Origin of the sequence: Dyella tabacisoli (assembly GCF_003350925.1) — a bacterium.
GTDB lineage: Bacteria > Pseudomonadota > Gammaproteobacteria > Xanthomonadales > Rhodanobacteraceae > Dyella_C > Dyella_C tabacisoli.
In genome coordinates this window covers 545,382-602,375 of the sequence record NZ_KZ857175.1, presented here as the reverse complement: position 1 = coordinate 602,375, position 56,994 = coordinate 545,382, and the positions used below count along the sequence as shown (strand labels likewise).

General features: G+C 60.2%; 55 protein-coding genes and 1 tRNA gene (2 of these 56 running past the window's edge). 20 read left to right on the top strand and 36 right to left on the bottom strand.

Annotated features, from left to right (window positions below; translation table 11 throughout):
- Positions 1–1,091: the 3' portion of a restriction endonuclease gene (locus DVJ77_RS09620; protein WP_114845246.1), read on the top strand. The gene continues 85 nt to the left of window position 1, outside the view; 1,091 of the gene's 1,176 nt are visible here — the last part of the coding sequence; the start codon falls outside the window, past its left edge; the stop codon is at positions 1,089–1,091.
- A 27-nt stretch (positions 1,092–1,118) separates the two neighbouring features.
- On the top strand, positions 1,119–1,556 hold the full coding sequence (locus DVJ77_RS09615) for a hypothetical protein (RefSeq protein WP_114845245.1): 438 nt from the start codon (positions 1,119–1,121) through the stop codon (positions 1,554–1,556).
- A gap of 310 nt (positions 1,557–1,866) precedes the next feature.
- Here the strand turns inward: DVJ77_RS09615 and glmS are convergent, their stop codons facing one another.
- The 5 genes from glmS to DVJ77_RS09590 form a co-directional block, all read right to left on the bottom strand.
- Positions 1,867–3,696, bottom strand: coding sequence for a glutamine--fructose-6-phosphate transaminase (isomerizing) (gene glmS, locus DVJ77_RS09610; RefSeq protein ID WP_114845329.1), 1,830 nt, complete (start codon positions 3,694–3,696; stop codon positions 1,867–1,869).
- A gap of 125 nt (positions 3,697–3,821) precedes the next feature.
- Positions 3,822–5,192 carry a pyridoxal-phosphate dependent enzyme gene (locus tag DVJ77_RS09605; RefSeq protein WP_114845244.1) on the bottom strand — a complete coding sequence of 457 codons (1,371 nt, stop codon included), beginning with the start codon at positions 5,190–5,192 and terminating at the stop codon, positions 3,822–3,824.
- Between the two features lie 193 nt (positions 5,193–5,385).
- Positions 5,386–5,613, bottom strand: a complete 228-nt coding sequence (locus DVJ77_RS09600; RefSeq protein WP_114845243.1) for an HP1242/YdcH family protein — start codon at positions 5,611–5,613, stop codon at positions 5,386–5,388.
- Positions 5,614–5,990: 377 nt separating this feature from the next.
- Positions 5,991–6,653 (bottom strand): hypothetical protein, encoded by a 663-nt coding sequence (locus DVJ77_RS09595; RefSeq protein ID WP_114845242.1) that lies wholly within the window; start codon positions 6,651–6,653, stop codon positions 5,991–5,993.
- Complete coding sequence (locus tag DVJ77_RS09590; RefSeq protein ID WP_225427915.1) at positions 6,650–7,132, bottom strand: DUF4398 domain-containing protein; 483 nt, start codon at positions 7,130–7,132, stop codon at positions 6,650–6,652. The genes DVJ77_RS09595 and DVJ77_RS09590 overlap by 4 nt, the downstream gene beginning before the upstream one ends.
- 246 nt (positions 7,133–7,378) lie before the next feature.
- Between DVJ77_RS09590 and DVJ77_RS09585 the strand changes: the two genes are divergently transcribed.
- Positions 7,379–8,467, top strand: coding sequence for a PilT/PilU family type 4a pilus ATPase (locus DVJ77_RS09585; protein WP_114845240.1), 1,089 nt, complete (start codon positions 7,379–7,381; stop codon positions 8,465–8,467).
- 79 nt (positions 8,468–8,546) lie between these two features.
- Here DVJ77_RS09585 and maiA read toward each other — a convergent pair whose 3' ends face one another.
- Entirely contained in the window at positions 8,547–9,218 is a 672-nt protein-coding gene (gene maiA / locus DVJ77_RS09580; protein ID WP_114845239.1) for a maleylacetoacetate isomerase, read from the bottom strand.
- A gap of 187 nt (positions 9,219–9,405) precedes the next feature.
- Between maiA and DVJ77_RS09575 the strand changes: the two genes are divergently transcribed.
- Complete coding sequence (locus DVJ77_RS09575; protein ID WP_380039003.1) at positions 9,406–10,569, top strand: phosphoglycerate kinase; 1,164 nt, start codon at positions 9,406–9,408, stop codon at positions 10,567–10,569.
- 11 nt (positions 10,570–10,580) lie between these two features.
- Positions 10,581–11,231 carry an HAD hydrolase-like protein gene (locus tag DVJ77_RS09570; RefSeq protein ID WP_114845238.1) on the top strand — a complete coding sequence of 217 codons (651 nt, stop codon included), beginning with the start codon at positions 10,581–10,583 and terminating at the stop codon, positions 11,229–11,231.
- A gap of 55 nt (positions 11,232–11,286) precedes the next feature.
- On the opposite strand, the gene tkt is transcribed toward DVJ77_RS09570, so the two are convergent.
- Complete coding sequence (gene tkt / locus DVJ77_RS09565) at positions 11,287–13,338, bottom strand: transketolase (protein WP_114845237.1); 2,052 nt, start codon at positions 13,336–13,338, stop codon at positions 11,287–11,289.
- Between the two features lie 205 nt (positions 13,339–13,543).
- Here tkt and DVJ77_RS09560 point away from each other — a divergent pair, with 205 nt between their 5' ends.
- From DVJ77_RS09560 to DVJ77_RS09550, 3 genes are all read left to right on the top strand, one after another.
- Positions 13,544–14,272, top strand: a complete 729-nt coding sequence (locus DVJ77_RS09560) for an outer membrane beta-barrel protein (RefSeq protein WP_114845236.1) — start codon at positions 13,544–13,546, stop codon at positions 14,270–14,272.
- Between the two features lie 212 nt (positions 14,273–14,484).
- On the top strand, positions 14,485–15,084 hold the full coding sequence (locus DVJ77_RS09555; protein WP_114845235.1) for a porin family protein: 600 nt from the start codon (positions 14,485–14,487) through the stop codon (positions 15,082–15,084).
- Between the two features lie 244 nt (positions 15,085–15,328).
- Positions 15,329–15,922 carry a porin family protein gene (locus DVJ77_RS09550; protein WP_114845234.1) on the top strand — a complete coding sequence of 198 codons (594 nt, stop codon included), beginning with the start codon at positions 15,329–15,331 and terminating at the stop codon, positions 15,920–15,922.
- An 83-nt stretch (positions 15,923–16,005) separates the two neighbouring features.
- Here DVJ77_RS09550 and DVJ77_RS09545 read toward each other — a convergent pair whose 3' ends face one another.
- The 3 genes from DVJ77_RS09545 to pyk all read right to left on the bottom strand — a co-directional run bounded on the left by DVJ77_RS09545 (position 16,006) and on the right by pyk (position 19,153).
- On the bottom strand, positions 16,006–17,010 hold the full coding sequence (locus tag DVJ77_RS09545) for a class I fructose-bisphosphate aldolase (RefSeq protein WP_114845233.1): 1,005 nt from the start codon (positions 17,008–17,010) through the stop codon (positions 16,006–16,008).
- Between the two features lie 127 nt (positions 17,011–17,137).
- The gene (locus DVJ77_RS09540; protein WP_114845232.1) at positions 17,138–17,593 is read right to left on the bottom strand and encodes an energy transducer TonB; all 456 of its coding nucleotides are present in this window, start codon (positions 17,591–17,593) and stop codon (positions 17,138–17,140) included.
- 87 nt (positions 17,594–17,680) lie between these two features.
- The gene (pyk, locus tag DVJ77_RS09535; protein ID WP_114845231.1) at positions 17,681–19,153 is read right to left on the bottom strand and encodes a pyruvate kinase; all 1,473 of its coding nucleotides are present in this window, start codon (positions 19,151–19,153) and stop codon (positions 17,681–17,683) included.
- Between the two features lie 123 nt (positions 19,154–19,276).
- Between pyk and DVJ77_RS09530 the strand changes: the two genes are divergently transcribed.
- Entirely contained in the window at positions 19,277–21,286 is a 2,010-nt protein-coding gene (locus DVJ77_RS09530) for a S9 family peptidase (protein WP_162791428.1), read from the top strand.
- Here the strand turns inward: DVJ77_RS09530 and DVJ77_RS09525 are convergent, their stop codons facing one another.
- Positions 21,287–22,105, bottom strand: coding sequence for a S1/P1 nuclease (locus tag DVJ77_RS09525; RefSeq protein ID WP_114845229.1), 819 nt, complete (start codon positions 22,103–22,105; stop codon positions 21,287–21,289).
- A gap of 73 nt (positions 22,106–22,178) precedes the next feature.
- The gene (locus DVJ77_RS09520; RefSeq protein WP_114845228.1) at positions 22,179–22,637 is read right to left on the bottom strand and encodes an OsmC family protein; all 459 of its coding nucleotides are present in this window, start codon (positions 22,635–22,637) and stop codon (positions 22,179–22,181) included.
- Between the two features lie 164 nt (positions 22,638–22,801).
- Here DVJ77_RS09520 and gap point away from each other — a divergent pair, with 164 nt between their 5' ends.
- Positions 22,802–23,815: a type I glyceraldehyde-3-phosphate dehydrogenase gene (gap, locus tag DVJ77_RS09515; protein ID WP_114845227.1), complete on the top strand. Its 1,014-nt coding sequence runs from the start codon at positions 22,802–22,804 to the stop codon at positions 23,813–23,815.
- Between the two features lie 100 nt (positions 23,816–23,915).
- Here the strand turns inward: gap and tpx are convergent, their stop codons facing one another.
- The 6 genes from tpx to hppD all read right to left on the bottom strand — a co-directional run bounded on the left by tpx (position 23,916) and on the right by hppD (position 30,419).
- Positions 23,916–24,416, bottom strand: a complete 501-nt coding sequence (gene tpx, locus DVJ77_RS09510) for a thiol peroxidase (protein WP_114845226.1) — start codon at positions 24,414–24,416, stop codon at positions 23,916–23,918.
- Between the two features lie 95 nt (positions 24,417–24,511).
- The gene (locus DVJ77_RS09505) at positions 24,512–25,522 is read right to left on the bottom strand and encodes an NAD-dependent epimerase (RefSeq protein WP_114845225.1); all 1,011 of its coding nucleotides are present in this window, start codon (positions 25,520–25,522) and stop codon (positions 24,512–24,514) included.
- A gap of 1 nt (position 25,523) precedes the next feature.
- A complete protein-coding gene (gene tviB, locus DVJ77_RS09500) occupies positions 25,524–26,807 on the bottom strand; it encodes a Vi polysaccharide biosynthesis UDP-N-acetylglucosamine C-6 dehydrogenase TviB (protein WP_114845224.1) in 1,284 nt (427 codons plus the stop codon).
- Positions 26,808–26,949: 142 nt separating this feature from the next.
- Positions 26,950–27,936, bottom strand: a complete 987-nt coding sequence (locus tag DVJ77_RS09495; protein WP_114845223.1) for a fumarylacetoacetate hydrolase family protein — start codon at positions 27,934–27,936, stop codon at positions 26,950–26,952.
- On the bottom strand, positions 27,933–29,249 hold the full coding sequence (gene hmgA, locus DVJ77_RS09490; RefSeq protein ID WP_114845327.1) for a homogentisate 1,2-dioxygenase: 1,317 nt from the start codon (positions 29,247–29,249) through the stop codon (positions 27,933–27,935). Before hmgA ends, DVJ77_RS09495 begins: the two co-directional genes overlap by 4 nt.
- Before the next feature lie 75 nt (positions 29,250–29,324).
- Positions 29,325–30,419: a 4-hydroxyphenylpyruvate dioxygenase gene (gene hppD / locus DVJ77_RS09485; RefSeq protein WP_191983679.1), complete on the bottom strand. Its 1,095-nt coding sequence runs from the start codon at positions 30,417–30,419 to the stop codon at positions 29,325–29,327.
- Between the two features lie 114 nt (positions 30,420–30,533).
- Here hppD and DVJ77_RS09480 point away from each other — a divergent pair, with 114 nt between their 5' ends.
- Positions 30,534–31,016: a MarR family winged helix-turn-helix transcriptional regulator gene (locus DVJ77_RS09480; protein WP_114845222.1), complete on the top strand. Its 483-nt coding sequence runs from the start codon at positions 30,534–30,536 to the stop codon at positions 31,014–31,016.
- Between the two features lie 175 nt (positions 31,017–31,191).
- Here DVJ77_RS09480 and DVJ77_RS09475 read toward each other — a convergent pair whose 3' ends face one another.
- Together DVJ77_RS09475 and DVJ77_RS09470 are read right to left on the bottom strand one after the other, a co-directional pair.
- On the bottom strand, positions 31,192–32,688 hold the full coding sequence (locus tag DVJ77_RS09475) for a peptide MFS transporter (RefSeq protein ID WP_114845221.1): 1,497 nt from the start codon (positions 32,686–32,688) through the stop codon (positions 31,192–31,194).
- 393 nt (positions 32,689–33,081) lie between these two features.
- Positions 33,082–33,933 (bottom strand): tryptophan 2,3-dioxygenase, encoded by an 852-nt coding sequence (locus DVJ77_RS09470; RefSeq protein ID WP_114845220.1) that lies wholly within the window; start codon positions 33,931–33,933, stop codon positions 33,082–33,084.
- A 243-nt stretch (positions 33,934–34,176) separates the two neighbouring features.
- Here DVJ77_RS09470 and pdhA point away from each other — a divergent pair, with 243 nt between their 5' ends.
- The 5 genes from pdhA to panE all read left to right on the top strand — a co-directional run bounded on the left by pdhA (position 34,177) and on the right by panE (position 39,184).
- Complete coding sequence (gene pdhA, locus DVJ77_RS09465; RefSeq protein WP_114845219.1) at positions 34,177–35,262, top strand: pyruvate dehydrogenase (acetyl-transferring) E1 component subunit alpha; 1,086 nt, start codon at positions 34,177–34,179, stop codon at positions 35,260–35,262.
- A 3-nt stretch (positions 35,263–35,265) separates the two neighbouring features.
- Positions 35,266–36,246 (top strand): alpha-ketoacid dehydrogenase subunit beta, encoded by a 981-nt coding sequence (locus tag DVJ77_RS09460; RefSeq protein WP_114845218.1) that lies wholly within the window; start codon positions 35,266–35,268, stop codon positions 36,244–36,246.
- A gap of 125 nt (positions 36,247–36,371) precedes the next feature.
- A complete protein-coding gene (locus DVJ77_RS09455; RefSeq protein ID WP_114845217.1) occupies positions 36,372–37,715 on the top strand; it encodes a dihydrolipoamide acetyltransferase family protein in 1,344 nt (447 codons plus the stop codon).
- A 97-nt stretch (positions 37,716–37,812) separates the two neighbouring features.
- Positions 37,813–38,196: a VOC family protein gene (locus DVJ77_RS09450; RefSeq protein WP_114845216.1), complete on the top strand. Its 384-nt coding sequence runs from the start codon at positions 37,813–37,815 to the stop codon at positions 38,194–38,196.
- Between the two features lie 58 nt (positions 38,197–38,254).
- A complete protein-coding gene (gene panE, locus DVJ77_RS09445) occupies positions 38,255–39,184 on the top strand; it encodes a 2-dehydropantoate 2-reductase (protein WP_114845215.1) in 930 nt (309 codons plus the stop codon).
- A 34-nt stretch (positions 39,185–39,218) separates the two neighbouring features.
- Here panE and DVJ77_RS09440 read toward each other — a convergent pair whose 3' ends face one another.
- From DVJ77_RS09440 to DVJ77_RS09400, 9 genes are all read right to left on the bottom strand, one after another.
- Positions 39,219–39,857, bottom strand: a complete 639-nt coding sequence (locus DVJ77_RS09440; protein ID WP_114845214.1) for a DUF6348 family protein — start codon at positions 39,855–39,857, stop codon at positions 39,219–39,221.
- A 40-nt stretch (positions 39,858–39,897) separates the two neighbouring features.
- Positions 39,898–40,227 (bottom strand): hypothetical protein, encoded by a 330-nt coding sequence (locus DVJ77_RS09435; RefSeq protein ID WP_114845213.1) that lies wholly within the window; start codon positions 40,225–40,227, stop codon positions 39,898–39,900.
- Positions 40,228–40,257: 30 nt separating this feature from the next.
- On the bottom strand, positions 40,258–41,616 hold the full coding sequence (locus DVJ77_RS09430; RefSeq protein WP_114845212.1) for a tryptophan--tRNA ligase: 1,359 nt from the start codon (positions 41,614–41,616) through the stop codon (positions 40,258–40,260).
- Positions 41,617–41,640: 24 nt separating this feature from the next.
- Positions 41,641–42,555 (bottom strand): arginase, encoded by a 915-nt coding sequence (rocF, locus tag DVJ77_RS09425; RefSeq protein ID WP_114845211.1) that lies wholly within the window; start codon positions 42,553–42,555, stop codon positions 41,641–41,643.
- 47 nt (positions 42,556–42,602) lie between these two features.
- Positions 42,603–43,004 (bottom strand): rhodanese-like domain-containing protein, encoded by a 402-nt coding sequence (locus DVJ77_RS09420; RefSeq protein ID WP_162791427.1) that lies wholly within the window; start codon positions 43,002–43,004, stop codon positions 42,603–42,605.
- Between the two features lie 184 nt (positions 43,005–43,188).
- Positions 43,189–43,264, bottom strand: a tRNA-Thr gene (locus DVJ77_RS09415).
- A 32-nt stretch (positions 43,265–43,296) separates the two neighbouring features.
- On the bottom strand, positions 43,297–44,019 hold the full coding sequence (locus DVJ77_RS09410) for an SPOR domain-containing protein (RefSeq protein WP_114845209.1): 723 nt from the start codon (positions 44,017–44,019) through the stop codon (positions 43,297–43,299).
- Between the two features lie 53 nt (positions 44,020–44,072).
- On the bottom strand, positions 44,073–44,840 hold the full coding sequence (locus tag DVJ77_RS09405) for a type III pantothenate kinase (protein ID WP_114845208.1): 768 nt from the start codon (positions 44,838–44,840) through the stop codon (positions 44,073–44,075).
- Positions 44,837–45,808: a biotin--[acetyl-CoA-carboxylase] ligase gene (locus DVJ77_RS09400; RefSeq protein ID WP_114845207.1), complete on the bottom strand. Its 972-nt coding sequence runs from the start codon at positions 45,806–45,808 to the stop codon at positions 44,837–44,839. The genes DVJ77_RS09405 and DVJ77_RS09400 overlap by 4 nt, the downstream gene beginning before the upstream one ends.
- A 288-nt stretch (positions 45,809–46,096) precedes the next feature.
- On the opposite strand from DVJ77_RS09400, the gene DVJ77_RS09395 reads away from it, so the two are divergent.
- On the top strand, positions 46,097–46,402 hold the full coding sequence (locus DVJ77_RS09395) for a hypothetical protein (protein WP_114845206.1): 306 nt from the start codon (positions 46,097–46,099) through the stop codon (positions 46,400–46,402).
- 6 nt (positions 46,403–46,408) lie between these two features.
- Positions 46,409–47,179 (top strand): M90 family metallopeptidase, encoded by a 771-nt coding sequence (locus DVJ77_RS09390; RefSeq protein WP_114845205.1) that lies wholly within the window; start codon positions 46,409–46,411, stop codon positions 47,177–47,179.
- A gap of 29 nt (positions 47,180–47,208) precedes the next feature.
- Here the strand turns inward: DVJ77_RS09390 and DVJ77_RS09385 are convergent, their stop codons facing one another.
- The 6 genes from DVJ77_RS09385 to DVJ77_RS09360 form a co-directional block, all read right to left on the bottom strand.
- A complete protein-coding gene (locus DVJ77_RS09385) occupies positions 47,209–48,639 on the bottom strand; it encodes an ATP-binding protein (RefSeq protein ID WP_417323629.1) in 1,431 nt (476 codons plus the stop codon).
- Entirely contained in the window at positions 48,587–49,279 is a 693-nt protein-coding gene (locus DVJ77_RS09380) for a response regulator transcription factor (RefSeq protein ID WP_114845204.1), read from the bottom strand. The genes DVJ77_RS09385 and DVJ77_RS09380 overlap by 53 nt, the downstream gene beginning before the upstream one ends.
- Positions 49,279–49,605 (bottom strand): PepSY domain-containing protein, encoded by a 327-nt coding sequence (locus DVJ77_RS09375; protein WP_225427913.1) that lies wholly within the window; start codon positions 49,603–49,605, stop codon positions 49,279–49,281. The genes DVJ77_RS09380 and DVJ77_RS09375 overlap by 1 nt, the downstream gene beginning before the upstream one ends.
- Positions 49,606–49,699: 94 nt before the next feature.
- Complete coding sequence (gene dusA, locus DVJ77_RS09370) at positions 49,700–50,686, bottom strand: tRNA dihydrouridine(20/20a) synthase DusA (RefSeq protein WP_114845202.1); 987 nt, start codon at positions 50,684–50,686, stop codon at positions 49,700–49,702.
- Positions 50,687–52,404: 1,718 nt separating this feature from the next.
- Complete coding sequence (locus DVJ77_RS09365) at positions 52,405–53,088, bottom strand: DUF4336 domain-containing protein (protein WP_114845201.1); 684 nt, start codon at positions 53,086–53,088, stop codon at positions 52,405–52,407.
- Between the two features lie 145 nt (positions 53,089–53,233).
- Positions 53,234–53,644 (bottom strand): hypothetical protein, encoded by a 411-nt coding sequence (locus tag DVJ77_RS09360; protein ID WP_114845324.1) that lies wholly within the window; start codon positions 53,642–53,644, stop codon positions 53,234–53,236.
- 149 nt (positions 53,645–53,793) lie between these two features.
- Here DVJ77_RS09360 and DVJ77_RS09355 point away from each other — a divergent pair, with 149 nt between their 5' ends.
- Complete coding sequence (locus tag DVJ77_RS09355) at positions 53,794–54,390, top strand: TetR/AcrR family transcriptional regulator (RefSeq protein WP_162791426.1); 597 nt, start codon at positions 53,794–53,796, stop codon at positions 54,388–54,390.
- Positions 54,391–54,610: 220 nt separating this feature from the next.
- Positions 54,611–55,153, top strand: a complete 543-nt coding sequence (locus DVJ77_RS09350) for a pyridoxamine 5'-phosphate oxidase family protein (RefSeq protein WP_114845199.1) — start codon at positions 54,611–54,613, stop codon at positions 55,151–55,153.
- Between the two features lie 217 nt (positions 55,154–55,370).
- On the opposite strand, the gene DVJ77_RS09345 is transcribed toward DVJ77_RS09350, so the two are convergent.
- Positions 55,371–56,994: the 3' portion of a TonB-dependent receptor domain-containing protein gene (locus DVJ77_RS09345; RefSeq protein WP_114845198.1), read on the bottom strand. It continues 1,214 nt past the right edge of the window; the window shows 1,624 of its 2,838 coding nt (coding positions 1,215–2,838); its start codon lies beyond the right edge, outside the window; the stop codon is at positions 55,371–55,373.

The window sequence follows — 56,994 nt, the reverse complement described above, 5'->3', positions numbered from 1 at the left end:
GGGACGACCCGCTTCCCAAGCTCACGGGTGTTAGTTCCGGAGGAGGATTCCGCTATCGAGGCTCTGTCGATCAGCTTGAGCTGCTGGTTCTTACATCGAGTAAGAGCGACCCTGATTGGCCTGATACCCTCGACGCCGAATCAGGTATCTACACGTACTACGGTGACAACAAAGTATCGGGCCGATCGCTTGATAAAACGCCTCGCTTCGGCAACGAAATCCTTAAACGCATTTTTGAGGATGCCGAAAGTGGCCTTCAGGGGCGGAAACGAATCCCTCCCATCTTAGTGTTCTCAAAAGCCGGGAAACGTCGCGATGTCACCTTTAGAGGGATAGCCGTGCCGGGGGTCAACGGGCAGGGGCATTCTGAAGATCTGGTTGCTATATGGCGGACTTCCAGGGGCGAGCGGTTCCTAAACTATAGGGCGCACTTCACCATCCTTCGATCTGAAAAAGTCACCCGCAACTGGATTGATAGCATCATCGCTGGCAGACCAAATGCAAATCTAGCGCCAAAGGAATGGCTTACTTGGATCAAGACAGGCCGCGCAATCCCCTTACTCGCACCAAGAACGATCCAGCACCGGACTCGCGACGAACAACTTCCCTCCACAGCCAAAGATTCCGAGCTTCTTGAGTTGGTCCGCTCCTTTTTCTCAAACGACCCTCACAGCTTTGAGGCCTGTGCCGCGGAGTTAGCAAGATCGATGATTCCTTCTATCGCGGCGCTTGACTTAACGCGCCGGTCGCGAGATGGAGGACGTGATGGGATCGGACAGCTCCGAATTGGCCTAGGACCGAGTTCCATCCTTGTAGATTTCGCTTTGGAAGCAAAATGCTATGCACTAGGCAATGCAGTTGGCGTAAGAGACATATCCCGCCTAATCTCTCGCCTTCGCCATAGGCAATTTGGAATCTTAGTCACGACTAGTTACGTTGATCAGCAGGCATACAAGGAGATCAAGGCGGACGAGCACCCCATTGTCATTATCTCGGGTGCTGACATCGTCAGCCTGCTAAAGGACAGAGGATATTCATCACCCGAAGCCGTTAGGTCTTGGCTGGATAGATCTTTCGCGACGACTTTGTGAACCCAAGTAATGTCTCTAGGCTCCCATATGTACACCATTGAACAGATCTACAAACATCACTTGCATCGCCTCAAAGTGGGCATGCAGTTTACGCACACCGATTCCGAACACACTCACCGTATGAACTACGTCCATTACCTTGCGCACAAGCAGGACGGTGCTGAGGTGTTCCGACAGAAGTTCTTGGCGCTAAAGGCTAGCTTTGACAGCGAGTTTGGCATCGCACAGTGGATGACCTTCAGTCAGTCGCAGCGCGGCGCCTATCTCCACGAACTCAACACTGAGATCGAGGCGCTGCTCAATGAGCATGATCATCCTCATGGTGGGGGGCGCCTCAACATCTTCGTTCAGAAGCGTCTGACCCATGAGATCTGGGCGACCCAGTGGTTCAAGTCGTGGCTCCAGCACTTGATCTGGGATGGTCAGTGGAGCAACGACGTGCTGGATGCGATCGATCCTGGCTAGTACAAAAGCCCGGTGATGAGCCGGGCATTTCGCTTCAATCGCTCAGGGCTTCCCATAAGACGTATGCAACGCCCCTACGCCGACCAACCATGATTCACGTGTGATAGACGTTGCCTCGATCCTGAAGCCAGGACAGTCATCAGGGAAGTTCGTCGGCTTTCAAATCCAATCGTAGTGAGCACGCCAAGAGCAGGGCTCAATTTTCGAAAAAATATCCCTAAGAATCGAAAATTGCCAACGGCGGGAAATAGGCCACCTAAGTATCCACAACATTAGTCACTCAAAGCGCCGCTAAAAACGGATCGAGCGATTATTCCACCGTGACTGATTTGGCCAGGTTGCGCGGCTGATCCACATCGGTGCCGCGCAACACGGCGACGTGATAGGCGAGCAATTGCAATGGCACGGTGAACACGGCCGGCGCGATAAAGTCGCCGCCGCCGTCAATGCGCAGGATGGCGCCATGCGCGATGTTGTCTTCAAGGTGGGCGGCGCTGTCGGCAAATACCAGCAACTCGCCGCCGCGCGCGCGGACTTCCTGCAGATTGGATTTGAGCTTGTCCAGCAACGGACCGTTGGGCGCTACCGCGATCACCGGCATATCTTCATCGACCAGGGCCAGCGGGCCGTGTTTAAGCTCGCCTGCCGGATAGGCTTCGGCGTGGATATAGGAGATTTCCTTGAGCTTGAGCGAGCCTTCCAGCGCTACTGGGTACTGCGCGCCGCGACCAAGAAACAAAGCATGTTGGCGATGGATCAGATGGGCGGCCAACTCGATGATTTGCGGCTCTAGCTTGAGCGCGTTCTCGATCGCCCGCGGCAGGTGCTGTAGCTGAGTGCAAAGTTCGATATAGCGAGCATGGTCCAAGCCACGCTGGTGAGCGAGCTGCAAGGCCAGCAAGGCCAGTGCCGTGAGCTGTGTGGTAAATGCCTTGGTCGAGGCGACACCGATTTCAGGGCCGGCGCGCGTCATCAGTTTGAGGTCGGCCTCGCGCACCACCGAGGACTCGGGCACGTTGCAAATCGCCAACGTTCCAAGATAGCCACGACGGCGTGATTCGCGCATCGCGGCAAGCGTATCGGCGGTTTCACCCGATTGCGAGATCGCGATGAACAGCGTGTCGTCCGGCACCACCGCTTCGCGGTAACGGTATTCGCTGGCGACCTCGACGCTTACCGGCAGGCGTGCGTATTCTTCGATCCAGTATTTGGCGACCAGGCCGGCGTGGTAGCTGGTGCCGCAGGCGATGATATGGAGGCCACGCACACGTTGCAGCAACGCTTCGCCATCGACGCCGAAGATATTGGGCAGCACGCCATGCGGGCCGATTCGTGCCTCCAGCGTGTCGGCGACGGCGCGGGGCTGCTCGAAGATTTCTTTCTGCATGTAATGGCGATATTCGCCGCGCTCTACCGCGTCGGCGGATAGTTCGCTTTCGTGCACCGCGCGCACGACGGGTTGTCCGTCGAGGCCGAAGATTTGCATCGAATCGCGAGTGATGTCGGCGACATCGTCCTCGTCGAGATAAACGATTTTATTGGTGATCTGAATCAATGCCTGCGCATCGGAGCCGAGAAAATGCTCGCCGATGCCCACGCCAATCAATAACGGTGCACCGCGACGCGCACCGACCACTCGGCCGGGCTCGTCACGGCTGATGACGGCGATTGCATAGGCGCCCTCCAACGAGCGCACGGTGGCCAGCACGGCTTCGCGAAGACTCTGCCCTTTTTGGATTTGCTCTTCGATCAACGCGGCCATCACTTCAGTGTCGGTTTCAGAAGTGAATACGTGGCCACGTGTCTGCAGATCACTGCGGAGGCTGGCGTAGTTTTCGATAATGCCGTTGTGAACCAGCGCGACGCGGCCGGCGATATGTGGGTGGGCATTCGCTTCGCTGGGTGCGCCATGGGTGGCCCAACGGGTATGCGCGATACCGGTGCCACCAGGGAACGGCTGGGCGAGATAGAGCGACTCCATTTCGCGCACTTTGCCCTTGGCGCGCACGCGGCGAATCGCTCCGGCCTCCAGTACCGCCAGGCCGGCCGAATCGTAGCCACGATATTCAAGAGCTTTGAGTCCCGCGATCAACAACGGGGCCACATCACGTTGAGCGGCGGCGGCGACAATTCCACACATCGGCAGTTTTCTCTTCGACAGCGATGGAGCGACAGGCTCCAGAACGAAGCCGCCACTTTCGTGGCGGTCCATTTCAATAGACTTTCATGCGCCAGATACCTGCGCTAAAGCCCAAGCACAGGCGCTTAGTGCACCTTGCGGCGTAGATAGTTCAGCAAGTCGATTCGAGTAATCAGCCCCAGGAACTGCTCGCCATCGACCACGATGGCTACATGGCCCTGCTCGAACACCGGCAATAGCGACTCGATCGGCGAGCGCATATCGAGCATCTGCAGGTTACTAATCATGGCAATAGCGACATTGTCGCGAAAACGGGCTTCGTCGGTATGCACGTGCATCAGCACATCCGACTCGTCCAGGATGCCGACCAGGCGGCTGCCGTCCATCACCGGCAATTGGGATACGTCGTACAGCTTCATCCGCGTATAAGCGGTCATCAAGAGCTCATTCGGGCCAATCACGACGGTGTCGCGCTGAGCGAACGGACGTAACAGCAGATCGCGCAGATCGCCGTGCTGGTCGCGCTCGATAAACCCGTTGTCGAGCATCCAGTAGTCGTTGTACATCTTGGAAAGGTATTTGTTACCGGTATCGCAAACCAAGGTCACCACTCGCTTGGCGCTAGTCTGCTCGCGGCAATATTTCAGCGTGGCGGCCAACAAGGTGCCGGTGGACGAACCGCCGAGAATGCCTTCTTTGGCCAGCAATTCGCGGCCGGCCAGGAAGCTCTCTTTATCGGAGATCGCGTAAGCCTTTTTTACTCGGCTGAAGTCGCTGATGGTCGGCAGGAAATCCTCGCCGATACCTTCGACCATCCAGCTACCCGACTTAGTCGAAAGCACGCCTTCATTGATGTATTGAGTGAGGATGGAGCCGACCGGATCGGCCAGCACGATTTCGGTGTGCGGCGAAGCCTCGGCGAAATACTGGGATAACCCGGTCATGGTGCCGGAGGAGCCGCAGCCGACCACGATCGCATCGACCTTGCCATCCATCTGTTCGAGGATTTCCGGGCCGGTACTGGCGATATGCGCGGCGGGGTTATCTGGATTGCCGAATTGGTTGATGAAGTACGCACCGGGCGTTTCGCGCGCAAGCCTCTCGGCCATGTCCTGGTAGTACTCGGGGTGGCCTTTGGCGACATCTGAACGGGTCAGCACGACCTCGGCACCCATAGCTTTGAGATTGAAAATCTTCTCGCGGCTCATTTTGTCTGGCACGACCAGAATCAGCCGATATCCCTTCTGCTGCGCGACCAGCGCGAGGCCTAGACCGGTATTGCCGGCGGTACCCTCGACCAGGGTGGCGCCAGGCTTTATCTTGCCGGCCCGTTCGGCACCTTCGATCATCGACAGACCGATGCGGTCTTTGATCGAGCCGCCCGGATTGGCGCTTTCCAGCTTGAGAAACAGTTCGCACTTTCCCGCATCCAGGCGTTGCGCACGCACTATCGGGGTACGACCGATCAGTTCAAGAACACTCTGGTGGACCGTCATGAGAACTCCATGGCAAACAGGTTCCGGCATTCGCACTGCACGCCGGCGTTAAAGCCGCCATGATAACCGAGGCTCTGTTGCAGGATTTCCCCGGCGACGATTCCCCGCTAGCCAACACTCAAAACGAAACGGCCCCGGCAGCACTCCATGGGGAGGCTCCGGGGCCGATGCTCATGTGAAAACGGGCAGGTTTTCAGTTGGTACGGTGCTTGCGACCTTCCCACATCCGTTGTAATCGCTCCTTGGCGTGGAGCTTCTCCTTTTTCATGCCGACCAAGGTGACATCATCAATGGGTAGTACACCAATTTCGGCGTCGTGCACCTTACTGTCGAGCTCCCTGTGATGTTGGTACAGCCGACGAAACTCGGCATCGGCCTTCATCAAGGCTTCGACATCATCACGCTGCTGGTTTTCGAACATGATCCGACCTCCTCGTAAATAGAAGGCGAGCGCGGGATCGGTGCGCTCGCGAACGGCAGGAAGCATGCACCCGGCTCTCTGAGGGTAATCAACGCCACATGCAGGCGATGCATGTCATGGGCGTGGCTGGAGGGATAGGGGATGGTTAGGCGCATGCTTCAGGTCAGTGACCCATGGCGCTGAGATGCCCCATGGGACTTCGACCCTACTCCCCGTATCGAGGGCATGCAAGCGCGAAACGCAAAAAAACCGGACTGCCGCTCAAACACAAAAAAGCCTGTCGAAACAGGCTTTTGCGTAACAAAAAAACAACAGGCCGGCCTAGACCCAGACCCGAATATCAAGGTCTGGCCTAGGCTGGATTGGCGTGCTGGCGACTATCCGCCCTTGTTGGTTTTCTTCTTTTTCGGTGGCGGCGTACTGTCGTCGCTGCTGCTGCCGCTATCGCCCTGCACCTGCGAACGCAACGCCCTGGCCGCCTGTGCAGCCAGCTCCGCCTCGCGTTTGGCAGCGTTGGCCACCTTGCTCTGCGCGGCAGCCAGCTTACGTGCCTGATCGGCCTCGTTACGGGCCTGGTCGGCGGCCTGCGATGCCTCCTGTCCCTGCTGCTGCAAGCGAGCGGCCTCCTCCTGCATCAGTTGGTATTGCATGCGCTGGCGCTCCAACTCACGGCGGGCCGCTTCGGCATCGCGCTGGCTGCCTTCGAGCACGATTTGATCGTGCTCGCGCTCAAGCTGGGTCAGCTTGATCTGGGTCACCTGGAACTGGGCCGAGGCCCTGGCCAGATCGACCTGCCGCTCAGCCAGATACAACGCATGCGCACGGTCGCGCGAACGTGCCTGAACCAAGCGATTGATGGCGTCGCGTGCACGCGCCTGCTCGGCTTGAGCATAGGCGCCAAGGCTGGGATCGTTGGCGAGCTGATCCAGATTACGGCTCAAACGGCTGACATCCAGATCGTCTTTGGCGGCGTGCACGGCGCCACTAGCTGCAAAAGCCAGTACGAGTGCGCAAAGCGTGGTGGCAAGTCGGTGGTTCATGGCTGGCCCCCCTGGTGCGTCGGCTGCTTTTGATCGGAATTCTGTTGATCGGAATTTTGCTGGCTGGGGTCTGGCATCGTCTGGAAACCCTGGCCTTGCTGGATCGGGGCAGACAGATCCGAGGCCGGCGGCGCCGGCATGTCCTGGGTCTGCACTGGCGCTGCGCTGGGAGCCACCGGCGCGAAGCCCTGGTTGTCGTCGTTGTTATGAACGCGCTCCAACTGCTCGCGCAAACGGTTGTTGTCTTCGGTTTTCGCCTGGATCTGAGCGCGGGCAGCGCCTAGACGAGCTTTGGCGCGAGCCAGTTCCGCGTCGGCACGGGCTTCGTCGGCCAGATTGGCCGCATCTTCGTACTTGCGGCTGGCCATGGCGGCCTGTGCTTGCTGGAAACGGTTCTGCGCAAGGCCTAGATCGACCGGGGCGTAGTCGGCGGCACCGGCATCGCGCGCAGCCCGCAACTGCATCTGGGCTTGATTCATGGCCCCATCCGGCGGCGGCACACTGGCACAGCCACTGAGTGTGGCCAGGACCGAAACGAGCGCCAAAGTCAAAACCGTCGATCGGACGCGCTTAACGCGCCCCTTCAACGGGGAAAAGATGTGGATCATCACTCATTCCTCTCGGAGTGTCGCGGCGTATGGTGGGCGGGCATAATCCACGATTGTAACGCGCGCCAAAATAATTTCAGGGGGACACGAGTGGACATTGGTTATTTCCTCAAGCTTATGGTGGACAAGGGTGCGTCAGATATGTTCCTGACGACCGGCGCTCCCGTAAACATCAAGGTGGAGGGCAAGCTTTATCCGTTAGGTAACACCGGCCTGCCCAGCGGCATGGTCAAGAAAATCGCCTATTCGCTGATGGACGAGGGCCAGGTGCCGCAGTTCGAGCGCGATTTGGAGCTGAACATGGCGCTGGCCGTCAAGGAAGCCGGCCGTTTTCGCATCAATGTCTTCAAGCAGCGCGGTGAAGTAGGCATGGTGATTCGCGCGATCAAGAGCGAAATCCCCAGCATCGACCAATTGCAACTGCCCGGAATCTTTCGCGACCTTATCATGGAGCCGCGCGGGCTGATCCTGGTCGTCGGCGCGACCGGCTCGGGTAAGTCGACCACGCTGGCGGCGATGATCGATTATCGCAATCAGAACTCCTCCGGGCACATCCTCACCATCGAGGACCCCATCGAATACCTGCACCGGCACAAGAAATCGATCGTGAACCAGCGCGAGGTCGGCCTGGACACGCACACCTATCATGAGGCGCTGAAGAACGCGATGCGCGAAGCGCCGGACGTCATCATGATCGGCGAGATCCGCGACACCGACACCATGGAAGCGGCGATCTCGTTCTCCGAAACCGGCCATCTTTGCCTGGCCACCCTGCACTCGAACAACGCCGACCAGACCTTGGAGCGCATTCTCAATTTCTTCCCCGAATCGGCGCACAAGAACGTGCTGATGAATCTGGCGCTCAATTTGCGCGCAGTCATCAGCCAGCGCCTGGTCAGCGGCAAGGACGGTCGCCGCATTCCGGCCGCCGAAGTACTGCTGAACACCCCGCTGATCCGCGACATGATCCGTCGCGGCCAGATCCACGAGGTGAAAGAAGCCATGGACCGCAGCCTGCAGGAAGGCATGCAGACCTTCGATCAGTCGCTGTATCGGCTGTACAAGGAAGGCCGTGTCGAATTGGACGAAGCGCTCAACAAGGCCGACTCGCGCGACGGGCTGGCGCTTAAGGTGCGCTTGTCCGAAGGCGGCGGTAGCGACAGCCGTGAGCTGGTTGGCAACGACCCGTATGGGCTGGGGTTCTGAAGCCGGGGTTCTGAGACGATCTCCTTAAGAACGTCCAAGCAGCACCCTTCAACGCCCTCCCCGCACACGGAGGGCGTTTTTATGTGGGCGTGGCTGCCGGGGCATCCGGCTGCGCCTCCGGCGCAGCTTGCTGAAAGGCATCGAGCCCCTGGCAGGCCTCGTAGATACGGCGAATCGTCGGGTAAGCATCCAGCGGCAGCTTCCAGCGCAATGCGTTGTAAAACTGCGGCACCAAGCAGGCATCGGCCAGGCCCGGTGTGTCGCCATGACAGAAGCGTCCGGTTGCCGTGCTGCCGGCCAGCATCGTCTCAAGCGCGTTGAAGCCAACCCCCATCCAATGCCGCGACCATTTGCCGCGGGCGGTTTCGTCGGCACCGAGCTGCGACTCCAGATATTGCAGCACACGCAGGTTGCCCAACGGATGCACGTCGCAAGCCAGGGTCAGCGCCAGTGCGCGCACGCGGGCGCGACCGGCCGCATCGCTCGGCAAAAGAGCCGGCAACGGCCGCGTCTCTTCGAGGTACTCCATGATCGCCACCGACTGGGTAACGGTTTGCTCGCCATCGATCAGGCAAGGAATCAGCTCCAGCGGGCTCAGCGCCCGATAGGCGGGGGCGTGTTGCTCGCCGCCGTCGCGCAGCAGGTGCACCGGTCGCGTTTCGTAGGCCAAGCCCTTGAGATTCAATGCGATACGAACGCGATAAGCGGCGCTTGAACGCCAATAGCCATATAACGCCAGATCCGCTGCCATGACTTAAGTCCTTTGCCGTGATACCAGGATTCAAACCTGAAAGATCGGACCAGAATAAAGAAGCGGCGGGCGGTTTGCATCGCCGTCCGACGGGCAGGACAATAGTCGATTGCCGCCACGCCTTGGCGGCCTGTCTGCTATTCGTGGCCGTATGGCCCAGGGAGTGCCTTTCGTGTCCGTCATCCGCATGAACGATCTGGATCTGCGCAGCAAGCGCGTACTGATTCGCGAAGACTTGAACGTACCGATCGAGAACGGCCGGATCACTTCCACACAACGCCTCGATGCCGCCCTGCCCACCATTAAGGCTGCGCGTGATGCCGGCGCCAAGGTGATGGTGCTATCGCATCTGGGCCGGCCCAAGGAAGGTGTATTCGACGCCGAATCTTCGCTGGCGCCGGTAGCCCATTGGCTCGGCGAAAAACTCGGCAAGCCGGTACGGCTGGTCGCCGATTATCTCGATGGCATTGAAGTCGCCGAAGGCGAAGTGGTGGTGTTGGAAAACTGCCGCATGAATGTCGGCGAGGGCAAGGACAACGAAGTACTGGCGAAGAAGTATGCCGCACTGTGCGACGTCTTCGTGATGGACGCCTTCGGCACCGCGCACCGTGCGCAGGCCTCCACCCATGGCGTCATCAAGTTTGCGCCCATCGCCGCCGCCGGCCCCCTGTTATCGGCCGAACTGGACGCGCTGGGCAAAGCGCTGGAGCAGCCGGCGCATCCGTTGCTGGCGATCGTCGCCGGCTCCAAGGTCTCGACCAAGTTGACCCTGCTGGACAATCTGATCGGCAAGGTCGATCAGCTAATCGTCGGCGGCGGTATCGCCAACACCTTTATTGCCGCCGCCGGTCACTCGGTCGGCAATTCGCTGTACGAGCCGGACCTGATCGATGCGGCGAAGAAAGTACTCGCCGACGCCAAGCGCCGTGGCGCCGAAGTACCGATGCCGGTCGATGTGGTGGTGGCGCCGGAGTTCTCCGCACATGCGCCCGCTACGGTAAAACCGGTGGATCAAGTCAAAGATGGCGAGCTTATCCTCGATATCGGACCGGAGACCGCCAGGCTTTATGCCGAGCTGATCGCCAAGGCCGGCACGGTGGTGTGGAACGGCCCGGTCGGCGTGTTCGAGTTCGACGCCTTCGGCAAGGGCACTGAGCTGCTTGCCCATGCGGTCGCCACATCCAAAGCGTTCTCCATCGCCGGCGGTGGCGACACCCTCGCCGCCGTGGATAAATACGGCATTGCCGAACAGATCTCCTATATCTCCACCGGCGGTGGTGCCTTCCTCGAATTTCTCGAAGGCAAGGAGCTGCCCGCGGTGGCCGCGCTCAAGGCTCGCGCCGCAAAGTGAGTCGGACGTCGATGCTGTGCCTGTTCGATCTCGACGGAACCTTGATCGATTCCGAACACGGCATCCTCGCCTGTATCAAACATGCTCTGGTGCAATTGCAAACGCCGGTACCGGAGCATGCATCACTACGGAGCTGGATCGGCCCGCCGCTGCGGCACAGCTTCGCGCCGTTACTGGATCACGATCCAGCGCGGATCGAAGCTGCTGTGCATCACTATCACGAGCGCTTCCACACGGATGGCTGGCGCGAGCACACTGTCTACCCAGGTATTGAAGCGATGATCGAGCGGCTGCTTAGCGCAGGCCATCAACTCGCCATCGTGACCAGTAAGCCGCAGCGACATGCCGCGCCCATTATCGGTGCGCTACCGTTCGGCCGCGCTTTCACGCGCATGTACGGGCCCCACCCGGACAGTGCGCATAGCGAGAAGGCCAGCATGATTGCCTGTGCATTGACCGACTTTGATGTCAGCCCGACGCAGGCCGTGATGATTGGCGACCGCTGCTTCGATATCGAGGGCGCGGTAGCCAATCGTGTGGATGGCATCGGTGTGTTGTGGGGCTTCGGTAGCCGTGAAGAGTTGCAGCAGGCCGGCGCGGCGGCGATCGTAGCCACGCCCGATGAGCTGGCTGCGCGATTGACCGCTGACGACGCTTTGTAGCGGCGCCTACGCCCTCTCCCGCAAGGGGAAAGGGCGTAAGTGCATGAGCCGGTGATTAGCCGATGACGCGTTTCGCGGCGTCGATCACATGAGCCACCGTGATACCGAAGTGCTCGTACAACTGCGGTGCCGGTGCGGATGCACCGAACGTCGTCATGCCGACCACTTCGCCGTCCAGGCCGACGTATTTGCGCCAGAAATCCTCTGTTGCGGCTTCCACCGCGACACGCGCACGGCACCAACCGGGCAGCACCGCCTCGCGATACTCCAACGGCTGCGCATCGAACACCTCGGTGCAAGGCATCGACACCACGCGCACTTGCACGCCCTGCTGTGCCAAAGCACGCGAGGCCTCCATCGCCAGCTCCACTTCTGAGCCCGTGGCGATCAGGATGGCTTTGAACTGCATGTCCAGCGGATCAGACAACACATAGGCGCCACGCGCGATGTCGGCTACCTGCTGCTCACTACGCTGCTGGTGCTTGAGGTTTTGGCGCGAAAACACCAGGCAGGCCGGGGCGCCTTTGCGCTCGATCGCCAGCTTCCACGACATCGCCGACTCCACCGCATCGCAGGGGCGCCACACCCAGTTATTGGTGATGTAACGCAGTGAAGCCAGATGCTCGACCGGCTGATGGGTCGGGCCGTCTTCGCCCAGACCAATCGAGTCATGGGTATAGACGTGAATCGCGTGCGCTGGAATCAACGCACTCATGCGCACCGCATTGCGGGCGTAATCGGAAAACACCAGAAAGGTGGCGTCGTAGGGAATGAAACCACCATGCAAAGCCAGGCCATTGGCAATGGCCGTCATGCCGAATTCGCGCACACCGTAATAGATGTAGTTGCCTTTGCCGTCACTGCTATTGCCCACCGCGGCATCAAGGCTGCCCTTCCATTTGGTCAGGTTAGAACCGGCCAGGTCAGCCGAGCCACCGATCAACTCCGGCAATAGCGGACCAAATGCATCCAGTGCCATTTGCGAAGCTTTACGCGAAGCCACTTCAGGGCCGTCAGCCTGCATTTTGGCGACATAGGCCATCGACTTCTCAGCCCAATCGGCTGGTAGCTGGCCGGCGAGACGGCGTTTGAACTCGGCGGCCAGCTCGGGATGAGCCGCCGCGTACGCCGTAAACGCCTCGTTCCATGCCTGCTCGCGAGCGGCGCCAGCCTGCTTTGCGTCCCAACCGGTATAAATCTCGGCAGGAATCTCAAACGGTGCATAGGACCAGCCGAGCTGCGCACGCGCTGCGGCAATCTCGTCTTTGCCCAGCGGCGCACCGTGGCTTTCTTCCTTGCCCTGCTTATGTGGCGCACCAAAACCGATGATGGTCTTGGCGCAAATAAGGGTCGGCTTATCGCTCTGTACGGTGGCTTGAGTCAGCGCCTTCTTGACCGCCTCGGCATCATGGCCGTCGACATCGCGAATCACGTTCCAGCCATAGGCCTCAAAGCGGGCAGGCGTGTTGTCGGTGAACCAGCCATGCACTTCGCCGTCGATCGAGATGCCGTTGTCGTCATAGATCGCGATCAGTTTGCCGAGCTGCCAAGTACCGGCCAGCGAAGCGACTTCGTGCGAGATGCCTTCCATCAGGCAGCCATCGCCGAGAAAAACATAGGTGTGATGACCGACGACGTCATGCCCCGGCCGATTGAAGTGCGCCGCCAATACCTTCTCGGCCAGCGCAAAACCGACGGCGTTGGCCAAGCCTTGCCCGAGCGGACCGGTAGTGGTCTCCACGCCTGGGGTTTCGCTGGCTTCCGGGTGGCCGGCCGTCTTGGAATGCAACTGGCGGAAGCGTTTGAGCTGGTCCATCGGCAAGTCATAACCTGCCAGATGCAGCAACGCGTACTGCAGCATCGAGCCGTGGCCGTTGGACAGCACGAAACGATCGCGATTGAACCACTTCGGGTTAGTCGGGTTGTGGCTGAGGAAATCGTTCCACAACACCTCGGCAATATCGGCCATGCCCATGGGCATGCCCGGGTGTCCAGACTTAGCCGCTTCAACGGCATCCATGGCGAGGGCGCGGACGGCGTTGGCGAGTTCGCGGCGAGTGGTCTTCAAAGGGCTTCTCCGGGGATGGTAGCGGCGAAAAACCGGCATTGTCGCCGATCGCTCGTTATCTGTCGCCCGTGCAATCTACCTATGCATTAACAACTGCTTAATTTTTAAGCAGCCGACTCCGAAACCCTTCAGGCATAGCCCCCTTTAATGACCCGGTGCTGCAAACCCCTGCAGGCACGAAGTCCGTGGCCATTTCCCCTGACTGCCACGGACTGGACTTAGAAAGATAAAGAGGAGTTTCCCAATGAATAAGACCTTGTTCGCCTTGGCGTTCGCCACCACTGGCTTCGTCGCGATACCGGCCTTCGCGCAAAGCGCCCCCACCGCTTCAGACGGCAACTATCAGGCCGGCCAGCCGGTAGGTAGCGGCAACTGGTTCATCGATGCGAATGTCGGCCGTACCAATGGCAGCGGGACTGGCGGTTTTGGCAGCAATGCCGGCAGCTTCAATCCCCTGCATGGCGATCGCGGTCGCCGCACCGGTTACGGCCTGGTCGGCGGCTATCGCTGGAAAGTCGGCCAAGACCTCGGTCTGGGCCTGGAAGCGGGCTATACCGATCTGGGCAACTTCCGCATCAAAAACGTCTTCAACTCCGGCAACGTCAATCAGCGCGAGACTACCGACGCTTTGCGCGGCTGGCTGGTCGGCGTGAATGGCCGCATCAACCTGGCCCCACAGTGGTATGTCGGCGCGCGCGGCGGCTACTTCCACGCCAATGACAACAACCATAACTACAACAACAGCCTGGGCCAGGATCTTGGCCTGTCCAGCGGCGGCAATTCAGGCCGTGGCGGCTGGTATGCCGGCATCGGCAGCGGCTGGGACATCAACCAGCACTTTGGTGTCGGCCTGCATTACGACTACTTCCATGCCAGCACCGGCACCATCAAAAACACGGCGACCGGCACGGAGTCGCCTGACCTGAAGCGCAGTACTGGCCTCGTCTCGCTGACTGGCGAATACCGCTTCTAAGCCACATGCGATTCGTTGAAAGACAAGCGGCCCCTGCGGGGGCCGCTTTTTTTCTTAATAGATTCTTAATAATGAACTCACCGGTATTGAAACCAGGCAAAGGCGCCATAAATTAGATCCAGCACTGACATCGAGCAGATGCACAGCCACGAACCAACCGAACCCCCGGTGATCCGCGGTCTGGACCTAAAAAGATTAAAGAGGAATCCCCCATGAAAAAGACACTTTTTGCTATCGCCTTCGCAACCGCCGGCCTGCTGGCCATCCCCGCTGCCTTTGCCCAGGATGCCGGCCGCACGGCACAGCAGGGCTGGTATGTCGGAGCTAACGCCGGCTACGGTGAAGTGAGCAAGGGTCCCTATGACGACGGTGATTTTGCCGGTGGCATCAAGGGCGGTTACCGTTTCGCGATCAATCCTGAAACCTCGCTGGCCGCCGAAGTCGGCTATCAGTACCTGGGTCGTGTGGATATGAGCCACGCCAATGCCTTTGCAGGCCTGTACCCCAGCAACGGCAAATCCAAGCTCCAGGGCGCTACCGCCGGCCTGAGCTTGCGCTACAACTTCAGCCAGAGCTGGTATGGCGAACTCCGTGGCGGCGCTTTCTTCGCCAAGGGCCAGGGCCTGACCGATGAAGCCACCCCGAGCTTCCGTCGCTTTAACAGCACCAACTACTACGCCGGTGCCGGTGTCGGCTACAACATCAACCAGCAGTGGAGCCTGGGCCTGAACTACGACCGTTACCAGGGCAGCGGCAACGGCGTTCACCTGGACACCAACTCCTACAACGTCAGTGCGGAATATCGCTTCTGATAGTTGGCCCTGTTACTTGCGGGCAATCAAACGGGCGCTTCGGCGCCCGTTTTCACGAATAAGCCACTGATTTGCCACAAAACTTAACTTTGACTTAATAATGTACTAATCAGTATTGAATCTTTTCCGAGCCGCCCTATCTCAGTCTCCGTGCCCGCCAAACCACGTGTTCGGCAGCACCCGGCGTCGAGCCTATTTCCCCATCCGGCCGGCGACCGTCCTTTGTCATAACAGGAGACTCTCCATGAAAAAGACGCTGCTTGCCCTCGCCCTTGCCACCGCCGCCCTGCTGACCGTCCCGGCCGCTTTCGCGCAGAACGCCCCATCGGACAATGGCGGCTGGTTCATCAACGGCAATGTGGGCCGTACTTCGATCAACAACGGCCCGTATGACGGCCATGACACCGGTTACGCCCTCAACGGTGGCTATCGCTGGTCGCTGGCGCCGAACTTCGCGCTGGGTGCCGAGGTAGGCTACAACGACCTGGGCAATATCCACGTCAAGAACATCTTCAACAGCAACAACGTGATCGATAAGGGCAAATCCCAGTTACATGGTTGGACCGCCGGCGCCAATGCTCGCTTCAACATCGATCAGAACTGGTACGTCAGCGCTCGCGGCGGTATCTATGGCTGGAAAGGCCATGGCCTGAGCAACGATGCCAACCCGATCCGCAAGGGCCTGGACAACACCAGTTGGTACGCCGGCGCAGGCTTTGGCTACAACCTCAACAGCAATGTCAGTGTCGGCCTTAACTACGACTATTTCGATGCCAAGAAGAACCATACCGACCTGAGCACCGACATGGTCTCGGTCGGCGCGGAATACAGATTCTAAGAACGGCGAAAAGCACGAAACAAAAAGGGCGCCCCGGAGGCGCCCTTTTTGCTCTTAACCCTTAACTTTGCGACTTGCCGCTCTTAGCCTTTCCACTGACCCAGTGCGGCCAGGCCATTGTCCTTGGCACGGGCGGCGACGGTTTTCTGGGCGGCGGCGTAATTGGCCTTCATGTCTTTGGCCCACAGCTTCAACGCGGCCTGTTGCATGGCGCGGCCGTAAGAGAAGCTCAGCGGCCACGGGTGCGGACCCATGCGGTTCATGGCGTTCAGATGGGCAGTGGACTGCTCATCGGTCTGACCGCCGGAGAGGAACACAATGCCCGGCAAGGTGGCCGGCACGGTGGTCTTGAGCACACGCACGGTGGCATCGGCCACTTCTTCGACCTCGGCCTGCTCGTCGGCATCTTTACCCGGGATGACCATGCTGACTTTCAGAATCGTGCCTTCCAGCATCACATTCTGCTCGTACAGCGCATTGAACAGGCTGCGCAGCACGGCCTCGTGCACTTCGTAGCTCACATCGATGCTGTGGTCGCCGTCCATGATGACCTCCGGCTCGACCATGGGCACCAGGCCCGCTTCCTGGCACAGCGCGGCGTAGCGAGCCAATGCATGGCAATTGGCTTCAATGGCGGTGGAGCTGGGGTTGTCTTCGGTGATGTTGATGACGGCGCGCCATTTGGCGAACTGTGCACCGAGCTTGGCGTATTCCTGCAGGCGTTCGCGCAAGCCATCGAGGCCTTCGGTGACTACGTCGCCCGGAAAGCCGGCCAGCGCTACCGGACCCTTGTCCACTTTGATGCCCGGGATAATCCCGTTCTTCTTCATGAGCTGGGTGAACGGCACGCCGTCTTTGGTGGACTGGCGGATCGTTTCGTCATACAGGATCGCACCGGAAATATGTTCGCTGACACCCGGTGCCGTAAGCAGCAGCTCACGGTAGGCGCGGCGGTTTTCCTCGGTGTTCTCGATGCCGACGGCCTCGAAACGCTTCTTGATGGTGTTGGTCGATTCGTCGATGGCGATGATGCCCTTGCCAGGCGCGACCATCGCCAGGGCGATGCTTTCGAGATCTTCGATGCTCATGACGACTCCGTGAAACAAGGCGGTTAAACCGCGCAATAGTGAATGCCGCCGTGACCGGGCAGCAAGGTTCAAAGTGCGCGATTATAGCCCGAACCGCTCTAGGGACGCTCTGCCCGGCACGGGGGGGTCAATCCTTCTTGTCGTAACCGGGCAACTTGCAGGCGTCGATGATCTGCTGGCGCTGGCCCTTATCGCTGGGCAGGTTGAACGGCACGATGTAATACGTGGCGACCGGCTCTTTCTTTGTCGCATTGGCTAGCGATGGGCCATAGCTGAAGTTGCTGATGACGCTTTTGGCCACCACGCCCAGGTCGCTGTCCGGTACGACCTTGGCTATTTGAATGTTTCCGGGCACGCCATCGGAGTTGATCGTGTAGCTCACAGCAGCGCAGCCAGGCTTGTCCATATTGCGGCCGCTGTTGGGAATATCGGCGCTGACCTGGGTATTGAGCAGAATCCAGTAGCTCTGCAGTTGCTGCGGGTTGAGCGTTCTTGGCTGTGATTGCGCCAGCGCGGGCACCGTACAAGCCAAGGCCAAAACTAGCGCCAGACTCTGGCCAATACGGTTCGACATGGTGTTCATAGGTGCCTCCTGCGCAACGTCGGGGAACGGAATGGCAGTGTAGTGCCGTTGGCCGACAACATATGACTAAAGCCCGGCACGGGCAAATTACAGCTCGCGCAGGCTTTCTACCTCGCCGTCGGCACCGACCGAAAGCAGTTTCAAGGTGTTGGTGCCGCCGCCGCGACCCACGTGATCGCCATGGGTAAGCACCACCCGGTCGCCCTCGCTCAGCTTGCCCGCGGCAAATAGCTGTTGCACCGCCTGGCGCGCGGACGAGGCCATGGTCTGACCGGCATGGTTGAACGCCACAGGCTGCACGTCGCGCAGCATCAGCATGCGGCGGCGAGCGTCGTCGAAGGGCGACAAAGCATAGATCGGCACGGCACTGCGATAACGCGACAGCCATTGTGCGGTAGCGCCCGATTCGGTCAGCGCGATGATGGCGCGCACGCGCAACTGGTTCGCCAACAACATGGCAGCCAGGGCAATCGCCTGATCGGTACGATCCAATCGGTGGTCGGCCGTGTTCAGATCTTCTTTCGGCTCAAACTGGCGTTCGGCACCCAGGCAAATACGCCGCATCGCCGCCACTACCACATCGGGATGGGCGCCCGCGGCGGTTTCTTCCGACAGCATCACCGCATCGGTACCATCGATCACCGCATTGGCCACGTCGAGTACTTCGGCACGGGTCGGGATGGGCGAGCGCACCATCGATTGCAGCATCTGCGTCGCCGTAATCACCGCGCGATTGCGCTGGACGGACTCGCGAATGATTTTTTTCTGCAGCCCAGGCAGTTCGGCGTCGCCGATTTCCACGCCGAGATCGCCGCGCGCCACCATCACGACGTCGGATGCATCGATGATTTCGCCCAATACAGGTATCGCATCGGCTCGCTCGATCTTGGCCACCAGCGCGGCGTTGCCACCGGCCTCGTGCAACAAACGGCGCGCTTGCTGCATATCGGCAGCCGAGCGCACGAACGACACCGCGAGAAAGTCGGCGCCGATCTCGGCGGCGAGCTTGATGTCGGCGCGGTCCTTATCCGACAACGCCTCGACCGACAAACCGCCGCCCTGGCGATTAAGCCCTTTGCGATCCGACAGCTTGCCGCCAATGAGCACACGGCAGCGCACTTCGGCCTCCACCACGTCTTCGACCGTGAGCGCGATCAGGCCGTCATCGAGCAACAGCACGTCGCCGGCATGGACATCGCGCGGCAGGCCGTAATAGCTCACGCCAATGCGGGCCGCGTCGCCAGGGGCGGCGTCGGGCCGGCACTCCAGCACAAAGGTATCGCCCACATGCAGCTCTACCGGCCCATGGGCGAATCGTTCGATACGAATCTTCGGCCCCTGCAAATCGGCCAGGATGCCCACCTCACAACCCACTTTGGCCGCCGCCGCACGCACCGCGACAGCGCGAGCGCGATGGTCGTCCGGCTGACCATGCGACAGGTTAAGACGAGCCACGTTCACGCCTTCGGCGATGATGCGTTCGAGCATGCCCGGCGCGTCGGTTGCAGGGCCCAGGGTGGCGACGATCTTGGTACGGCGAGAGTGGGTATCGGTAGTCATCCCCCGAGGCTAGCAGAATTGTGTTTATGCGCTAGAGGGTCACGTCGCCTGCTTGTCGATACACCGATAAATCGGCCATGCTCTGATCCGTATACGCGCTGGACCGCACGAGATATGGACATCATGACTCCTCTTCGAACCTGCATCACGGTCGCTGCCCTGCTGACCTTCGCCCTGCCCGTCGGCGCCGAGCAAGCGCCCGCGGCCAAGGCCCCACCCCCGATTGCCGACTTTGTGCGGCACGCCGAATTCAGCCAGGTAACCCTGTCGCCGGATGGGCAGTACATTGCCGCCGTGGTTCCAAACGCCGATAAGAATCACGAAAACTACCTGGCGATATTGGATGGCAAGACGGCTAAACCGCTGCAGAAGCTGCCGGCCGGCCCCAACCATATGATCCACCGCTACACCTGGGTAACGGATCAGCGGCTGGTGGTTTCGCTCGCTCAACGCTTGGGCGGCCTCGATACCCCGATGGCTACCGGCGAGCTGTACGCCAGCAATGCCGACGGCAGCCGTATGTCGATACTGTTCGGCTATCGCGGTAGCGGCAACACCGGCAGCCGGATCAAGCAAGACACCTTGCGTTACGCCGCCGCCAGCCTGATTAGCGACGAGCCGATCAATGACAATCAAGTATTGATCGCCACTCGCGAATTCAGCAATAACCGCGAGGGCAACTTCACCGGCATCGAAAAACTCAACGTCATGACCGGGCGAACGATGAGAATCGGCACGTCTCCGGCACGCGACGCTGCCTTCATCGCCGATCACCAGGGCCAGGTTCGCGTGGCCTATGCGAGTGAAAACTTCACCCGGCTCAAACTGTGGACGCGAGCATCCAACGAGGCCGAGTGGCAACTGGCCAATGACCCCGTTCAATCGGGTATAACGCTGCGGCCGGTCGGCTTCAATCGCGACAATAGCAAGCTCTATGTGGAGAGCTCGCAAGGCGCTGCGCCGAATGCGATCGAGCTGATGGATCTGACCAGCGGGAAGCGCGCGCGCATCTACCAAGGCAAGTTCGCCGACCCGGTGCTGCTATTGCCTAGCGCTGATCGACAGGACTACTACGCGGTTATCACCGCCGACGGCCCGCGCGCCCTGCATTACATCGACGAAGACAGTCGCGAAGCCCAGCTCACCCAGGCGCTGGCGAAAAACTTTCCCGGCGAACTGGCTTATTTCTCCAGCTTCAGTCGGGACGGCAAACGCGCCATTGTGCACGTGCTAAGCGACCGCAACCCCGGTGATTACTATGTGTTCGACCTCGATACTCGCAATGCTCGATACCTGGTAAGCGCATCGCGCTGGATCGACCCACAACAAATGCGCCCCAAGCAACTTATCGAACTGCAAGCTCGCGATGGACTGAGCCTGCACGGCTTTCTCACCCTGCCGGCGGGCGACAAGCCCTATCCGCTGATCGTACTGCCGCATGGCGGTCCGTTCGGCATCGCCGACGACTGGAATTTCGATCCCGAAGCGCAACTGTTCGCCAGCCGCGGCTATGCCGTGCTGCAAGTAAATTATCGCGGCTCCGGCGGTTACGGCGCGCGATTCGAGCAGCGCGGCTACCGCCAATGGGGGCTGGCCATGCAGGACGATCTCACCGATGCCACGCACTGGGCGGTGCAACAGGGCTATACCCAGAACGGCCGCATTTGCATCTATGGCGCCAGTTACGGCGGCTACGCCGCGCTGCAGGGCGCCGTGCGCGAACCGGATCTATACCGTTGCGCGATCGGCTATGCCGGTGTCTACGATATGCGTGTGCAACTGGACAGCAGCGATACCCAACGCATTTACAATGGCGAAGGCTTTCTCCGCCAGACCATGGGCGACGATCGCGACGATCTATTACGACGCTCGCCGCTGGGCGGCGTCGAGCGCCTGAAAGCCGATGTGCTGCTGATCCATGGCGGCGAAGATCAACGCGTCCCGCTGAAGAATTTCCGCATCTTTACCCAGGCACTGGATAAGTTGAACAAACCCTACGATTCGCTGGTGGAGCCTGACGAAGGGCATGGTTTCTTTCTTGAGAAACACCGGCAGCAGGCTTACGAGAAAATGCTGAATTTTCTTGATCGGAACATCGGCCCATCCAGCACCCAGGCCGGCACGACAAACTGATTACGGTGCCGTCAATGCCTGGTTCAACACCTCGGCCAGACGTCGACCGGCTTCGCGCAAGCGTTGCTCGGCCAACGGCAGCTCGGCATCGATATAGGCCTGCTCGATGACGTGACCACTGGGGTAAAAACCTGCCTCGCCGGTAGCGCGGCAGGATTCCTCCGCCCACTGCACATAGTTGTTATCCAGCGGGGCGATCGGCGCCGGCAACGCGATCGGGCCGCGAGCATCCAGCTCTTGCGCGTAAGGCTTCCAGGCCAGTTGGCGCGTACCCAACAAGCCGGAATCCCACACTTTATGCAAGTTGCTGCCCTTGCCGGCAAATTGCACCTGATAGTCGTTGCCGCCCTTGTCGTCGCGATAGCCTGCGTGCAATGGCTGATGCATATCGCCAATGAAATGCACGACAAATTTCAGCGCATCGCGACGACTGGCATCGGGCTGGGTCTTGTCGGCAAGCACCGCAACGTAGTGCGCCACACCGCCAACCACGCAGCGATCATCCGGGCAATCCCGTGGCGGCACGTAGTCGCAGGAAGGGTCGCGGAAGTTGATGTAATGCAGGCTCCGGGTGTCGTTCCACAAAGCCTGCTGGGCAGGGTCGTTGCGCACCTCGTCGGCCCAACTGGCGATGTCGGCCAAACTGCCGGTGTGCTCCGGCGCCAGCAAGCGCTCGACCTCAGCCTCCGCGGCTGGACTAAGGTGGCGCTGCGCCAGTTCGGCGACGATGCTGTGACCGAGCGGCCCCCAAGCCTGGGCCATGGGTGTCACGGCGAAAAGCGCGAATACGGTGGCGGCGAGACGGGGGGATGAGCGCATGGTTCAGACGGTTCGACCTGGGAGCAAGGAAGCTTGCCACAACCGATAGGCCGTGACTCGGTGGGCATGCGTATCAACTCTGGTGCAGAACCGTCCCGCTAGCGTCACGCACGCTCACTTCCACCGCCACGCCTTGGCGCACGCTTTCGGTGACGATGCAAAAATCCTCGAACTGAGCCAATACCCGGTCCAGATTTTCCAGCGCCGCGGCGGCGTCACCCAACTGCAGCTCCACGGCGATCCGGGGGACCCGCCAACGCCCATGCTCGTTTCGCGTCAGAGTGGCCCGTGCCTTGGCGCTCAGCTTGCTGGGGGCATTTTTGAATTTGCGCAACGCGAACAACAGGCTGGCGGACAAACAGTTGGCCACCGCTGCCGCCAGCAGCCGCGACGGATCAGGCCCGGCATCACCGCCTAGCGGCGAGCTTTCGTCGACTACCAGGTCGGGGATCAAGCTGCCGTCAAAGCGCACCCGGAACTCGTAGTCGCCGGTCTGTTCCAGGCTCAACTCGATGATTTTTTCGTCACTCACGTCGTCACTCCGCGAAAGGGTGGAATAAGGTAAGCCAAGCATCATCCTCCCGCCGCATCGAAGCCGAAACCACCCAATCGCGGGTTCAGGCTAAAATGCGTGTTTTGGCGGCCCTCATACGGCCGTTTTTTGCTGCTCGCCATCACTTCGGAGGACGCTGTCCCATGACCATCAAGGTCGCCATCAATGGTTACGGTCGCATCGGCCGCAATATTCTGCGCGCGCTGTACGAATCCGGCCGCACCAATGAGATTCAGATTGTCGCGATCAATGACCTCGGCGATGCCGAGACCAACGCGCATTTGACGCAGTACGACACCGCACACGGCAAATTTCCCGGCACCGTTGAAGTCGATGCCGGCGATCTGATCGTCAACGGCGACCGCATCAAGGTCTGTGCCGAACGCGACCCGTCCAAGCTGCCCTGGGCCGCGCTGAACGTAGATGTCGTGCTGGAGTGCACCGGCTTCTTCACCTCCAAGGCCAAGGCCAGCGCGCACATCGCCGCCGGCGCGAAGAAGGTCATCATCTCCGCCCCGGGCGACAAAGATGTGGACGGCACCTTCGTTTACGGCGTGAACCACGACAAGCTCACCGCGCAGCATCAGGTGATCTCCAACGCCTCTTGCACCACCAACTGCGTCGCCCCGCTGGCCAAGGCGCTGCACGAGAAAATCGGTATCGTGCACGGTTTGATGACCACCATTCACGCCTACACCAATGACCAGGTGCTGACGGATGTGTATCACTCCGACCTGCGTCGCGCCCGCTCGGCCACGATGAGCCAGATCCCGACCAAGACCGGCGCCGCCGCCGCCGTTGGCCTGGTGCTGCCGGAGTTGAACGGCAGGCTGGACGGCTTCTCCATGCGCGTGCCGACTATCAACGTCTCGGTGGTTGACCTGTCGTTCGTCGCCTCGCGCGAAACCAGCAAGGAAGAGATCGACGCCGCCATCAACGAAGCCGCCAACGGCGCATTGAAGGGCATCCTGGCGGTCAACACCAAGCCGCTGGTGTCGATTGATTTCAATCACAACCCGGCATCGTCCACTTATGACGCCACGCAGACCCGCGTCATGGGCGGCACCCTGGTGAAAGTGCTTAGCTGGTACGACAACGAGTGGGGTTTCTCCAACCGCATGTTGGATATGACCACGGCGCTGATGGCGGCGAAGTAAGCGGCTTCATCGTTACGTTGCAAACACAAAGGCCGGGCATTGCCCGGCCTTTGTTGTTTCCGCCGCCACCCGAAAATCAGGCAGCTATACGCGATACGCCTTAGCCCAACACGGCCAGGGCGGCGTCGTAATTCGGCTCGTGGGCAATTTCACCTACCAACTCGCTATGCAGAACTTTATCGTGCTCGTCCAGCACCACCACCGCACGAGCGGCAAGACCCGCCAACGGGCCATCGGCGATCGCTACGCCGTAATTCTTGAGGAAGGCGGCACCACGCATCGTCGATAGGGTGGCGACCTGGCTGAGCCCTTCCGCACCGCAGAAACGCGCCTGCGCAAACGGCAGATCCGCCGAAATGCACAACACCACCGCGTTATCCAGCTTGCTCGCCGCTTCGTTGAAATGGCGCACCGAGGTAGCGCAGGTCGGCGTGTCGATGCTGGGGAAAATATTCAGCACTTTGCGCTTGCCGGCGTAGCGGGACAACGACACATCGGCCAGATCTTTGCCGACCAGCGAGAAGGCCGGCGCCGGCGCACCGGCGGCGAGAAACGTTCCTTCGACTTGAACGGGGTTGCCCTTAAGGGTGACCGTGGACATGTAACACCTCCTGAAGTTGTGACGTGGAGTTAGTAAGCATGGGGTTCATAAGTAAATCACACGGCACACGACCCTGGTACGCCATGTTTTGAATGTCATCTATGCGCTGGATAACTCAGATACCACTCGACGAACTGGCGCACGCCCTCCTCCACCGATACTTTCGGCCGATAGCCTACGGCTTCGATGAGGTTGGATACATCAGCCTCGGTATCGGGCACATCGCCCGCCTGTAACGGCAGCATCTCCATCTTGGCTTTGCGCCCCAGGCACTGCTCCAGCACCTCGATGTAGCGCAGCAATTCCACCGATTGTTCGTTGCCGATGTTGTAGATGCGGTACGGCGCCTGGCTGCTGGCCGGGTCGGGAGCATCGCCACGCCAATCGGGATTCGGGCCCGGCACGTTGTCCAGCGTACGCAGAACGCCTTCGACGATATCGTCGATATAGGTAAAGCTGCGTTTATGCCGGCCGTGATTGAACACCTTGATCGGCTCACCGGCGAGGATCGCCTTGGTGAACAGAAACAGCGCCATGTCCGGCCGTCCCCAAGGTCCGTAAACAGTGAAGAAACGCAGCCCGGTGCATGGGATTCGATACAGATGCGCGTAGCTATGCGCCATCTGCTCGTTCGCTTTCTTGGTCGCGGCGTACAGCGTCAACGGGTGCTCGGTGGGCTGATGCTCCGAAAACGGCATGGCCGTGTTCGCGCCGTACACCGAGCTGGTCGAGGCGAATACCAGGTGCTCCACGGCATGATGGCGGCAGCCCTCCAGCACATGCAGAAAACCGGTCACGTTGCTGCTGACATACACATGCGGATTCTGCGCGGCATAACGCACGCCAGCCTGCGCCGCCAGATGAACGACTCGTTGCGGCCGATGCTCGGCAAAAGCCGCCTCCACGGCGGCGCGATCGGCCAGATCGGCCTGGATATGGGTATAACCAGGGTGATCCTTGAAGCGGGCAAGGCGCGCATGCTTGAGATTGACGTCGTAGTAATCGCTGAGATTATCCAGACCAATCACTTCGTCGCCGCGTTCGAGCAGCTTCATCGCCACATGTGAGCCGATGAATCCCGCGGTACCGGTAACCAACACTTTCATTTCACAGTCTCCCGTCCACCGCTTCTCGCGGCAGCACGTATTTCACGTCATAAAGCACCGAGGTCGGCTTGCCGAAAGCACGAATGCCTTCGGCGCCCATGGCGGCGAATTCCCGGTGCGCGACAGCGACGATAATGGCGTCGTAATCGCCATGCCTTGGCTCGGCGACCGGCTGCAACGAGTACTCGTGCGCAGCCTCGGCGGCATCCACCCAGGGGTCATATACATCGACGGCGGCGTTGTAGCCCTGCAGGGCATGCACGATGTCCACGACGCGCGTGTTGCGCAGGTCCGGGCAGTTCTCCTTGAACGCCAGCCCCAAGACCAGGATGCGCGCACGCACCGGGTTGATGTCCTTGCGTACCATCAAGCGCACGACTTCGTTGGCGATATACGCGCCCATGCTGTCATTGGTACGCCGACCGGCAAGAATCACATCGGGGTGGTGGCCGACTTCCTGCGCTTTATAGGTGAGGTAGTACGGGTCCACGCTGATGCAATGGCCACCGACCAGACCGGGGCGAAACGGCAGGAAATTCCACTTGGTCCCCGCGGCCTGCAGCACTTCAAGCGTATCGATGCCGAGCTTGTTGAACAGGATCGCCAAGTCGTTCACCAGGGCGATATTGAGATCGCGCTGGGTGTTTTCGATCACCTTGGCCGCTTCGGCCACTTTGATGCTGCTGGCCTTGTGCGTACCGGCGTGGATGATGCTGGAATACAACGCGTCGACAAAGTCGGCCGTCTGGGGCGTGGAGCCTGAGGTGACCTTGAGGATCGCGGTGACCCGGTGCAACTTGTCGCCGGGATTAATGCGCTCGGGGCTATAGCCCACGAAGAAATCCTGATTGAAGCGCAAGCCGGAAACCCGCTCCAATACCGGCACGCAAACCTCTTCGGTACAGCCGGGATATACGGTGGATTCGTACACCACGATGTCGCCTGGCTTGAGCACCCTGCCCAGACTTTCGCTGGCCCCGATCAAGGGCTTCAGATCCGGTCGTTTGGCGGCATCGATCGGCGTCGGCACCGTGACGATGTAGACGTTGCAATCGCGAATATCTTCAAGGGTTGCGCTGTAGTGCAGGCGCTGCGCTGCCATCAGCTCAGCCGGCTCGACCTCAAGCGTGCTGTCGTGGCCGGCGCGCAACTCATCCACTCGCGCGGCACGAATATCGAAACCCATGGTGTCGTAATACTTGCCGAACTCCACCGCCAGCGGCAGCCCGACATAGCCGAGGCCGATGATGGCGATTTTGGCGTTTACCCTGTCCCGATTCTGCATTCCGACTTTCCGCAGCTAACCGCCGCGTAGTGTGGCATGGGTTCGGGGTTACCACGCAGGCGCCGGCCCACGCGGGGGCGAAAAGCGTACTGGCGTCACTTCTACGCCGGCTTTTCGCCCCACGAAGCGGGCTGCTAACGAGTCACTTGACCAGCGGCGTGATGCTTTGCTCGATCGCACCGAAAATCGATGCCCCATCGTGATCGGTGATCTCGATACGCAGACTGTCGCCAAACTTGAGGAAAGGCGTACTCGGCTTACCGTCGCGCAATGTCTCCACCACACGTTGCTCGGCCAGGCAGGAGGCACCCGTGCCGGTATCTTCGTTGGCAATGGTGCCGGAGCCGACAATGGTGCCCGCCGTCAGTGGCCGGGTCTTGGCTGCGTGGGCGACCAACTCGGCAAAGCTGAATTGCATGTCCACGCCGCACTCGGCCGCGCCAAACCATTTGCCGTTGATCCAGGTACGCATCGGCAGATGCAGTTTCTCGCCCTGCCAGCTATCGCCCAATTCATCGGGCGTGACCAGCACCGGCGATAAGGCCGAGCGCGGCTTGGATTGCAGAAAACCAAAACCTTTAAGCAGTTCGGCGGGGATCAAACCACGCAACGACACATCGTTAATCAAGCCGATCAACTGGATATGCCCTGCCGCCTGTACCGGCGTTACCGCCATCGGCACGTCGTCGGTGACCACGACCACCTCGGCCTCCAGGTCGATGCCGTAGTCCTCGCTGACCACGACGACCGGATCGCGCGGACCGATGAAACCGGCACTCACGGCCTGATACATCAAGGGATCGGTATAAAAGCTTTCCGGCACCTCGGCGCCACGCGCACGGCGCACACGCTCAACATGGGGCAAGTAGGCGCTGCCATCGACGAACTCAAAGGCGCGCGGCAACGGTGCGGCAAACTTGTTGAAATCCACGGCAAACGCATCGGCTGCCTTGCCATCATTGAGTTCGGCATACAGCGCATTAAGCCGCGGCGCGATGTTGGACCAGTCGTCCAGCGCAGCCTGCAGAGTCGCGGCAATACCGTTGGCGCGGACCGCATGCGCGAGGTCACGGCTGACGACAATCAGCGTGCCGTCGCGGCCGCCTTCCTTGAGACTTGCTAATTTCATGCACTTCGCTCCGAATCGAAATGTTTACGAATGCCTTGCCAGCATTCGTAGTAATTGTGCTGTAGCTGCGGTGCATCGAGCGCCTGCCTGGTTGGCCGGATCACTTTACGCGTCTCGAACATGAAAGCCATGGTGCCGGTCAAATGGTCCGCATCATTCAATACAGCCGTGCTGGCCTTCTCGAATGTGCCGGCATCGGGGCCATGCCCGCTCATGCAGTTGTGCAGGCTGGCGCCACCGGGTACGAAACCACCGGCCTTGGCGTCATAGGCACCCTCGATCAGGCCCATGAACTCACTCGCCACGTTACGGTGAAAGTACGGCGGCCGGAAGGTGTGTTCGGCGACCAGCCAGCGCGGCGGAAAAATCACGAAATCGATATTCGCCGTACCTGGGGTATCGCTGGGCGAACTCAACACCGTGAAGATCGACGGATCGGGGTGATCGACGCTGATCGAGCCGACCGTGTTGAATCGCGTAAGGTCGTATTTGTAGGGCGCGTAGTTACCGTGCCAAGCGACCACATCCAACGGCGAGTGGCCGATACGCGCCTTCCACAAAGCACCTTGGAATTTGGCGATCAGCTCGAACTCGCCTTCGATATCTTCATAGGCGGCCTGCGGCGTGAGGAAGTCGCGCGGCAACGCCATGCTGTTTGCGCCGATCGGCCCCAGATCGGGCAGGCGCAATAGAGCCCCGAAGTTTTCGCAGACATAGCCGCGTGCCTCGCCATCCAGCAACTCGACACGGAAACGCACGCCACGGGGAATCACCGCGATGTCCAGCGGCTTGAGCTCCAGCACCCCAAGTTCGGTAGCCAGGCGCAAGCGGCCCTGCTGCGGCACGATCAGCAACTCGCCATCGGCATCGTAGAAAAAACGACCCTGCATCGAGCGGTTGGCGGCATAGATGTGGATGCCGCAACCTGCCTGCTCCGCCGCACTGCCGTTGCCGGCCAGCGTCACCAGGCCATCGACGAAGTCGGTGGCTGCGCTGGGCAGCGGCCACGGATCCCAACGCAACTGGTTCGGCGTGGCCGGCGCTTCGTCAAAGCGGTTATGAAACGTCGCATGCGCTAGCGGCTCGAACGGTTTGTGCATCGCGGCCGGGCGAATCCGATACAGCCAGCTACGTTGATTGCAATGGCGCGGCGCGGTGAATGCCGTACCGGTCAACTGCTCTGCGTACAGACCATGAGCCACTTGCTGTGGCGAGTTCTGTCCCGTAGGCAAGACACCGGGAATCGCCTCGCTGGCGAACTCGTTGCCGAAGCCGGTTTGATACCTGCCGGATGAGTCATGGAGAGATTGCATCGCAGTCATCGCTCTTCGTTCCGTAACCCCCTCCCTGCGGGAGAGGGACCCTGATGCCAAATTTACATGCCAAATTTATAGGACGCCGCGCTTTATCTGGTCGCGCTCGATGCTTTCGAACAAGGCCTGGAAATTGCCTTCGCCGAATCCTTCGTTGCCTTTGCGCTGGATGATCTCGAAAAAGATCGGGCCAATCGCATTCTGGGTGAAGATCTGCAACAGCTTGCGTTGCTTGGTTTCCAGATCGGCATCGATCAGGATCTTATTCTTGGCCAGACGCGGTACGTCCTCGCCGTGATTGGGCACGCGCATGTCGATCACTTCGAAATAGCTGTCGGGCGTATCGAGAAATTCCACGCCCTTGGCACGCATCGCTTCCACGGTCTCGTAGATGTCGTCGGTGAAGCAGGCGATGTGCTGAATGCCTTCGCCATGGTAGGCATCGAGGTATTCGTTGATCTGCGACTTCGGATCGCTCGACTCGTTCAACGGAATGCGCACGATGCCATCCGGTGCGGTCATGGCCTTGGACACCAGGCCAGTCTTGGCGCCCTTGATGTCGAAATAGCGAATTTCGCGGAAGTTGAACAGGCGCTCGTAATAATTCGACCACTTCTGCATATTGCCGAAGTAGAGGTTGTGCGTGAGATGGTCGATGAAGGTCAGACCGAAACCATTGGGGTTCTGATCCGCGCCGGCGATCGGCTCATAGTCAGCGTCATAGATGCTGCCGGCGCTGCCATAGCGATCGATCAGATACAGCATGCAATCGCCGATGCCTTTCACCACCGGTGCGTTCACCGCCTTGCTGGACTCCAGTTGGCTGATCGCCTCGCCCCCATTGCCGATCACGGTGGCAAGCACCTCGGCGGAAGGCTTTTTGAAACGGATCGCGAAACCGCAGGCGCAGGGGCCGTGAGCCTGGGCGAATTCGGCTGCGAATGAGTTCGGATCTTCGTTGATAAGAAAGTTGACGCCACCCTGGCGATACACCGTAATCGGCCGTGTTTTGTGCTTGAGTACGGCGCTGAATCCCATGCGCTCAAACAGCGTGTGCAATTGGGCGGCATGGCCCTTGGGCGCGGCAAACTCGACAAATTCGAAGCCGTCGATGCCCGTAGGGTTTTCAAAGGTGGTGACCTGCATGCCAAGATTGGGCTGCGCGCTCATAGGGGATCTCCTAAAGATCAGTACACAATGACTGGCACGCATAAGCATGCGGCCACCCGGGGTAAGTACGCGTTATAGTTACATGTGAAACCAATTGCAAGGAGCGTTGCAACAGTGAGCCCTCACCAACATCTCGATCACGCCCCATTGGAGCTGGAAAATTTCCTGCCTTACCGGCTGTCGATCTTGTCCAACACCGTCAGCCAGGGCATTGCCAACGACTACCAGCAACGCCACGACCTGAGCGTGACCGAATGGCGAGTCATGGCCGTACTGGCGCGCTTCGAGGGCCTGTCTGCGCGTGAAGTAGCCGAGCGCACCGCGATGGACAAGGTGGCCGTAAGCCGGGCCCTGGCGCGATTAGTCGAAGCCGGGCGAGTCAGCCGGGACACCCACGACGGCGACAAGCGCCGCTCTGTGCTGGGCCTCACCGAAGCCGGCTGGAAGGTTCATGACGAGGTGGCGCCATTGGCGCGGGCACACGAGCGTGAGCTATTGGCGCGCCTGGAGCCGGAAGAACAAATGTGGCTGCAGCGGATTCTGGACAAGCTGCTGCGGGATCGGGGGAACAGGGAACGGGGAACGGGGAACGGATAAACCCCGCTCACCCACCCCATCAAGCCCTCCCCAACGATTCACACCACCGATAAGCAAACGGTGTAAATCGCATAGCACCAAGGAACAGAGAACAGAGTACGAGGCAAAGCGACAAATACAGCTTACTGCCACCCAACCATTCCCCGTTCCCTATCCCCCGTTCCCCGCTCTTAAATCACTTCACCCCATGCATCAGCTTGCTGATGAGCGGAGCGATCAGAAACAGCAACACGCCGGCGCCCATCAACGCCCAGAAGCCAAAGGTGTAGCCACTGAGCGCCGACTTCACCGTCATGCCGCTTTCGCCACTGACGTGGCCGGCAAAAATACCGGACAAGTTGTTGCCGATACCGGTGGACAGAAACCAGCCACCCATGCCGAAGCCGACCAGCCGTACCGGCGCCAGCTTAGTCACCATCGACAAGCCGATAGGCGACAGGCACAGCTCACCGACAGACTGGATGACGTAGACCATGAACAGGGTCCAGAACGGGATCTTGCCGGCATCGCTGACCAAGCTGGACAGTGCGAACATCAGCAGCAGAAAAGCCAACCCGTTGAAGATGAGGCCAAGACCGAACTTGCGCGAAATCGATGGATTACGGCTCTTCATGCGCACCCAGATCCACGCGATCATCGGCGCCATCACGATGATTCCGATCGAGTTCACCGACTGGAACCAGGCAGTCGGGAAATTGAAGCTGCCGAACTGGCGATTGACGATCTCGTCGGCAAGGAAGGTGAATGAGCTACCTGCCTGCTCGAAGAACATCCAGAACATCACGTTGAAGACAAAGATGATAAGCATCGCGATCACCCGGTCGCGGGCTACGCGGCCGTTGCGGATGCCCTCTACCAGCAGCAGGGTGGACAACGCGACAAACAGGATGCTCAGCACCCCCTGCAGGAATCCGGCGCCCGCGGCGAGCAGCAGATAAATCACTGGCACGCCCACCAGCATGCCGGCGAGAACGTAAACCACGCGCATCGGGTTCTCGCCGCCCACCGGCGGCAGGCCAACGTCCTTGAGACCGCGACGGCCAAACCAGAACCAGAACAGACTGATTAACATGCCCACGCCCGAGGCGATGAACACATACTTGTAGCTGGGCATGGCATCAGTGCCGAACATGACCTTGGCCAGATATTCGGTCAACACCGGCGAGATCATCGCACCGAGATTGATGCCCATGTAGAAGATGGTGAAACCACTATCGCGACGGCCATCGGCCACCCCGTAGAGCTTGCCCACCATGGTCGAAATGTTCGGCTTGAACAGGCCATTGCCGACAATGATCGTAGCCAGACCGAATTCGAACACCTCCTTGTTCGGTACCGCGATGGCGAACAGGCCGATCGTCATCACCGCCGCGCCCACCAGGATCGAACGCTGGTAGCCAAGCACGCGATCGGCGATATAGCCGCCGAAAATCGCCGCCGCATAGACCAGGGCCAGGTAAGCGCCATAGGTGCGGCTGGCAAACGCCTGGCCCGAAGGATCGCCGCCATAGAACTGCGAGACGATGTAGAGCACCAGCGCCCAACGGATGCCGTAGAACGCAAAACGCTCCCAGAACTCGGTCATGAACAGCATCCACAAGGGTCGTGGATGGCCTAATGTCTCGGGGTAATCCGGCACCGGCGGTGCCGCGGTCATAGTGTTGTCGCTCATGCGTTCCCTTGGAATATTGGCCGCCAGTCCAAGTGCGGACCAGAAATGGTGAACCCAAGATGTACCCGGCAAACCCGGTTGGCGTCAAATGCGGTGCAGCACACAGTCAGGTTCTTAGGGACGTTCTGACCTATTGGGCGTAGGCGGCATGATGTCCAGAAGGCCCGCAGGCTGGGCTGTTCGGCGCAGGGAAGAGTGGCTCTCTTGCCAAGCCGAGCGGCACAGGCTGCGGGCCTTCTGGGCATCACCCCCTCATGAGATTTAATACGTTGGGGCCGTAGCTGTCTGCCCACATATCTTCGGTGCGCTGGCTCGACAGCCAGCCAGGCTGCCTTCACCAACGCACCTGTGATCTGCGAGCAGACAGCTACGGTGACGCCTGCGTCCAATAGGTCAGAGCGTCCCTAACACCGTGCGTACTTCTAATAGCTCAGGGAAAAACTCCAGGTCGAGCGCCTTCTTCAAGAACGCCACGCCGGAGGAACCGCCCGTGCCACGACGATGTCCGATGATCCGTTCCACGGTTTTCATATGGCGGAAACGCCATAGCTGGAAACTCTCTTCGACGTCGACCAATTGCTCGCACATGTGATATTCCGGCCAGAAACCCGCCCGATCCTCGTAGATACGCTTAAGCGCGGGCAGCAATCCCTCGTTGCGCTGGTAGGGCTTGGTCCAGTCGCGTTCCAGCAACTGCGCAGGTACGGCGTGGCCGCGGCGGGCGAGATAGCGCAGGCATTCGTCGTACAGGCTCGGCGCTTCCAGCACGGTCCGCAGCGCCTCCTGAGCGCCAGGGTCGTACGCAAAAACTTGCAGCATCTGGGCGTTCTTATTGCCCAGCAGAAACTCGATCTGCCGGTACTGCAGCGACTGAAAGCCTGACGATGGCCCGAGCACATCGCGAAACTCCAGGTATTCGGCCGGCGTCAGGGTCTCCAGCACCGCCCATTGCTCGAATAGCTGGCGCTGCACCTGCTTCACGCGGGCGAGGATTTTCAGGCATGGGTCCAGCTCATCGCACTGCAGATGCGCAATCGCCGCTTTCAGCTCATGAATGATGAGCTTCATCCACAGCTCGGCGACCTGATGCTGCACGATGAACAGCATTTCGTCGTGATGCGGCGGCTGGCTCCGTGGCTGCTGCGCGGAAAGCAGCCCGTCCAGGCGCAGGTAGCCCCCATAGGTCAGGCGCCCGTTCAGGTCGAGTTCTATGCCGGCCTCAAGGTCGCGCTGGTTCTCGCTCATGCTGGTTTTTCTACCCACAAAAAACGCATGTTACCTGTTGTGAAAGGTAGCTCCGTACACCCGCGCATGCTGCACCGTACCTTGCGGCGCAACATAGACGCCTGTTATCAAGCAAGGTTTGTAGGAGCCTGTTCGCATGTCGGCACAGGTTCCGGCAGGGAGTCTCCTGCGCGCTCGGCCCCACTGGATGGGCTGCGCCTCCCCCGCACCGTTTACCCCCCTTACCCTTTCCGGGAGCGAGTCGTGTCCATCGCAGCTAAATTCGAAATCGAATATCTGCAATACCTCGATGCCGAGGGCAACCAGGTCCGTGATGACCTGCCAGCCTTCGCCAACGATCTCAACCACATGGTTGAGCTATACAAACTGATGCTGTCCACCCGTGTGTTCGATGCCAAGTCGGTCGCCTTGCAGCGCACCGGCAAGCTCGGCACCTATGCCAGTTGCCTGGGCCATGAAGCGGCCCATATCGGTATCGGCAGCGCCATGAAGCCCGAAGACGTGCTGGCACCGAGCTATCGCGAATACGGCGCGCAGTTGTATCGCGGCGTGCAGCCGCGTGAGGTCTATATGTACTGGGGCGGCGACGAGCGCGGCAACGACTACCAGAACGAACCGGCCCGCCACGACTTCGCCTGGTCGGTGCCGATCGCTACGCAGTGCTTGCATGCGGCTGGCTCCGCACTGGCGTTCAAGATCCGCAAAGAGCCGCGCGTGGCGGTTTGCACCATCGGTGACGGCGGCTCGTCCAAGGGCGACTTCTACGGTGCCATCAACATCGTCGGCGCGCAGAACCTGCCGATGGTGGCCGTGATCGTCAACAACCAGTGGGCGATCTCGGTGCCGCGCAAGATCCAGACCGGCGCCCCTACCCTGGCACAGAAGGGCATCGCTGCCGGCCTGTTTTCGATCCAGGTGGACGGCAACGACATCATCGCCGTACGCAAGGCGATGGAAGACGCGCTTGAGCGCGCCCGCAGCGGCCAGGGCGGCAGCGTGATCGAGGCGGTGACCTACCGCCTTGGCGATCACACCACCGCCGACGATGCGCGCCGCTATCGTGGCGAACAAGAAGTGAAAGACGCTTGGGCCCGAGAGCCGATGAAGCGCCTGCGCAACTGGCTGGTCGCCAAGGGCGTGTGGGACGACGCCAAGGAAGAAACCTGGAAGGCCGAGTGCGACGAGTGGATGGATAACGAGGTGAACGCTTACCTCGAAACCAAGACCCAGCCGGTCACGGCGATGTTCGACTACACCTTCGCCGAAGTCCCCGCCGATCTCGCTAAACAGCGCGACTACGTCCTCTCGCTCGAATCCAAGGGGCACTGAGCCATGGCACAAATCACACTTATCGAAGCCGTTACCCAGGCGCTTGCCTACGAAATGAAGCACGACGACAGCGTCGTGGTGCTGGGTGAAGACGTTGGCGTCAACGGCGGCGTGTTCCGCGCCACCCAGGGCCTGCAAGAGCAGTTCGGCGAACTGCGCGTGCTCGACACGCCGTTGGATGAAACCACCATCGCCGGTGTCACCGTCGGCATGGCCGCGCAGGGCATGAAGCCGGTCGCCGAAGCACAGTTCGAAGGCTTCATCTATCCGATGATGGAGCAGATCGCCTGCCACGCCGCGCGCCTGCGCAACCGCACCCGCGGCCGCATCACCGTGCCGGCCGTATTCCGCGCCCCCTGGGGCGGCGGTATCCGCGCTCCTGAGCACCACTCCGAGGCGAACGAGCATCTGTTCACCAACATCCCCGGCCTGCGCGTGGTGATGCCATCCTCGCCGGCCCGTGCCTATGGCCTGCTGCTGGCGGCCATCCGCGACCCCGATCCGGTGATGTTCTTCGAGCCCAAGCGCATCTACCGCCAGTACAAAGAAGAAGTGCCCGATGACGGCGAGGCCTTACCGCTCGACGTGTGCTTCGTGCTGCGCGACGGCACCGACGTGACCCTGGTGACCTGGGGCGCGCAGGTAAAGGAGGCCCTGGAAGCGGCCGACGAGCTGGCTAAAGACGGCATCAGCGCCGAGGTGATCGACGTCGCCACGCTGACGCCGCTGGATTTCGACACCATCGCCGAATCGGTACAGAAAACCGGCCGCTGCGTGATCGTGCACGAAGCCCCCAAGACCGCCGGCTTCGGCGCCGAAATCGCCGCACGCCTCGCCGAGGAATGCATCTACGACCTGCTTGCGCCGGTCGAGCGGGTGACTGGCTTCGATACGCACATCCCGCTGTTCCGCCTGGAAATGAAATACATGCCGAGCGTGGAGCGCGTGGTTGACGCGGCCAAGCGTACGCTAGCGGCAAGCTGATGCTCTTTTCCCCTCCCCTTGCCTAGCAGGGGGAGGCCGGGAGGGGGTAGCCCCCACCCCAGCCCTCCCCTGCTGCACGCAGGGGAGGGAGACAACGATTAACCACACATTGCGGATATCCGAACATGGCTGATATCAAAACGTTCTACCTGCCCGACCTCGGCGAAGGCCTGCCCGATGCGACCGTCGTCGAGTGGCACGTGAAAGTGGGTGACGACATCAAGCTCGACGCCCCACTCGTATCGATGGAAACGGCCAAGGCCGTCGTCGATGTGCCCTCGCCGTACACCGGCAAAGTCACCAAGCTGCATGGCGCCGCCGGCGACATCATCGAAACCGGCGCGGCACTGGCCGAGTTCGCACCCGACCCGAACGCCAAACAGCGCGCCGAGGCCGAATCCACCGGTCATCATCACGGCCCGAAAAAGACCGAAGAGCCAAAGGCTGCCGCACCCGCCAAAGCCACCGCCGATCGTGAAGACGAGGGCACCGTGGTCGGCGCGATGGTCAGCGGCAATCACGTGCACGTCGAGCAAGCCAGCAGCGTTGGCGGCGTGAAGGCCGTACCGGCCGTGCGCGCATTGGCGAAAAAGCTCAAGGTCGATCTCGCCCGCGTGCGCCCCAGCGGCGATGGCGGCGTGGTGACCATGAAGGACGTGAAAGACGCGGCCGCCAACGGTTCGGCCACCCTCGGCGTCGCCGCGGCTCGCGCCGTGCCGGCCTCCGCGGGTCGTCATCTGGCGCCCGAACTACCGCAGCCCGAAGCAGCCCGCACCCCAGTGTCGCTCGCCGGCAAACCGGTGCGCACAGCACCACCCAGCGTCCAGGCCAGCGGTCAGCCGGAACAGCTCAAAGGCGTGCGCCGCAATATGGCGCGAGTGATGGCTGAAGCCCATGCCAACGTCGTACCGACCACCCTGGTCGACGACGCCGACTTGCATGCATGGATCGGCAAGCAAGACATCACCGCGCGCTTGATCCGCTCGATCGTCGCCGGCTGCAAAGCGGTGCCGGCCTTGAACGCATGGTTCGACGGCAAAAACCTTACCCGTACCCTGCACCCGCACGTGGACATCGGCATCGCCGTGGACACCGACGACGGCCTGTTCGTACCCGCATTGCGCAATGCCGACGTACTCGACGCCGCTGGCGTGCGTGCCGCCATCAAGCGTCTGCGCACGCAGGTGGAGGATCGCTCGATCCCCGCCTCGGAGCTGTCCGGCTACACCATCAGCCTGTCCAACTTCGGCATGTTCGCCGGTCGCTATGCGACACCAGTGGTCGTACCGCCGACCGTCGCCATCGTCGGTGCCGGCAAACTGTGCCACGACGTGGTTGCCGTCATGGGCGGCATCGAAGTGCATCGCCGCATGCCCATCTCGTTGACCTTCGATCACCGCGCCGCCACCGGCGGCGAAGCTGCGCGCTTCCTCAAGGCGCTGCTCGACGATTTGGCGCTGCCGAACTGATCCACTCCGACCCCAGCCCTGCATGCAATGCAGGGCTGGGGGTTTGGGAGTGGGGTATTGGCAGCTCCTTGCAATCCTCCATCGACGGGATCGCGCCATGCATCACAGCCGCCTAAGCACCCTGGTACTCGACTGCCATACCGATGACTTGGCCGAAGCGGCCACGTTCTGGAGCAAGGCACTCGGCAAACCGATCGTCACGCTCGATCAGGACGGCGACGGTAAATACGCCGAACTCGAAACCGCCGCCGATGAGCCCATCATCCTGCTGCAAAAGGTCGGGCACGATAGCCGCCTGCACCTGGATATCGAAACCGATGATCTCGAAGCCGAAGCCGCTCGACTGGAACAACTCGGCGCCAAGCGCATCGCTTTCGTGCGCGAACGTTGGTGGGTGATGGAAGCGCCGAGCGGCCATCGCTTCTGCGTAGTGAAGTCGCAGCGCAAAACATTTGGCCCGCATCTCAACCAGTGGAAATAAGCACGCCCCACTCATCACGGCGTGGCCGCGTGGGGTAGCAAAAAAGGAGATTGGACAAGTGCGTATTCTTATCGTCGGCGCCGGCGCCACCGGTGGTTATTTCGGCGGGCGCTTGCTGGAAAGCGGCCGCGATGTCACGTTCCTGGTGCGCCCTGGCCGTGCCGCATCGCTGGCGCGCGATGGATTGATGATACGCAGCAGCACCGGTGATGTGACCCTGCCCGCACCGCCCACCGTACTCGCCACTGAACTGCACGACGCTTACGATCTGGTTTTGTTGAGCTGCAAAGCCTACGACCTGCAAAGCGTCATGGAGGACATCGCGCCCGCCGTTGGTCCGCACAGCACGATCTTGCCCCTATTGAACGGCATGCGTCATCTCGATCTGCTCGATACCCGCTTCGGGCCGCAGCGCGTGCTTGGCGGGCAATGCATCATCGCCGCCACCCTCGATGCCGCAGGCGTTATTCAGCACCTCAACACCTCGCATAGCCTGAGTTTCGGCGAACGCGACGGCGCCGATTCCGAGCGCATTCGCACCATCGCGCAAACCATGGCGGATGCGCGTTTCACGCCACGCGCCAGCACCACGATCTTGCAAGACATGTGGGACAAATGGGTGTTCCTGGCCACCCTCGCCGGCATCACCTGCCTGATGCGTGCCTGCGTAGGCGACATCGCCGCAGCACCCGGCGGCACCGCGACCACCCTGCGCTTGCTTGAAGACTGTCTCGGCGTGGCCGAACAAGCAGACCATAGACCCAACGAGGGGGTCTTGCAGCGTGCACGCCATATGCTCACCGAGCCGGGCTCCACGCTGACCGCATCGATGTTGCGCGACCTAGAGAGCGGACGCGTCACGGAAGCCGATCATGTGATTGGCGACCTGATCGAACGTGCTCATGGCGAGACACCACTGCTGCATATCGTCTACGCACACCTGAAAGCCTATGAGGCAAGGCGTGCGCACACATTGAAACTGCCTTAATAACTGACCTTAGTAACCGGCCTTGGCCATCGGCTTAGTAATCGCGGATGTCCAGTACGACGAAAGCCCTTACCCGATAGGCCTGCTCGGCCACCGGCCAAGTCAGCGACAGCATGGCGCGATCGCCGGCGGGCCAGGGCGCGTTGTCGAGTAAAGTCTCTACGTCCACCGCACCATCGTCGCCACGGCGATAGAAGATGCGAACCCAATGCGCTTCGGCGGTCAGCGATTCGTTCTTCATCGCATCGGCCAACACTCCGGCCATTTCCGGCGCTGCAATGTCGGCACCTTGCACTGAGGCAGGCCCGATAAAAACATCCCAACTGCGCACACCGATATCCCAGCTCGCCAGCCGCATCTTGCGATCGTCAGTGACGTACCAGCACGCCGCGAGCAAGACATAGAAATCGCTTTGCACGAAACGATTCAATGCGTCCTGGCAGGCTGCCTCACCTTCACCGGAACCGGCAAAACTCTCCTCGATGCAGCGCTCTTCACTGAGCGCCACGTCAATATCCAACCGACCGGGCTCGCCGGCCTTGCCTTCATGCCAGGACGCGCGGATCGCCGGAAAATCGTCATCGGTTATCAGCCAGTCTTCGTCCGGCTGCAACTCGACGTCATGTCGCTCGAACAAGCGAATCAGAAAATTCTGCAGCGCTGCATGGTTCATCGGACATCCCAACGTTCGTGCGGGTGAATACAAAAAGAACTTAAAGCCTGTTACGACGCCAGATCATATGGCGAACGATCATCGCCACCAGCAACACGACGATACAAGCACCGTAGCCATAAAGCGCAGGCAAGACCTGCTGCCAGATAGCACCGCTCGACGGGCCGAACTCACCCACCGGGGCCGGCACGGTCGCCGCCTCGTACCCCATCACGGCGCAAAGTACCGATGCCAATGCGGCGAGCAATAACATCACGAAATCAAATACCCGCCGTGCGGATGTGCGCGGCAAACTTTTGGGATAAGCCCAATAGGCCCACCCCAATATCAACAACCAAGGTGCAAGCAACAGGATGGCGAGATAACGCATGGTTTAAGAGCCTGTCGGTGCTCGCCGCATTTAATCCTGGGCGGCGAGCTGATCCAGTGCCTCACGCAATCGCGCGATGGCTTCGTCACGTGCCGGCTCATCGCGGTAATCGGGAGTACTGGCGATCTCTTCACCGTCGATGCCCAGCGCCACGCCATGCGCTCGCACAGACAGCGCGGCAGCCACGGCACCGAGACTCTTCAAACGCTTTTGCACGACGCCGGCAGCTTTCGGATCGGCAAACGATTTGGATAGCAGCAACTCCTCGCCCTCCGCGGAGAACAAGCGAAAACGGAAGCTACCATCGTCATCGCGGAAACTGGCGATGCGCGGCATTTTGTCCGTCTTCGTGGCCGCTTTCGCGGCAGGCGCACTGAGCGCAGCCCCCGAACCCATACCGATCGCATGACGCAATTCGGCAATATGAGGCGCCGAGATCATGCGTGCTTTACGCGCACCTTCACGCAAGATCTCATCAATGGCTGCCGGCTTGGCAATCAACGCTTCATAGCGCTCGCGCATGGGCGCCACATCAGTTTCGATTCGCTCGAACAACAACTGCTTGGCCTCGCCCCAGCCGATACCGTCCTCAAGCGCCTTACGGAATGCCGCGGTCTCCGCCTCGCTGGCGAAGGCTTGAAAGATAGTGAACACAGCAGAGCTATCCGGGTCTTTGGGTTCACCCGGCAGGCGCGAATCGGTGACGATACGCATGATCGTTTCACGCAAATGCTTCTGCCCGCCGGCAAACAACGGAATGGTGTTGTCGTAGCTCTTGGACATCTTGCGTCCGTCCAGGCCGGGCAAGGTCGCCACCTGCTCCTCGATCAGTGCTTCGGGCAGCACCAGAAACTCGCGACCGTAGATATGATTGAAACGCTGCGCGATGTCGCGCGCCATCTCGATGTGCTGAATCTGATCGCGCCCCACGGGCACCTTGTTTGCATTAAACGCGAGAATGTCGGCCGCCATCAACACGGGATACATATACAAGCCCGCGGTAACACCGGCATCGGCGTCCTCGCCCGTTTCGACGTTTTTGTCGACGGCGGCTTTATAGGCATGCGCGCGGTTGAGCAAACCCTTGCCGGTAACACAGGTAAGAAACCAGGTCAGCTCGGGAATTTCCGGGATATCAGACTGCCGGTAAAACGTTACGCGCTGCGGATCGAGGCCGGCGGCCAACCAGGTCGCGGCGATCTCCAGCCGAGAACGCGCGATGCGCGCCGGATCATCGCTTTTGATTAGCGCGTGGAAATCGGCCATGAAATAAAACGCATCCACATCGGCGCGACGGCTGGCGGCAACCGCCGGGCGAATCGCCCCCACGTAATTGCCAAGATGCGGGGTGCCGGTGGTGGTGATGCCGGTTAGTACACGAGTCTGCATATCGTTGACTTTATTCTTAGGTGTTTAACGAATAAGGGTGGACTTGCCGAACAACGATTCGATGAGATCCACCGCCAGACGCGCCGTCTGATTGCGCTTGTCGAACGCAGGATTCAGCTCAACGATGTCAACCGAAGCGACGCGACCCGCATCGGCGATCATTTCCATGCACAACTGCGCCTCGCGGTAGTTGGGACCGCCGCGCACCGTCGTACCCACACCTGGCGCAATGCTCGGATCGAGAAAATCGACATCAAAGCTGACATGCACGTGGGTATCGTCATCGATACCCGCCAGCGCCTCCTCCATGACCCGTTTGACGCCAGCCTCATCGATATGGCGCATATCGTGAATGGTAATTCTGGCTTCGCGCACCAGACGCTTCTCCCCCTCATCCACCGAGCGAATACCGATCTGACGGAATACATCGGGCGTTACCGTAGGTGAACTGCCGCCCAGCTCGGTCAACGCCTGCGGCCCCTGCCCGCACAGGCAAGCCACCGGCATGCCGTGGATATTGCCCGACGGCGTAACTTGGGCGGTATTGAAGTCGGCATGCGCGTCCAGCCACAGCACGCGCAGTTTTTTGCCCTGCTCACGGCAGTAACGCGCCACGGCGGTGATCGAACCTATCGCCAGGCAATGATCGCCACCCAGCATGATCGGCAGACGGCCCGCATTGAGCTCTTCATAAATAGCCGTATAAACCGCCGTATTCCAGGCAACCACCTCGGGCAAGTGGCGATAACCATTCTCTGGCGGCAGCCACGGATTCATCGGCCCCTGCAGATTGCCGCGATCGACCACCTCCAGCCCACGCCGCGTCAACTTCTCGGCCAACTTTGCCACGCGCAAAGCCTCCGGCCCCATCGAAGCGCCGCGATGGCCTGCACCGATATCGGTGGGGACACCAATCAGGGAAATAACCTGCTTGCCCATGCTTCCTCAGTCTGTCTGGATATCTGCGTACCTCGGAATACGAGGTTTCAGGGAACGGTTTGGGGGGAAGGCTCCGCGCTCTCGCGTACCAACGGCAACCGCTGCTGCCGCCACGCATTCATGCTGCCTTCGAGCAGTCGCACATGGCTGTAACCCTGTGCCTGCAGTATTTCCTGCGCATGTGCAGCGCGACGGCCGGATACGCAATAGACCACGATCTCGCGATCACGCGGCACACCCAGCGCCGTATAACGCTCGGCCAATTGCTCGACCGGAATATTCAATGCATCGGCAATATGACCATCGCGATATTCATCGCTGTGGCGCACGTCCAGCAGTAGCGGCGCCTCACCGGCGCGCTGCGCTTGCACCAGCGTCGTGATCGCCACGGGCGCATCGGCGGCTACCGCCATCTGCACGCAGGTCATGCATACAAACGCGGTCAACACGATAGAACGCCATGTTTGTCGAGGGCTTCTCATGCGAAAAACGCCAACGAGACCCCGAATTGCTCGCTATTCATCAGTCCAAGTCTACAGGAACCGTTTAAGCCGTTACCGCATCGGCTGCTGCCTGGACAGGGCATTCGGAGGCGCCATGGCGCAGCCCCTTGCGCATTGCGCGCTAAATCCATGGTGCCGGCACCCGGATTCGAACTGGGGACCTACCGCTTACAAGGCGGTTGCTCTACCAACTGAGCTATGCCGGCGCATGGGCCGCGCAGTTTAGCAGGCAAGACATTCAAAAACACCCGGTGCTGTGCGAGCCCACGCCGCTGCGGATACGCGTGCGCCAATCGAAATGCGCATTGTCGGCAATCGCCAGATCCAGCCAATATTCGGGCACGGTCTCGGTGCGTTCGATCATTTGCGCGGGGAAGCCGCTGGCGACTACTTCGTCGCGGCGCTTGCGCGCATTGGCCGGATCCTTGAACAGGCCAAGCGAAATCGTGTTCGACTGATCGCCCGAACTCACCACGAAATAGTCGCCAATGTTCGCGGCGCTGAGTTTGCGGGCCTGCTCAAGCGCCCGGTCGCGGCTGCCGCTGGACGGCAAATGGACCCACCAACCACGCGTCTGCGTGGTTTGCTCTTGGCGCGAACGCATGCGTACCGCCTGCGCGCCCAGCGCAGTGCGGGCATTGCGCAAATCCACCTGCGTAGCGAACGGCCCCAAGGCCGTGCAGGTGTAACTGTTGGGACGGGACGGCGGCACCGGCGCGGCGACGGGGGCGGCCACCGCCTGCGCGGGTGCTGGAGCCGAGGTTGGCGCACTCGTACCAGACGCCATGGCAGCCCCCACCGTCGCTGCCGGAGCCACGGGACGCTCCGACAGCAGCTTCAAGGCAGGCACGTCAGGATCGGTGGCGCTGCGGCCATGGGCATCGTCCTGTCCGAGCCACAGCCAGGCGCCCACGGCGATATTGAATGCAATCAATAGAACGAAGAGCAGGCGCAGAAACATCGGCGATCCACATGCAGCCAGCCTGAGCCGGGGCGGAAGTTATAGGTAGGAGTCTAAGGAGATGACATCGCCGATGTATGTGCATTTGCCCACACCGCCAAGCCACGCAACACCCCATCTGGCAGCAACTGCGCGGGCTGCGTCAACAAGGGCAGCAATTGCTCCGCATCGCCGCCGCCGAGGTTAATAGCCATGGCACCACCGAGTTTGGGCGTCATTCGCGCCATAAAGCGCTCGACCAGCGCCGCGGCGGCCTGCCAGCAGCCGGAAGCCACGGCATCGGCCGTGTTATCGGCCGCATCCAGCACCAGCCCAGGTCGCTCCGGCCGCACGCGAGCGGTGGCGCCCAGCAGCGACTGCTGCATCAACTGCGGGCCTGGCGCGATCAAGCCGCCCAGATGACGACCATCGGCGGCCAGCGCATCCAAGGTCAACGCGGTACCCACCCCGACCAGCACACAAGGCGCACGTCCCTGGTCATAGGCAGCCACCATCGCCAGAAAACGATCGACGCCCAGCCGCTCCGGCTCAGCGTAAGCATTGCGCACCCCACAGGCTTCGGCAGGGGTGCGCAGCCAGTAAGCCGATTGCGCATAGCGGGTGCTGATGATGGACGCGACCAACGCTTCTCGCGCCGCATCGACGACCGAAGCACCCCATACCTGCTGCGGCGCGGGTAAGCCGCGCCAGTCATCAGCCAGAATGGTGCCGACATCGTCACTCCAGGCCACCGCGCCGCGTGCCACCTCAACCGAGGCGCTTTGCAGCACCCACTTCAATCGCGTATTGCCCAGATCCAGGAGCAATCTCGACGGACTCATACGCGTCGAACCGTAACGTCGGCACTGTCGATCTGGCGCAGCCCGGTTTCCGTTTGCAGCAGCAGGGCGCCACGTGCATCCACCCCCGCACCGGTACCGTCAAGTTCGCCCAGCGCACCATGCAAACGCAGCGATTTGCCGCGCAGCAAATCATGCTGGGCGTACTCCTCGACGAAGCCCTCGAAGCCATTGTGTTCAAATTCGCTCAGGCCCTCGACCAGTGCCGCGATCAAGGCCGCCGCAGCGCGGTTACGGTCCGGCGGCGTACCTCCACACAGGCTTGCGAGATCCGTACTCGGCTGCCCGGCTTGCTCGCGCAGTTGCGCAGTCAGGCGCAAATTGAGGCCAATGCCGATGACTGCTGCACAAGGGCCTTGGTATTCACCGCTGAGCTCGACCAGGATGCCGCCCAGCTTGCCATCGGCCGCGAGCACATCGTTGGGCCACTTCAACCCGGCGCCAGCGACACCTAATGTATTGAGCGCGCGCAGCACGATCACCCCAATCGCCAGTGATAGCCCAGACAAAGAGGCGAAACCGGAGTCAAACCGCTTGAGGCAAGACAGATAAAGATTCAGCCCTGGCGGCGACAACCACGGGCGGCCACGGCGACCACGGCCGGCACTCTGCGTTTCGGCCAGCACCATGCTCAAATCGGTGATTTCCACGATGCGGCGCTGTAACTCGCTGGAGGTAGAGTCCAGCTCCCAATGCAGCTCCAGCATGCCCAGTCGCTTGCCTACCGTGGCTGGCAAAGCCGCCCGGATAGCCTGTTCATCGAGCATCTGTACCGACCAAGGCAGGCGATAACCGGCCGTGCCGCGAGCTTCGATCGGCACGCCGCGAGTACGCAGCGCCTCCACCTGTTTCCAGATCGCGGCGCGCGTCACCCCTTCGCGCTCGGCCAACGCCGCACCCGAAATGGCCTCGCCGCCGGCCAGCGTGGAAAGCAATTGTCGTGCCTGCATCAGCGTGCCGTGCCTGGGGGGAGAAACAGAGCTGCGCGATGGCTTGCGCCGAGGAAATCATGAGTCTTATACATGGGCGGATTCTAGCCCGGCTTGCCAAGAGAGCCACCTAATTCCGGCGCCGGACAGCAACCGAAGAAAGTCCCTGTGGGAAGCGGGTTGCGAGCCTTATAGGCCTCATGCCGCCCACGCCCCATAGATCAGAGCATCCCTGGGGAGCACTGGCATCCCGCCATCGTTTCTGCCAGGATCTCTTGCTCGACTTATGGGTCCAGGGGTTGGCTTGCCATGAGTGTCAAGCGGTTACTGCTCGGATGTGCTCTCTGCGTCGTCGGCATCCATGCCGCAACGGCCATGGAAGCGGACACCCAGGATATGGCCGCTGCGCAGCACTCAAGCACTGATTGCACCCCGGCCAAAGACAACAGCAACGGTGGCGATGCCACGTATATCGGGCACGAAGTGGCGCCCCAGGTCGGCCCGCCTTCGGCCGGCAACAGCGATGGCGGCTCGCACAGCAATTCACCGGCCACCCCCAGCGGGCGCCGACTCAGCCTGGGCTGGCAATCCTTGCTTCCCGGCTCGATTCAGTAACTGTCTTTGACGCCGAGTGACTGGTGGCGACGTTTTCGGTCGCAGTTCGAACCTCCCGCCATCCCTGATCCGTTGTGGCGCCGAGCCTTGGCAGCCTGTCCGTTGGCGCTTCGCCTGGACCCCACCCGACAAGCCGCACTTCGGCAATTGGCCACGGTCTTTCTTGCCCGCAAGCGCTTCCATGCCCTGGCTGGAGCCGAGCTGGATGAACGCCTGCGCCTGCTGATAGCGATGCAAGCCTGCTTGCCGGCGCTGCAACAAGGCGTACGTGCCTTGCGCGGCTGGAACGAAGTGCTGATCTACCCCGGTGAGTTCAAGGTGCGCCGCAGCCATCATGACGAACGCAGCGGCGTGGTCAGTGAAGCCGAAGACGTGTTGATTGGCGAGGCGTGGGAGCACGGCCCACTGGTGCTGTCACTCACCGATGTCTGGCTGGACCTGGAGCAACCCTGGGATGGCTACAACGTCATCATCCACGAGATGGCGCACAAGCTGGACATGCTGGACGGCCCGGCCGACGGCGTGCCGCCCTTGCCGCCCGGCATCGTGCGGCGCGTCTGGATCAACACTTTTCAGCGCGCCTACGATGACCTGGTTGCCGAGACCAGCCGCGGGCGTGAAACCCTGATCGACCCCTATGCCGCCGAAGGCGCTGACGAATTCTTCGCGGTGGTCAGCGAGATGCACTGGTCGCAACCAGGCCTTTTGCAACGCAGCGAACCCGCGGTAGCCCAATTGCTGACGTCTTACTACGGACCTTCGCCGGCGCCGTTCTGATTTTGTACGGCCTGATTTTGTACGGCCTGTCAGCTCGGCGGCAGTTTCACGCTGAAACGAGCCCCACCAAATTCAGGCGAGCGGTCCACCGACAGATCGCCGTGATAGGCACGAATGATGTCTTGCACAATCGACAAGCCGATGCCGTGGCCTTGCACACGCTCATCGCCACGCACGCCGCGCTGCAGCACCTTCTCGACTTTATCGGCATCGATGCCCGGCCCGTCATCTTCCACGCTCAGCCACAAACCTGGGCGCTGCCGGCCGACCTGCGGCTCCATCTTCACCACCAGCAACACGCGGTGGCCCGCCCATTTGAAGGCGTTTTCCAAGAGATTGCCCATCAGCTCAAGCAGATCTCCGCGTTCGCCATAGAACACCGCGCCTTCGTCGATATCGAACTCGCACAAGACGTTCTTGGCTGCGTAGACCTTCTCCAGACTTTGCACCAGATCTTCGGCATGGGCGGGAATCGCAATCGCGGTCGCGAAAGTCTGCCGGCCCGAGGTCGCCGCACGGGCAAGCTGATAAGCCACCAGCTCGTCCATTCGCCGCACCTGGTCGAGTACGTCGCCGCGCAATGCGGTGGTGTCATCGGCCGCCTCCAGGCGCGAACGAATCACTGCCAGCGGCGTCTTCAAACTGTGTGCCAGGTCGGCCAGGGTATTGCGATAACGCGCACGCTGCTCGCGCTCGCTGTCGATAAAGGCGTTGATACGCTCGGTAAGCCCTGTCAGCTCCTGTGGATACTGGCTATCCAGACGCTCGCTTTCACTGCGCTCGACACGACTCATCTCGGTGGCGACTTTGCGCAAAGGCGTAAGGCTCCAGCGCAGCAAGATCAACTGCAGCAGAATCAACATCACGCCCAGCGATGACAGCCAGAACACCAGACTGCGCCGCACCTCGGCATTCTGGCCTTCGAGTACATCCTCGGTCTGCGCCACCATCAAGGTGAGGTGCACCGATTTTTTCTCCGGCGTATCCATCGCCACGCCATAGCTGTAGTAATACAGCCGCCCCATGCGGGTATCGATGGGGCCGAATTGACTTTGACCCGGCTCCAGCTTCTTCAAAAAACTGAAATCGCGCCCAATCGCCGAGGTGGACTCCCATTTGGGACCGTTGTCGACCAGAGCCACGGCATATAGCCCGGAGCCCGGGCGCGAAAAGCTCGGGTCGGGTGGCGTATCGGGCAACAGCACTTTGCCGAAGCGGGTGACTTCGGTGCCGGACAAATAGGCAGTTACGAAATTTTCCAGGCGATCTTGCTGATCCTTCAGCACACTATCGGCATTGATGCGCGATAGCGTCAGTCCGACGACGCCAAGAAAGGCCGCCAGCACCAACCCGGTGGCCAGTGCCGCACGCGCCGCCAATGAAAATGGGCGGCGCGGCGGCGTAGGCTCATTTGTCGTCGCTATCGCTGCGGGGGATGGCAAAGCGGTATCCGCGTCCACGTACCGTCTCGATGGGTTTGAGGATGCCTTCAGGATCTAGCTTCTTGCGCAGACGGCCGATAAACACCTCCAGCACGTTCGAATCGCGATCGTAATCCTGCTGGTAGATATGCTCGGTCAGGTCGGCTTTGGAAACCAGCTCACCAGCGTGCAGTATCAGATATTCCAGCACCTTATATTCATAAGTGGTCAGATCGACCAGTTTGCCGGACGCCGATACGGTCTGCGCGGTGGTATCGAGCCTGATCGGGCCGCAAGCCAACACGGGCTTGGACCAGCCACTGGCGCGACGAACCAGCGCATTAATACGCGCCAGCAACTCCTCGACATGAAACGGCTTGACCAAAAAGTCATCGGCGCCGTACTTGAGACCTTCGACCTTGTCCTGCCAGCTACCGCGCGCGGTCAGGATCAAAATCGGATAACGCCGGCCGGATTCGCGTAATGCCTTGACCAGATCCATACCGGACATCTTGGGCAAGCCCAGATCGATAATCGCCAGATCGAATGGGACCTCTTTGCCCAGATACAGACCCTCTTCACCGTCTTGGGCAGCATCGACGGCAAAGCCGTCGCGCTTCAGACGTGCGGCAAGCGTCTCGCGTAACGGGGCTTCGTCCTCCACCAAAAGGATGCGCATCAATTTTTCTCCTTGTTGCCCTCGCCGTCACCGGCCGGGTTCTTGGTTGAATCTGCGGAAGCTGGACCCTTGGCCCCCTCGGTTGTCACCGTCATCACGCGCACATGCCCCGAGGGCGTGAGCACTTTGATGCGGTGCTCGAACGAGCCACGCCCTCGCCGTACTGTACTGGCCGACAGCACCTTGCCGCCCGTCTCACGCTGAACCTGGCTAACCGCCTGCTCCAGCGTAATGACCGGCTCGCCCGCCTGCGCCAGCACGGGGCTTGTCAACGCCAAACCAGCCATGGAAAACAGCAACATTCCTATGAGCTGTGTGATTTTCATCGCTTATCTGGTCTCGGGAAAGGCCATAAAGCGGCCCCAATTCCGTTCAGCTTATGTAGTCGCGGCTGAATACTGACCGGACAGACACTCGCTGTCACGCAGCAACCCGCTCTCGCTGTGGCGCCAGTGCCTGCTCCATAAGCTCCCAGCCAGCACCGGGCAAATGGGCGCCCTCGCTCAAGGTACGCCGAAAACCGCGTGCTCCCGGCTCACCCTGGTATAGCCCCAGCACGTGACGACTGATGTGCTTGAGCGCCGTACCGCGCGCCAGTTCAGCCTCGACATAGGGCTGCATCCGCTGCAGCACGTCCGCCCGCTCGGGCAGCGGCTCGCCATAGAGCGCCGCCTCGACCTGGGCCAGCAAATAAGGATCGTGATAGGCGGCGCGGCCCAGCATCACGCCATCGACCTGGGTAAGCTGCGCCATCACCCCCTCAACGGTAGCAATACCGCCATTGATGACCACCACAAGCTGGGGGAATTCGCGCTTGAGCCGGTACACCCGCTGATAATCGAGCGGCGGAATCTCACGATTTTCCTTCGGGCTCAGGCCCTTCAACCATGCCTTGCGCGCATGCACCACCAACACCTCGACACCGGCAGCCAGCATGGTTTCGGTGAAGTGCTGCAGATCGGCATAGTCGTCCTGGTCGTCCACGCCGATACGACATTTCACCGTCACCGGCACATCCACCGCATCGCGCATCGCCTTGACGCAATCGCCGACCAACGCCGGCTCACGCATCAAACAGGCGCCAAAACGACCCGATTGCACACGATCCGAAGGGCAACCCACATTGAGATTGATCTCGTCATAACCCGCGTCGGCGCCAAAACGCGCCGCCAACGCCAACTCCTGCGGATCGCTACCGCCCAACTGCAGGGCCACCGGATGCTCTTGCTGACTATGCTCCAGCAAGCGCATCTGCCGCCCCCGCACCAGCGCGGCACTCGTCACCATCTCGGTATACAGCCGCGCACGCGGCGACAGCAGCCGGTGAAAATAACGGCAGTGGCGATCCGTCCAATCCATCATCGGGGCAACGGATATCTTGAAATCATTTGGTTTGAGGCCATGCATGGGGCGCATTCTACCTGGGCAACGGATGTGCCCGCCTGTTGCCACTAGCTCTGCCCTCACGTGAAACACCGCTGGCGCGGAAAGAACTACATCACGCTTCCAGCATCCGTCTACTACCTCCGTCCCGATTTTCGGCGCATGCAACTTGCGAATCGGACGATTGATTCGATACGCGAGCCTCCACCGAAACATGCGAGAACATGCCTAGATGCGGGACATTTGGACTGCACATCGGATGGATCGGACTTACGATTGAGGAAGCCTATAACCTCTTCGAATCCGGCTAATTTCTCAACAGCCTGTTAGGCGCGTCACACAATTAAAGTCCCCGGCTTTGCCAGGGACCATTTACTCAGGTCATTACGTCAGCTTCAGGGGGAAGGCGGCGCCATTGTCATCGTAAAGCCCTGGTACTTGTGGTTAGTAGTTTCCGTTGGCTGCCATATACCTTGACCGGTCCCTTGCCCATTCGCATATCGACCAACCCACATTCCGTCGAGAGGGTTCCAATCGGAATCATCTGGGCAGTAAACACCAAACAGCATGCCAACACTAACATCGGCCTTTGTTTCTCCCCAGCATATTTGTGTTCTTACTCCATTACTGTTGTTGAAATGATGTCCCTTAGCTGGGCCAGTTGGACTCAAAGGACCGAACTCAAATACAAATGTAGTTTGATCGTCATTGTTTGTGCAGTTCCACGTGGTGTTTGCCAAGCTCTTTACCGATGTCATCTTGCGCCTCCTCAGCGAGTTTAAGGACGTAATTCATGACGAATGGACCACCTACCGCATCACTCAGTGAACTTGCCTTACCTTCCAGCCCCCTTGAAGTGGTATTGGTGCCCCCCGCAGCCGCGAGCGGCAAATGTCTTTCTAAAGACAATATAGTCACTGAAGCCTTTCGAGCCGTAATTGAACGACACTGAACTATTAGCGAGCAGAATAAAGGCCGCCCTTCGTCGCCAATGACGCCGGTTATGGCTTGATGCTCAAGAGCGATGGCAATTGACTAATGCTGGTAATGCCGCAAGGCTGAGACGGGTTAATCATCAACGGATATTGGATCGATATCGCGTTGGTGACCTCCGACATTGTGCGGATGTTGCTTTGCGCCAATGAGCTGGCGGACCACAAGAAGAATCCAGTACATAACAACGCAACAAAGTTCGGTGAGCGGCCCCATTGACCCCGCATCACAATGCGCCACTTTTTATAGCTATTTTCACGAAAGAGCAGCCCGTCCACTCCCATTCGTATACGATGAAACAAGCTATTTTGTGAAAGTGGCGTGAAGAATGATTCTCGACGACGGGATACTTGTCTATGCATCAGCGACTCAGAAGGCAGTCAGCTGACCACCACAAAGCCGCCAGTCCAAGTGCCAAGAGAACCACGCCTGACCAACGATTGGCGACGTAGTTTCATCTTTTTTTGCATGCAAGCGATTGAAGTCTCTCAACCCAAAGATTATTCGCTTTGATTGCTGAATACGGCACTAGGCACATACCACCGGAGCGTTGCGTACATTTTCGGACCAGCTCCCGAAGAGGCGGCAAAACGAGCTTACAAGCAAAGATTGCCGGCATCAGCATTCCATGCCGGCACACTCAAGCCACCCTGACTGATTGATGCCGCCGCGCTCGCAAGCTATCTAGATGCTCTGAAGGCCAGAGCCGCACACGAATGGCGCAGCTAAAAATGCGTCAAGGTCGAACGCTAATTGCCATCGAAACAAGCGAACGCCTTCTTCACTGCGGCGTAAGCGTCATCTTCAACGATGGCGTTGTGAGCGGTGACGACACGGACGAAAGGATAGTCGAGAATCTTCGCCGCACTTATGCGCGCGGCCGCGCGATCCCTGACCAGCCATCGAATGGTCCGCGGTACAGCAAGTCGATTTCGGACCCCGGTAAACGACGCAAATGCCTTTGCTGCGAACGACAAGTCGCCTTGCCAGTACTGACACAGGTCGGTGACGATGAGGGTGCCGGACGGTTTGTGAAACCAGACAGTTTCGTTGCCAAACGGAATGCCGTCGAAAAAAGTCTGATCGAGATCCCGAGCCCACTCGGGCTCGACCGACCGGCTCAGCTCACGCATATTCGTCAAATCGGGCCGCTTGTGAAGGAGCCCTGGGGCACCGAACAATGCGGCGTCAGGAAACGCCGCGACGCACTCTGGCACGAACAGATGATGCGTCTTGCTGGGCGCTACGATGTACCGCACGTTCCCAAGGGCGGCGAGTTGTGAATGGACGGCTGCCGATACGGGTACCGGGGAATGCAGCCACAGCGATGAGTCCTGAAGTCGAACGATGGTCATCCGCGACGACACGCGCAGGCCACTCGCTACGAAGTGATGTTGAAGATGCCAGATATCGGGCGCGATTGCTTTGAGCATGGCAATAAGGCTACTTGCAGTAAGTTAGAGGCGACGACGCAAAATAGCCCGCATCGTCGAACGAACCGGCTTCATACCGGGCAGTGCTGAGAATCGCATTCGCAAACCGCACTTAGGGACTGGAGCGCTGATGCCACTCCAATCATCAAGCCCTCTGCTGCTCGCCGTCTCCAGCGCGGATGCCGCCCCACAGTGCAAGCAGGCCAACCGGCAGCAGCAACATCCACTGCGGAAGTTCGAGTAGGAGCCCTTCTTCGGGCCGTATCGATGCAATCACGATAAAAACCCCGCCGAACCCAAGCCAAAGCACTGAAATGAAGAGGGCCAGATGGCGAGATGCAGAGGCGTAGCGAGGGAGCGCGGCAACAAGTAGAGCAACCGATGTCAGGGCCAGTGTGGCCGAGACCAAGTGCCAGACGGCGTACAGAGTAAGTTTTGGGGTTAGGTCAAGCGAAGATGCCAGCAAGGGAGCGGCAACGGTCACTCCACCGGCAAGGATGTGGACAATCGCTGTGAAGGCCGCCAGCAAAGCGGAACAAAGGAGTGGCTTGTTCATGGGTGGCTCTCGATATTTAAACCCGGTCTCGGGATAGGCGGCACGCTGGCAGGGGACCATCACAGCTCATGCTCGCGCCGCTTGATTTAGATATTAGAGGCTAATATATTTTATCGATGGGCAGACAAGCAATCTTTAGTGAAGACGACGTGATCGCCGCAACGGCGCGGATCATTGCAGCCGATGGCCCCGCCGCCGCTACGGTCGGCGCGGTAGGCCAGGCGCTGGGAGCGTCTAGTGGCTCGATTTATCATCGCTTCAAAACACGCAATGAGCTGCTGGGCCGAGTGTGGCTTAGCACCGCCGCCGAGTTTCAGAGCCGCTTCGTAAAGGCCCTTGGTGCGTCGGATCCAAGGCAATCCGCGATCGACGCCGCGTTGATGGTTCCGCGCTGGGTCAGAGAGGATCCGGTGGGTGCCAGCATCCTACTGACGCACCGGCGCGAAGATTTTCTTTCCAGCGATTGGCCCGCCGCCATGACCGCTGACGCTCAGATGCTCGCGACCCAATTGAACACAGCGCTGCAAGACATCACACACCGCTTGTTCGGAAGAAGCTCGGCGCCGCGGGTGCGCGCAGTGACCTTCGCACTGGTGGACATGCCGTATGCCGCTGTGCGCCACTACATCGCGCGCAAGGAAACACCACCGAGCGACGTCGATACGCTGTTGAGGGCCGCCTGCGAGGCGGCCCTCGATTCTGCTGGAGCGCCCGGCCCCGGCTTCGATGCAGCCCGCAAGGCGTAAGCGAGAAACGATCCCGGCACCATCCCCATTGGCCAGATCATAGTGCTCAACTTTGCTTCCAATTCCTTTCGCGTGATGCTCTGGAAGCTGCTCGACTCGCCGGGTCTAGACGACATGTTCCACCCGTCATTCTGGCAGCCAGCAGTCATTCACGCCTGACGGCACGCGGCGGTGAATCCGCTGAGCTTAATACCATTGAAGTTCGTTAAAAGGATGACGTGTGACACCCCATCAATATCTCGAACAAGCCCGCGCTATCGTCGCGAACTGTGAACTCTGTTTCGTGCTCACGCCCAACGACGGCGAGGTGAATGCTCGCGTGGTGCAGCATCTCAAGGTCGACGACGATTTGAGCGTGCAATTCATGACCAGCCGCAAGACACGCAAGATCCGCGAGTTGACGCGCGCCGGCTCGCTTAGCCTTACATTCCTCGACGAGCCGGGCCGCAGCTACGTTACCTTGGGTGGTGACGCGATGGTGAGCGATGACCCGGCGGTCAAGGAAGCACTGTGGCGAGAAACGCTACGACTCTGGTTCCCAGAGGGGCCTCATCACCCAGATGTCGTCGCCGTCACATGCAGGCCCCGCTGGATCGAACTGTGGTCTCTACGCCGCGGCATCGCTCCCGAGCCGAAAGGTCTGAATTCCATCCGTCTGGTGCAAGGCTCCCATGGCTGGGAGACAACCGTAACGTCGCCCCCTGATGCAGGCGAAGTCCACCTCCTCGAACCCGCTGACGTCGCCGAGACACCCTCTGATTGATCTTCGCTTAGCCAGGATCTCCACCATCGCCAGATCAAGACCAAAAGCGGAGACAGACATCCGGTAGCTTCAGACACTGCGGGATCGCAGGCTTTTTGCGTTTGCTTAGATGCAACCCGCAGCCTTTGGATATCAAAACGGCGAAAGGCCAGCGCTCAACGCGCTGGCCTTATTTATACCCTTCGCGGAATGAGTGGCGCCGAGAGCAGCGCGCGCGTTACCGGCTACCGCCGAAACGGTAGGTTGCCTGCAGCATGATTTGACGCCCGTAGATGTTGTAGTTGTAGTTGTTGAAATACGGGAACGTACGGCTTTTGCGATAACCCGGATCCTGCGGCGGCATCTTGTTGAACAGGTTGTTCACCATCAGGGAGAAGTCCAGGTCCTTCGTCGGCGAATAGCCCACGCTCAGGTTGTAGAGAAACCACGGCGGCAGGCTGCCGGCACCCGGATAGCTTGGACCATAGGTGAACGCGATGTAGTTGGGCGTCGGGCTGTAACGATGCATATACAGCGTGCTGCGCCACGTATCGTGCCACGACCAGCTCAGCGACGCCGTGGTGATGTTCTTGAACTCCGTGCTCCAGAGGGGATTGGTAAGCTGATTGATCGGCTGCGAACCCGGATATTCCTGGTACGAGTGCTTGAGCATGCCGTTGTAATCGAGCTGTACCGCAAAGGTGCCGATACGCGTTGGATTGAACGCATACTTGGCCTCGGCCGTCACCGAGTCGGTGACCTCGTTAGCGATATTGACGTAATACAAATCCAGATTGGTGACTTGACCGGTAAACGGACTGCGGGTGATCTGCCCGTAGGCGCCCTGGCAGATGGCCGAATCGGGCGACAACTGGCCAAGCCGGCATTGCGATTCCTGCCGCATCAGCAGATCGGAGCTTTGCAACTGGATTTCATTGTTGATGGAAATATGCAGGTAATCCGCGCTCAGACTCAGGTTGTGGATCGGCGACCACACTGTGCCAAAGGTAAAACTGGACGAATTGGTAGGTTGCAACTTCTTGTTGGGCAATACATTGATCTTCACGCCCTCCGTGTAGCCTGAGGAGCAGTTCTGACCACCCCCTTGGGTCGCGCATAGGTAGTAGTCGGTGACGCTGTTGAACTGCCCGGATGGCCCCAGGAAGATCGACGACATGTCCGGCGCGATGAAGCCCGTCGCGTAATTGCCGCGAACCAACAGCGTGCTGAACGGCCGGTACTCCAAACCGACCTTATAGGTGAACTTGTTGTTGGGTGATCCGCTGGAAACGGTGTAGCGGTCGTAGCGCCCCGACAGATCCACCGTGAGCGAAGACAGTACCGGCATGTTCAACTCGAACGCCGATGCGTAATGATCGCGCTGGCCGCCACCGGAAACACCTGTATTGCCCCAGATCAGCCCGTTGGCCACCATCGGGTTCACCGGGGCGTACCAGGCCTGGTTTCCGCTTTCGAGCAACCACGCAAAGCCAGCATCGCCACCCGGCAGGCGAAATAGGCTGTCGTTGTTGATGGTGCCGCGGAAGTTGTTGATCCAGGTGTTGTACTTGGCGCTGATATTGGTGGTGAAGCTCTTGTACTGCGCGGTCGAGATGGGCGAGTAGAACGCCGCGTAATTGGGGTGATACATGTTGTAGCCGGTGCTGGGATCGACCCCGACCACCGGACCCAATATGTTTCCGAAGAAGCCATCCACGGCCGCCGCCGGATGTAGCGGACTGACGTCGGTGGTCCGCTCGCCAGAACGCAGGTAGTACGCATCCCAATTCCAGTTCGATTCGCCGAACTTTCCGTTGGCTCCGACATCACCCTGATACATGAGATCGTTCTGTCTCACCAGG

Excerpts from the sequence above, each read along its gene's own strand:
- tpx (WP_114845226.1), bottom strand. The coding sequence starts at position 24,416 with ATGTCCACGGTCACCCTTAAGGGCAACCCCGTTCAAGTCGAAGGAACG.
- DVJ77_RS09540 (WP_114845232.1), bottom strand. The coding sequence starts at position 17,593 with ATGAACACCATGTCGAACCGTATTGGCCAGAGTCTGGCGCTAGTTTTG.
- DVJ77_RS09550 (WP_114845234.1), top strand. The coding sequence starts at position 15,329 with ATGAAAAAGACGCTGCTTGCCCTCGCCCTTGCCACCGCCGCCCTGCTG.
- DVJ77_RS09460 (WP_114845218.1), top strand. The coding sequence starts at position 35,266 with ATGGCACAAATCACACTTATCGAAGCCGTTACCCAGGCGCTTGCCTAC.
- DVJ77_RS09525 (WP_114845229.1), bottom strand. The coding sequence starts at position 22,105 with ATGCGCTCATCCCCCCGTCTCGCCGCCACCGTATTCGCGCTTTTCGCC.
- DVJ77_RS09575 (WP_380039003.1), top strand. The coding sequence starts at position 9,406 with ATGAACGATCTGGATCTGCGCAGCAAGCGCGTACTGATTCGCGAAGAC.
- maiA (WP_114845239.1), bottom strand. The coding sequence starts at position 9,218 with ATGGCAGCGGATCTGGCGTTATATGGCTATTGGCGTTCAAGCGCCGCT.
- DVJ77_RS09595 (WP_114845242.1), bottom strand. The coding sequence starts at position 6,653 with ATGAACCACCGACTTGCCACCACGCTTTGCGCACTCGTACTGGCTTTT.
- tkt (WP_114845237.1), bottom strand. The coding sequence starts at position 13,338 with ATGCCGGTTTTTCGCCGCTACCATCCCCGGAGAAGCCCTTTGAAGACC.
- DVJ77_RS09405 (WP_114845208.1), bottom strand. The coding sequence starts at position 44,840 with ATGAGTCCGTCGAGATTGCTCCTGGATCTGGGCAATACGCGATTGAAG.
- hmgA (WP_114845327.1), bottom strand. The coding sequence starts at position 29,249 with ATGCAATCTCTCCATGACTCATCCGGCAGGTATCAAACCGGCTTCGGC.
- DVJ77_RS09400 (WP_114845207.1), bottom strand. The coding sequence starts at position 45,808 with ATGCAGGCACGACAATTGCTTTCCACGCTGGCCGGCGGCGAGGCCATT.
- DVJ77_RS09375 (WP_225427913.1), bottom strand. The coding sequence starts at position 49,605 with ATGAAAATCACACAGCTCATAGGAATGTTGCTGTTTTCCATGGCTGGT.
- tviB (WP_114845224.1), bottom strand. The coding sequence starts at position 26,807 with ATGCAGAATCGGGACAGGGTAAACGCCAAAATCGCCATCATCGGCCTC.
- DVJ77_RS09545 (WP_114845233.1), bottom strand. The coding sequence starts at position 17,010 with ATGAGCATCGAAGATCTCGAAAGCATCGCCCTGGCGATGGTCGCGCCT.
- pyk (WP_114845231.1), bottom strand. The coding sequence starts at position 19,153 with ATGACTACCGATACCCACTCTCGCCGTACCAAGATCGTCGCCACCCTG.
- glmS (WP_114845329.1), bottom strand. The coding sequence starts at position 3,696 with ATGTGTGGAATTGTCGCCGCCGCCGCTCAACGTGATGTGGCCCCGTTG.
- dusA (WP_114845202.1), bottom strand. The coding sequence starts at position 50,686 with ATGCATGGCCTCAAACCAAATGATTTCAAGATATCCGTTGCCCCGATG.
- DVJ77_RS09470 (WP_114845220.1), bottom strand. The coding sequence starts at position 33,933 with ATGAGCGAGAACCAGCGCGACCTTGAGGCCGGCATAGAACTCGACCTG.
- DVJ77_RS09570 (WP_114845238.1), top strand. The coding sequence starts at position 10,581 with ATGCTGTGCCTGTTCGATCTCGACGGAACCTTGATCGATTCCGAACAC.
- DVJ77_RS09560 (WP_114845236.1), top strand. The coding sequence starts at position 13,544 with ATGAATAAGACCTTGTTCGCCTTGGCGTTCGCCACCACTGGCTTCGTC.
- DVJ77_RS09395 (WP_114845206.1), top strand. The coding sequence starts at position 46,097 with ATGAGTGTCAAGCGGTTACTGCTCGGATGTGCTCTCTGCGTCGTCGGC.
- DVJ77_RS09605 (WP_114845244.1), bottom strand. The coding sequence starts at position 5,192 with ATGACGGTCCACCAGAGTGTTCTTGAACTGATCGGTCGTACCCCGATA.
- DVJ77_RS09505 (WP_114845225.1), bottom strand. The coding sequence starts at position 25,522 with ATGAAAGTGTTGGTTACCGGTACCGCGGGATTCATCGGCTCACATGTG.
- DVJ77_RS09360 (WP_114845324.1), bottom strand. The coding sequence starts at position 53,644 with ATGAACAAGCCACTCCTTTGTTCCGCTTTGCTGGCGGCCTTCACAGCG.
- DVJ77_RS09410 (WP_114845209.1), bottom strand. The coding sequence starts at position 44,019 with ATGTTTCTGCGCCTGCTCTTCGTTCTATTGATTGCATTCAATATCGCC.
- DVJ77_RS09530 (WP_162791428.1), top strand. The coding sequence starts at position 19,277 with ATGACTCCTCTTCGAACCTGCATCACGGTCGCTGCCCTGCTGACCTTC.
- DVJ77_RS09455 (WP_114845217.1), top strand. The coding sequence starts at position 36,372 with ATGGCTGATATCAAAACGTTCTACCTGCCCGACCTCGGCGAAGGCCTG.
- DVJ77_RS09590 (WP_225427915.1), bottom strand. The coding sequence starts at position 7,132 with ATGAATCAAGCCCAGATGCAGTTGCGGGCTGCGCGCGATGCCGGTGCC.
- DVJ77_RS09585 (WP_114845240.1), top strand. The coding sequence starts at position 7,379 with ATGGTGGACAAGGGTGCGTCAGATATGTTCCTGACGACCGGCGCTCCC.
- rocF (WP_114845211.1), bottom strand. The coding sequence starts at position 42,555 with ATGGGCAAGCAGGTTATTTCCCTGATTGGTGTCCCCACCGATATCGGT.
- DVJ77_RS09380 (WP_114845204.1), bottom strand. The coding sequence starts at position 49,279 with ATGCGCATCCTTTTGGTGGAGGACGAAGCCCCGTTACGCGAGACGCTT.
- DVJ77_RS09615 (WP_114845245.1), top strand. The coding sequence starts at position 1,119 with ATGTACACCATTGAACAGATCTACAAACATCACTTGCATCGCCTCAAA.
- DVJ77_RS09600 (WP_114845243.1), bottom strand. The coding sequence starts at position 5,613 with ATGTTCGAAAACCAGCAGCGTGATGATGTCGAAGCCTTGATGAAGGCC.
- DVJ77_RS09450 (WP_114845216.1), top strand. The coding sequence starts at position 37,813 with ATGCATCACAGCCGCCTAAGCACCCTGGTACTCGACTGCCATACCGAT.
- DVJ77_RS09435 (WP_114845213.1), bottom strand. The coding sequence starts at position 40,227 with ATGCGTTATCTCGCCATCCTGTTGCTTGCACCTTGGTTGTTGATATTG.
- DVJ77_RS09440 (WP_114845214.1), bottom strand. The coding sequence starts at position 39,857 with ATGAACCATGCAGCGCTGCAGAATTTTCTGATTCGCTTGTTCGAGCGA.
- DVJ77_RS09430 (WP_114845212.1), bottom strand. The coding sequence starts at position 41,616 with ATGCAGACTCGTGTACTAACCGGCATCACCACCACCGGCACCCCGCAT.
- DVJ77_RS09495 (WP_114845223.1), bottom strand. The coding sequence starts at position 27,936 with ATGAAATTAGCAAGTCTCAAGGAAGGCGGCCGCGACGGCACGCTGATT.
- DVJ77_RS09555 (WP_114845235.1), top strand. The coding sequence starts at position 14,485 with ATGAAAAAGACACTTTTTGCTATCGCCTTCGCAACCGCCGGCCTGCTG.
- DVJ77_RS09365 (WP_114845201.1), bottom strand. The coding sequence starts at position 53,088 with ATGCTCAAAGCAATCGCGCCCGATATCTGGCATCTTCAACATCACTTC.
- DVJ77_RS09475 (WP_114845221.1), bottom strand. The coding sequence starts at position 32,688 with ATGAGCGACAACACTATGACCGCGGCACCGCCGGTGCCGGATTACCCC.
- hppD (WP_191983679.1), bottom strand. The coding sequence starts at position 30,419 with ATGAGCGCGCAGCCCAATCTTGGCATGCAGGTCACCACCTTTGAAAAC.
- gap (WP_114845227.1), top strand. The coding sequence starts at position 22,802 with ATGACCATCAAGGTCGCCATCAATGGTTACGGTCGCATCGGCCGCAAT.